This window comes from Novosphingobium profundi, from assembly GCF_018491765.1.
Taxonomy (GTDB): Bacteria; Pseudomonadota; Alphaproteobacteria; order Sphingomonadales; family Sphingomonadaceae; genus Novosphingobium; species Novosphingobium profundi.
This window is the reverse complement of record NZ_JABWCU010000004.1, coordinates 1-57007: the sequence shown is the minus strand read 5'-3', so window position 1 is coordinate 57007 and position 57007 is coordinate 1. Positions and strand designations below refer to the sequence as shown.

Below are 57007 nucleotides of genomic sequence, written 5' to 3'. Positions count from 1 at the left end.
CTACAAGCCCTCGGCCGCCTACGGTCACTTCGGCCGCAAGGCGCAAGGCGACTTCTTCCCCTGGGAGCGCACCGACCTGGTCGAAGACCTCAAGGCCTGCGTCGAGGAACTCTCGGTCTCGGCCTGAGGCCGGTTCGGGGGGCCAGCCCCTCGAGAATCCGACGCTTCGATTGAAAAAGCCCGGCGGCCTTCGCGGCCCGCCGGGCTTTTTCACGCCCCCTCCCCTCGGCGCCGCGTTTGCGCTATGGGGCGCGCGATGATGAACCCCGCCGATCTTCCGCCGGCCGCGCACAATGCGCCGGTCTGCGTCGCCGCGCTCTACCAGTTCGCGCCCTTTGCCGACCATGCCGCCTTGCGTGCGCCGCTTGCCGCGCTGTGCGAGGCGGAAGGGATCAAGGGCACGCTGCTGCTCGCGCACGAGGGCATCAACGGCACGATCGCAGGCACGCATTCGGGCATTTCGCGCGTCCTTGCACATATCCGCGCCCTGCCCGGCTGCGCCGGTCTCGACGTCAAGTTCTCGGGCGCGCGCGAAATGCCGTTCCTGCGCATGAAGGTGCGCCTCAAGAACGAGATCGTGACGATGGGCGAACCCGGGACCGATCCGCTCGCCACCGTGGGCACCTACGTCGCGCCCGAGGACTGGAACGCGCTCATCGCCGATCCCGACACGATCGTGATCGACACGCGCAACGACTACGAAGTGGCGATCGGCACCTTTCAGGGCGCGATCGATCCGGAAACGGCAAGCTTTCGCGAATTTCCCCAGTGGTTTCGCGCGAATCGCGAAAGGTTGCTCGGCGAGGGCAAGGCCCCCAAGGTCGCGATGTTCTGCACCGGCGGCATCCGCTGCGAGAAGTCGACCGCGTTCCTCAAGCAAGAGGGCATCGAGGACGTCTTCCACCTCAAGGGCGGCATTCTGAAATACCTCGAGACCGTCGCGCCCGAAGAGAGCCTGTGGCAGGGAGAATGCTTCGTCTTCGACGCGCGCGTCTCGGTCGGCCACGGGCTCGAGCAGGGCGATTATACGCTGTGCTTCGCCTGCCGCCTGCCCTTGAGCGGCGAGGATCGCGCCTCGCCGCTGTTCGAAGAGGGCGTCGCCTGCCCGCATTGCCACGCGGAACGCAGCGAAGAGCAGCGCGAACGCTACCGCGAGCGTCACCGCCAGCAGCAGCTCGCCCACGCGCGCGGCGAAGAACATATCGGCGTCGGGCCCCCTGCGCGCGGTCCTGTACCCGAAGCGCAATGAGCCAAGCGCTCCCCATTCTCTACAGCTTCCGCCGCTGCCCTTATGCGATGCGCGCGCGGCTTGCGCTGCGCGTGGCGGGCCTTTCCTGCGCGCTGCGCGAGGTGAAGCTGGCGGCCAAGCCCGCCGCACTGCTCGAAGCCTCGCCCAAGGGAACGGTTCCGGTGCTGGTGCTCGCCGGGGGCACGGTGGTCGAGCAGAGCCTCGAAGTGATGCGTTGGGCGCTCGCCCACAACGACCCGGAAGGCTGGCTCGAACGTGACGACGCGGCGCTCATCGCGCGCAACGACGGCCCCTTCAAGCACGACCTCGACCGCTACAAATACCCCGAGCGCCACGCCAGCGATCCCCTCGCCCACCGCGCGAGCGCGCTCGCCATCTTGCGCGACCTCGATGCCCGGATCGCCTCACAGGGCCAGCTCTGCGGGCCCGTTCGCGGTCTCGCCGACATGGCCCTGATGCCCTTCGTGCGCCAGTTCGCCGCCACCGACCGTACCTGGTTCGACGCGCAGGACCTGCCCGCGCTGCGCCAATGGCTGGAAGGACACCTCGCCTCGGAGCTCTTCACGAGCGTCATGGCCAAGTACGTGCCCTGGCAACCGGGGGATGAGCCGGTTCTATTCTAGGTCGTGAACCTATAAATTGGGAATGTCAGAGGAACTCGTGAAGAGGCGTTACGGGCATCTCGTCAGCGCTGGAGGCCAGAAGAGTAGCTGATTTGCCTCTGACATGGTGGAGTTCAAGGTGTCCCCGGTCGGCTCCGTCCTCGATGACACGAGCGCCATCAAGGACACATAGGAAGCCGAAAGTTGCGGCATGAGCGGCTTGCGCAATGGCGTATTCGACATTCGTACGTTCCTCAGGGGAAAGCGCGCGAAACCAGGCGGACCTGCGCTTTCTATCTTCAGAAAGGTTGCGGCCAGTTGGGCTTTCAATCTGCGAGATCGTTCCGCTCGTAGCTGGCTCAACCACTGTTTGGCGCACGAGATCAATGAAGGCGGCTTGTTCCATAGCAACAGCCTACTGCAATTCGAAACGACTGGGCAACGACTGCGATCTGTGATTCAGCATCGGCATGAGCCGATATGACCTGACTGACTTCGAGTGGCGCGTGATCGAACCGCTACTGCCCAACAAGCCAAGAGGCGTGCAGCGTGTCGATGACCGCCGCGTGCTGAATGGTATCTTCTGGGTGCTGCGATCCGGCGCTCCATGGCGCGACCTGCCCGAACGATATGGTCCGCGCACCACTTGCTACAATCGCTTCGTGCGATGGCGGAGGGCAGGCGTCTGGGATCGGATGATGGACGCCATCACCGCCGCCCATGACGGCGACATCCAGATGATCGACAGCACTGCCATCCGGGCGCACCAACAGGCTGCGACGGCAAAGAGGGGGATCGAGATCATTGTCTCGGTCGCTCCCGAGGCGGGCTCACGACCAAAATCCACGCTGTCGTCGATGCGCAAGGCCTCCCGATCCGGCTCGGCCTGACGGCAGGGCAGACGCATGATGGTCAAGTCGCCGACGATCTGCTCAACCGCCTTGGGCCGCACATGATCGTGCTCGCCGACAAAGCCTACGATGCTGATAGAATCCGCACGATGATCGAGGAACAGGGCGCCACGCCCAACATCCCGCCCAAAAGCAACCGCCGCTGGAAGCCTTGCTTCAGCAAGCGGCTCTATCGTGAGCGCAATCTGATCGAGCGCTTCTTCTCCAAACTCAAGCACTTCCGCCGCGTCGCTACCCGCTACGATAAGTTGGCTGAGAACTTCCTCGCCATGGTCCAGCTCGCCTCAATGCGCCTGTGGCTCCGCGCTTATGAGTCTACGTCCTAGGTGATGCAAGGGGGCATGGCCCCCTTGACCCCATTACCGTCGAAGGCAGTGCCAGCGCGACGCGACGTGCCCGAATTGCCCTCGCTGGTAAAGGGAGCTCGAGGGGCCATGCCCCTCGAAATTACCTTCCTTCTTTAAAGCTTGTGGCGAAACTCGTCCTCACCCCAGGGCTCGCTGCCGGTCACGACCGGGCGTGAGGGATCGGCGATCCATTCGCTCCACGAGCCGGGATAGACGAAGGCCCCCGGAATTCCCGCGATCTCCATGGCGAGCGCGTTCTGGCAGGCGGTAACGCCCGAGCCGCATTGCAGGATCGCGGGCTCGCCGCCAAGCAGGGCTTCGAACTCGGCGCGCAGTTCGGCTGCGGGGCGGAAGGTGCCGTCCTCGGCAAGATTGGCGCGAAAGAAGCGGCACTTCGCGCCCGGGATGTGCCCCGCGACCGGGTCCATCGCCGCGTTCTCCCCGCTGAAGCGCGCCGGATCACGCGCGTCGAGCACTTGCGCCTCGCCCGTCTCGATATTGGCGAGCACGTCCTTGGCGCTCACCGTGCCCGCGACGAGCGGCAGGCCCGGCTCGAAATCGCCCGGCGCAACGTCGTCCGCCTCGCCCGATTCGAGTTCGTGCCCGGCGGCGACCCAGGCGTCCCGCCCCCCGTCGAGCACCGCCACATCGGCGTGGCCCATCCAGCGCAGCAGCCACCAGGCGCGCGCGGCGCCCGACTGGCCCATCCCCCCGTACGTCACCACGAGTTGCCCCTTGCCCAGCCCCTGCGCGCGCAGCCAGTCCGCGAACGCCGCGCGATCGGGCAAGGGGTGGCGCCCGTTGGTGCCGGTGGTCGGCCCGGCAAGGTCATGGTCGAGATGCGCGTGCCGGGCCCCCGGCAGGTGCCCGACGCGGTAGGCCGCAGGGCCATTGTCGGGCTGGGCGAGGTCGAACTCGCAGTCGAGGATCAGGACCTTGCCCTGCGCATCGAGCAGGGCCTTGAGGTCGTCGGCGGAGATCAGCGTGCGGTAGGTCATGGCGCAAGGCTAGTCCCCTTGCGGCCATTGGGCCAGCACCTTTCCCGAACGGTCTGACGCACGGGCCGGGCCGAGGCTCGCCCGTTCAGATCCCCCGGCGAAAGCCGAAGCTCTTGCGCGCGTTTCGAAGGCAAAGCTTCTCGAAACGCGCGCGCAAGTCCTGGCCTACTTCGCCAGTTCGGCTTCGATCGCAGCGACAAGCCCAGGGTCCTTGGGCTCGACGCCCGGGGCGAAGCGGGCGACGACCTCGCCTTGTTTGGAAACGAGGAACTTTTCGAAGTTCCAGAGCACTTCGGGGTCCTGCGTCGGCGTCATGCCGAAGCCCTTGAGGCGCTCGCGCATTTCCTCGGCGGGACCGGTCTTTTCGGGGAGGGCTGCGGTCAGCGCGGCGTAAAGCGGCTGCTTGCCCTCGCCCGTCACGTCGGCCTTGGCGAAGAGCGGGAACGAAACGCCATAGTTGACCTGGCAGAACTCGGTGATCTCCTCGTTCGAGCCGGGTTCCTGCGCGCCGAAGTCGTTGGCGGGAAAGCCGAGCACTTCGAGCCCCTTGCCCTTGAAGTCCTGGAACAGCGCCTCGAGGCCTTCGTACTGCGGCGTCAATCCGCACTTGGACGCCGTGTTGACGATGAGCAAGACCTTGCCCGCGTGCGCGGCAAGGCTGTCGGGCGTACCGTCGATACGGGCGAGCGGGATGGAAGCGAGGTCGGTCATGGGTTTCTCCCTTGGATCTGGCCCTCGATATGGCCTCGCGCATCGGCGCGGACAAGGCCGCGGGAGGGCTGCGACCGTCTGGTGGAAATCGGTTCAGGGCAAGCCGCGCAGAACCGGCGAAATCCAGTCGGGATCGTGGGCGAAGGGGAGCGGGGTGCCCTCGCGCAGGGCCGCGAGGATCGCGGCGAAATCGTCGCGCGCGCGCCAGTCCAGGACGCGCTGCGCCTTGGCCGGATCGTAGACCCGCTCGATTTTCGCAGGCAGGACCCACCCGGCGCGCGCGTAAAGCCCGGCCGCCTCGGGGAAGGCCCGGGCGATCACGGCCGGTGCGTCGTGGGAAAGCTCCCCGCAATCGCCACGTACAAAGGGGGGCGGGGCGGAAAGGACGAAGGTCTCGCACGCGTCCTCCCACCTGGCAAGGTCCGCTTCGAGCGCGGCAAGATGGGCGAGCGCGGCATCGCCCACCGAGAGGCGCCGGTTGAGGAACTCGTTGGCCTTGAGGTTGGGCCCAGAGGGCGCCCGCAGCGTGTCGTCGTCCTCGGGAAAGAAGCGCCCCGTGCGCAAGATCGCCACGGCAAGGCCGGTCTCGCCCGCGATCATCCGGCACAGGTTCTCGGCTGCCAGCTTGGTCACCCCGTAGACGTTGCGCGGCTCGAGCGGGCCGAACGCCTCGTCCATCCACCAGGCGCCCTCGCTCCCCGCCCCGGCCCGCACGTCGCGGCGCACCATGAGCGAGGTCGTCGAGGTGAACACCAGCCGTTCGTGCCCCGCCGCCACCGCCGCCTCGAGCACATTGAGCGTGCCAGCGGCGTTGACGTCGAGGAAGGCCTGCCGCGAGAAGCGGGCGATGTCGGGCTTGTGCAGGGCACCGGCGTGGACGATCACCTCGATCGCAAATTCGGCCACGGTGCGAAAGACCAGTGCGCGGTCGGCCACCGAGCCCTGAACCTGCGTGTGAGGCCCGGCCGCGACATCGAGGCCGATGACCTCGTGCCCGCGCGCGGCGAGGAGAGGTGCCAGATGCCGTCCCAGCCACCCCGAGGATCCGGTCAGCAGGACGCGCATGGCACTTCTCCCTCGATCGCAGCTCAGGTGGTGTAGTGCGCCGTGGTCTTGGCGGCCACCTCCTCGGCAGTGACGCCCGGCGCAAGTTCGACCAGCTTGAAGGGGCTGTCATGGTCGGGGCGCTGGAAGACGCACAAGTCGGTGACGATCATGTCGACGACGTTCTTGCCGGTCAGCGGCAGGGTGCAGGCCGGGATGAACTTGGAATCGCCCGTCTTCGAGCAGTGCTCCATGACGACGATGATCTTCTGCACGCCCGCCACGAGGTCCATCGCGCCGCCCATGCCCTTGATCATCTTGCCCGGGATCATCCAGTTGGCGATGTCGCCGTTCTCGGCCACTTCCATCGCGCCCAGCACGGCGAGGTTGATGTGGCCGCCACGGATCATGCCGAAGCTCGTCGCGCTGTCGAAATAGGCGGTCTGCGGCAGTTCGCTGACCGTCTGCTTGCCCGCGTTGATGAGGTCGGGGTCTTCCTCGCCCGCATAGGGGAAGGGCCCGATGCCGAGCATGCCGTTCTCGGACTGGAGCGTGACGGTCATGCCTTCGGGCACATAGTTGGCGACGAGCGTCGGGATGCCGATGCCCAGGTTCACGTAGAAACCGTCTTCCAGTTCGCGGGCCGCGCGTGCGGCCATCTCATTGCGGTTCCAGGCCATTTTACGCGGTCTCCCTTTCGCGCGTCGTCACGAATTCGATCTTCTTGTCGTAGGGCGCGCCCAGCACGAGACGTTGGACGTAGACGCCCGGCAGGTGGATGTGGTCGGGATCGAGGCTGCCAGTGGGGACGATTTCCTCGACTTCCACGACGCAGACCTTGCCGCAGGTGGCGGCGGGCACGTTGAAATTGCGCGCGGTCTTGCGGAAGACGACGTTGCCGCTCTCGTCCGCCTTCCACGCCTTGACCACCGAAAGATCGGCGAAGATACCCTCTTCCAGAATGTATTCCTGGCCGCCGAAGACTTTGACTTCCTTGCCCTCGGCAACCTGGGTGCCGACGCCCGTCTTGGTGTAGAAGCCGGGGATGCCCGCCCCCCCTGCGCGCATGCGCTCGGCCAGAGTGCCCTGCGGGCAGAACTCGACCTCGAGCTCGCCCGAGAGGAACTGACGTTCGAATTCCTTGTTCTCGCCCACGTAGGACGAGATCATCTTCTTCACCTGCTTGGTGCGCAGCAGCTTGCCGATGCCTTCGTTGTCGATGCCGGCGTTGTTCGAGGCGAACGTCAGGTCCTTCACGCCCGCGTCGCGAATCGCGTCGAGCAGGCGCTCGGGAATGCCGCATAGGCCGAAGCCACCGCTGGCGATGAGCATGCCGTCGGCGAGCAGGCCTTCAAGCGCGGCCTCCGCGCTGGGGTAGAGCTTTTTCATGGATGTCCTTCTCTCCAACTTCCGCCGCGCAGCGTACTGCGGCGATAGCATCAGAAATAGCGATTAATTTTTATCGATCATGATACACGTTTCTTATGAAAAGGATCGCTCTCTTCCACCTCGAAACGCTTGCCTGGATCGACCGTCTGGGCACATTCGCCGCCGCCGCACAGCGGCTCAACACGACCCAGCCCGCAATCTCGGCCCGGGTGCGCGAGATCGAGGAACAACTGGGCCTCGTCCTGTTTCAACGCGAAGGACGCCGGATGGTTCTCACCGCGCGCGGACGAAGGCTCATCCAGCAATGCGAACCGCTGCGCCACGACCTCGAGCGCGCGCTGCTCGAGGCCAGCGATTTCGCCGGAGCCAGCGGCACGGTGCGCATCGGATCGGGCGAGATCGCCGCGGCCAGTTGCCTGCCCGCCTGGGTCCAGGCGATCGAGCGCGACCGGCCCGGGGTCACCATGGAAATCGAACTCGACCTCACCGCGCCGCTCATGCAGCAGTTGCTGGCCGGCACGCGCGACATCGTGTTCCTCGCCGGCCCCGTCGCCAGCCCGGGGCTGCGCACCGCGCCGATCGGCTCGGTCGGCCTCGTCTGGGTGGCCAGCCCGTCCGTGGCGCAGGCCGGGAATGACGGAAGGGGGACGCCGATCTGGTCGCTGCCAGACCACTCCCCGCTGCACCGCGTCACCCTTGCGACGCTCGAGGCGATGGGGCGCGGCCGACCTGCGCTCCACACCTGCAACAACGTGCGCCTGCTGATCGACATCGTGAGCCGCGGGCGCGCCGCGGCGGTGCTGCCCGAAACGATGGTCCGCGCGCAACTGGATAGCGGCGATCTCGTCGAGATCCACCCGCGCCCGCGCCAGCTCGTCCATTTCGAGGCGGCGATCCGCGCGCGCGAACGCGACCCGATCATCCTCGACCTGTTCGAGCGCGCGCAATCGCTGCGGATCGAGGACGCCTCCGCCGCAAACCGCGCGTGATCCTGTCAAGGTTTGCATTGGCCCCGCGCGAAATCCACCCTTGATTAGCAAGGGAATGTTTGATCTTCGTCATGGCACTGCACCACTTTGGGCCTATTGTGGACGGGCCAACGGGAGAAAAAGACCATGCGCTCGATACTCGTCAATGCGGACCGCAAGCCGGGCAACACCGCCCGCATCGAAACCGCTCTCAATCTCGCCCGGACGACCGGCGGCCACGTGACCGTGCTGGTCGACACCCCGGTCTCGCGCTACATCGCGATGGATCCGATGGGGGGCAGCTACGTGATTTCCGAAGCGCTCGACAAGGCGCGCGCGGACGACGACAGCGCCGCATCGGAGATCGAGGCCCGCCTGGCGCGCGAAGACGTCGCTTTCGACGTCCTGCGCAGCGAGGATGACCCGATCAGCGCGCTGGGCAGCATCGCCCGGCTCTCCGACCTCACCATTCTCTCGCGCACCGGCGGTCTTGCCGGCGAACTGGCGCTCGTCTCGGGCACCCCGGTGCTCGTCCTCAATGACGACAAGGCGCTCGATTTCCCGATCCGGCGCGCCTGCATCGCCTGGGACGGGGGTGAACAGGCGGCCGCCGCGCTGCGCGCCTCGGTCAAGCTCCTGGGCGATTGCCAGGTGGTCAAGGTCGTCACCGTCGCGGAAAAGACCGGCGGTTTCCCCGCCACCGACGCGCTGCGCTATCTCTCGCGCCACGGCATCCACGCCGAGCTCGAGGAGCACGAACGGCGCGGTTCGGTCGAAGAGACGCTGGCCGTTGCCGTCAGCCAGACTCATGCCGAGCTGCTCGTCATGGGTGCCTATGGCAAGAGTCGATTCCGCGAATTCCTGTTTGGGGGTGTGACCGCCTATTTCCTCGAGGAAGATACCGGCCCCGCCCTGCTCCTCGCGCACTGAGCGGCACTTCCTGCACCGCCCCTCGCGATAGGGGGGGGCCAGACGACATCACGAGGCCGAGGCTCCCCCCGGGGCCTCGGCCTATCCGCAGCCCGCATCGACACCCGTCGGCACCTTGTGCCCGACTTATGGTAACGCTAGCACCAATTGTCCTTGCAGATTATCGACTTAGTACACTTTATTCCGCACTGCAGCAGGATCCTGCCTCGCGCGGACACGACAGACCGGTCAGACCGCATCCAATCACGCGCTTTCACACAAAAGAGCGCCCCAGACTTTGGCGGATTTGAGCGCTTCAGAGCGGTTCACTTGTCATAAATATTGCGTAATGAGCAATTGTGATTGCGTATTATGCATCAGTCGGCCTCGACTTCGCACTTGCACAAAGACCGACCGTGATCCATATAGGAAGTGCCTTTCAGGCATCCTCTCCCAAAACTTCCACGACCCGGCCGGTAACGTCCGGGTCTTTTTTTGTCTGCGCAACACGTCGTCTCGCGCCGTCTCGGCTGACCGGGCGATCCGCAACGGTTTGAAATTGCCGCGAGCCATTCCTAATTCCTTTCCCGAAGGTCCACTCCCCGGCCATGGCGATGGCGGGGAGCCTTGGACCGTTGCTTCGAAAGGACAGACATGGGCGACGCCGAATCAAGGGTCGACGATCGCGTGGTCCGGCTGCAGGTTGCGGCCGCACGCCAGGAAGAAAGCGGGCAGGGCATCGCCCGCATGTCACGCGAATCGCTCTCAGCCATCGGGGCGATGGAAGGCGACGTTCTCGAAATCACCGGCAAGTCGGTTACCGTGGCCCGCGCCGTCCTCGCCTTTCCCGAGGACGAAGGCCTCTCGGTCATCCGCCTCGACGGGCTCCAGCGCGGCAACGCCGAAGTCGGCTCGGGCGACCACGTTACCGTGCGCAAGGCCGAATCGCGCCCCGCCCAGCGCGTCGTCTTCGCGCCCGCGCAAAAGGACATGCGCCTGCAAGGCCCCGCCGTCGCGCTCAAGCGCAACTTCTTCGCACGGCCCATGGTCCAGGGCGATCTCGTCGCCACCACCGGCCAGCAGCAGGTCGCCGACATCCCGCCCCAACTGCGCCGGATGTTCAACGCGCCCGCCTATTCGCTGACGCAGATCCGCCTCAACGTTGTCTCGACCACACCGCGCGGGATCGTCCACATCGACGAGGACACCGAGGTCGAGCTGCGCGAAACCTTCGAGGAGGCGCACGAGCCGCGCGGCGAGGTCAACTACGACGACGTGGGCGGCATGGAGGACACCATCCGCCAGTTGCGCGAGATGGTGGAGCTGCCGCTGCGCTATCCCGAATTGTTCACGCGCCTGGGCGTAGCGCCGCCCAAGGGCGTGCTGCTCCACGGCCCGCCGGGAACCGGCAAGACGCGCCTCGCGCAGGCCGTCGCCAACGAGAGCGAAGCCAACTTCTTCTCGATCAACGGCCCCGAGATCATGGGCTCGGGCTATGGCGAGAGCGAGAAGCACTTGCGCGAGGTCTTCGAGGAAGCGACCAAGGCCGCCCCCGCGATCGTCTTCATCGACGAGATCGACTCGATCGCCCCCAAGCGCGACCAGGTTCACGGCGAGGCCGAAAAGCGCCTCGTCGCCCAGCTCCTGACCTTGATGGACGGCCTCAACAGCCGCGCCCACGTCGTCGTCATCGCCGCCACCAATCGGCCCGACGCGATCGACGAGGCGCTGCGCCGTCCGGGCCGGTTCGACCGCGAGATCGTGATCGGAGTCCCTGACGAGAGCGGCCGGCGCGAAATCCTGAGCATTCACACCCGCGGCATGCCGCTGGGCGAGAAGGTGTCTTTGCAGGAGCTGGCGCGCACCACCCACGGCTTCGTCGGCGCCGACCTGGCCGCGCTGACCCGCGAGGCCGCGATCGAGGCGGTGCGCCGGATCATGCCCCGGCTCGACCTCGAGGCGCGGGCGATCCCGACCGAAGTGCTCGAGAACCTTTCGGTCGAGCGCGACGACTTCATCGCGGCGCTGAAGCGCGTCCAGCCCTCGGCAATGCGCGAGGTCATGGTGCAGGTCCCCAATATCGGCTGGGACGACATCGGGGGCCTGGGCGAGGCGCAAATGAAGCTCAAGGAAGGCATCGAGCTGCCGCTCAAGAACCCGGCCGCCTTCCACAAGCTGGGCATCCGCAGCGCCAAGGGCTTCCTGCTCTACGGGCCTCCCGGCACCGGCAAAACCCTGCTCGCCAAGGCGGTGGCCAAGGAGGCGGAGGCCAACTTCATCTCGATCAAGTCCTCGGACCTGCTCTCGAAGTGGTACGGCGAAAGCGAACAGCAGATCGCCCGCCTCTTTGCCCGCGCGCGCCAGGTGGCGCCCTGCGTGATCTTCATCGACGAGATCGACAGCCTCGTGCCCGCGCGCGGCATGGGCGGGGGCATGGGTGAGCCGCAAGTGACCGCCCGCGTCGTCAACACGATCCTCGCCGAGATGGACGGCATGGAGGAACTGCAGTCGGTCGTGCTGGTGGGCGCCACCAACCGCCCGGCGCTCGTCGATCCCGCGCTGCTGCGCCCGGGCCGCTTCGACGAACTGGTCTACGTCGGCACTCCCGATGCGGCCGGCCGCGCCCATATCCTGGGCATCCATACCAGCGCGATGCCGCTCGCCAGCGATGTCTCGCTGGAGGCCATCGCCGAGCGGACCGAGCGCTTTACCGGAGCGGACCTCGAGGACGTGGTGCGCCGCGCGGGCCTCATCGCCATCCGCAAGCATGGCGCCGAGGTCGAAACGGTCGCTATGGCCGATTTCGAGGACGCACTCGACGACAGCCGCGCCACCGTCACCGCCGAGATGGAGGCCGAGTACGCGCGGATGAAGGGCGAGCTCAAGAAGCGCGCGATGGAAGTCACGCCGGTCGGCTTCATCGCCCCGGGCATGGTCGAGCCCACCCGCGAGCGCAAGCACGGCGACTGAGCGAGGGGACGGGGGCACGAACGCCCCCGTCCCGTCCTGCCATCAGGCTCAGGGACACTTCGCCTTTATCTGGTAGAGCGAGTTCCAGTTCTTGCCGGTCACGAAGACCCGCTTCGTCTCCGCATCGTAGGCGATGCCGTTGAGGACGTCGTCGCCCGTGCGCGCGCCGCTTTTCGCGGCGAGGCCCGCAAGGTCGACCCAGCTCTTCACCGCGCCCGTCGCCGGATCGATCCGCGCGATGCGCTCGCTCATCCAGACATTGGCCCAGATCTCGCCATCGATCCATTCGAGCTCGTTGAGCATTTCGACCGGCTTGCCTTGGTCGGTGACGGCAATCGCGCCGGTGCGGGAAAAGTCCTTGGGGTCGCGCAAAATGAGGTGGTCCGACCCGTCACTCTGGTAAATCGTGCCGTTGTGGATGGTCATGCCCCAGCCCTCGCCCGCGACCGGGAACAGCGCCAGCGGCTTCAGCGTCTTGCGGTCCCAGCGATAGCCCAGGCCATCGCGCCAGGTAAGGCTGATCACCTGGTCGCCCCAGGCGACGCTGCCCTCGCCGAAGAAAGTGGGGTCGACCTTGCCCTCGAGGATCGGCGCCGTGCTCTCAAGCGTGCGCGTGTAGATACGCGAAGCCCCCTTCTGTCCGGTGCTCTCGTAAAGCACGCCGTCGGCGAAGAAGAGCCCCTCGGTGAAGGCAGCGGGATCGTGCGGATAGGTCTTCACGACCTCGTAACCGCACGTGGGCGTGGCCTTCGCCGCGCAGCCCCCGGTCAAGGAAACGGCGAGGAGGCCGACAAGAGCCGTGAGCGGGGCCCGGCGAAGACATGGGATGCAAGACATAGCGCTCTGCTGCATAAGCCGCGCGACTTGCGCAAGCCTGAACTGCGCGCGGGGCCTGCCTCAAGGCCGGGAGACAAGAACCAGCGCGCGCTCGAACAGCGCCTGGAAGCGCGGCAGGTCGATCCCGTGCACGGGATCGTTCCAGGTCGCGCTGACCGCCCACCAGCGCCCCGCCCTGTCGCGCAGCAGCACCGACATGTCGAGCACACCCGGCTCGGACCCGCCCTTGTAACCGGCATAACCGACCTGACCCGCCACATCGGCGGCCGGACCCGGATTGAGCGCCAGGATGCGCAGCGCCTCTCGCCCGGCATCGTGGCGCGAGTGCGCGTGAAACCAACCGAGGGCGCGCACGAGGTCGGCGGGCGAGGCGAACCATTCGAGGCTCTCGATCATCACCGGGTGGCCATCGGCGAAGAGGTCCCCCACCGCCGCGCCGGGCAGCCGCGCCACCTCTCCCGCCAGCATCGCGCGCCGTGTGGGCCGATCGCTTGCCAGATAGCGACGTCCAAGCGCCCCCGCGTTCACGCCCTTCAGCTTGAACAGCTCCATCGTCGAGAGAAACGGCACGTTGCGCGCACCATGCGTGAAGCCGATCTGCGCCTGCATTGCCTCGACCTTCTCACGCCCGAGCGTATCGAGCAGGAGGTCGCTCGCGCTGTTGTCGCTGACGCGGATCATTTCCTCGGCGAGCCGGCGCAAGGTCACGCGGGTGCCCTTTGCCGACGCCCGGAACCCGCCCGCAGGCAATTCGCGCCCGTCGAGCGTCACCACATCGTCCCAATGGCGCTCGCCCGCGTCGATCGCGCGGACCAGTTCGGCAAGGACCACCAGCTTGAAGGCCGAAGCAATGGCGAGCGGCGTATCGGGCGCCAGCGCGGCCTCGGGCGGGCGGGCCGAGAGTTCCTGCGCGGCGAAGCCAACCTTGCCCGGCAGCGCGGCAAAGGCCGCCGCGACCTCGTCCAGCGACGCGAGCGCCGCCACCGCGGCGGGCATGACGCCCGTGATCCGCAAGCCGCCGATCCGGTGCGGCGCCTCGCTCGACAACGCCATCCAGGCGCGGGCCGAGCCCTTTTCGAAGGTCACCACCATCCTGGCCTCGTGCGCCCCCAGATTCTCGCGCTCGCGAATGCCCGTCGCGCGCCCCAGTTGCGCGCGCAGCGAAGCCGCCAGAGCGCGCACCTGGGCCTCGGGCACGTCTTTGCGGAAAGCCGGCGTGAACATCGCCGCAAGGTCCCCCTCGCCATTGAGCAAGGCAACCAGTTCATCCTCGCGACGCGCCATGGCACCGCGCGCGGCGGCCTCTTGCGGCTTTGCCCGATCGGCCTTGCCCAGCACCGACGATGGCGTCGCACAGGCGATCAGGGCAAGCCCCAGGAAACCACGCAAAAGTTGCGTCATGGCTGCTCCCACCTCGGCCGCGTCTAGCGATCCCGCTCCGCGCGCCATTTACGAAAGGCCTGGATCGCGATCAGGGTCAGCAACGCCGTGCAGAGCGCCAGCCAGAAGGCATTCCATTGCGGGGGCAGATGCAGCCGCTCCGATATCCGCCACATCAAGACGCCCACAAGGACCGGCGCCAGAACAAGTTGCCGATAGCTGACTTGCGCCAGCCGCCTCCGGCTCAGCTCCTCGCGCGAGAGCGCCGGCCCCACGCTCGCGCGTTCGCAAAGCACGCGTCGCGGGTGGTTCCACTCCCAGCGCTGGACCACAAGGATGCCCGCGAAGAGCAGCACACCGACCGCGCCACTGAACAGATTTGCGAACCGGTGCTCAAAGCCCGGTCCGAACAACGCGAGGGGCAAGACGACCAGGAGCGTGATGCCCGCCGCCGCCCAGGGAAGCCGGCGCATTCGGCGGTCATAGCGCGCGCAGAAGGCATCCCGCTCCTCCTCGCCGACCGGCCGGGGTGGCCCTTTCAGGCTGTGGCGGTAGACGAAGCCGCTCCCCGCAGCTTCGAACTGGTCGGCAAATAGCTGGCTGGCGCGACGGCCGCGGGTGCGAAAAAGCATGATCGCCAGTGTAGGACGGCCCGAGACAGGTGCAAGGCCCTGCCCACCGGACGCGCCTCAGTGCGCCATCTGGCCCAGGACCTCGCCCGAAGGCGCGCCGATGGCGTTGATCTCGAGCGGGCTTACCGGCATCAGGCGGCCACGCACCAGCGCCTCGGGCATCTCCACCGCCAGCCACTGGATCAGTTCCTCGCGCACGTCGCAGCGCAAGTCGAACAGCGTGGGGCTGTCCTTGGCGGTGACGAGGAAGCGCACCTCGATCGCATCGCGGGTGAGTTCAGTGACCTGCATGTGCTTGACGCGCCCGTCCCAGCGCTCGTTGCCCTCGACGATCGTGAAGAATTTCTCCCGGATCGGGTCGAGCCGGGTCGCCGGATCGACGTAGAGCATGACCGTGCCGAGCAGCTGCGAGGTGGTCTTGGTCCAGTTCTGGAAGATCTCCTCGAGGAACTTGGTGGTGGGCACCACCAGGCGCCGCTCGTCCCAGACCTTGACCACCACGTATGTCGTCGTGATCTCCTCGACCCAGCCCCATTCCCCGCCGATGATCACCGCATCGCCGATCACCACCGGCTCGGTCAGCGCCATCTGGAAGCCCGAGATGAGCGCCTTCAGGGCCGGCTGCGCGGCGGCGCCGACGGCAAGGGCGGCGAGGCCCGCCGAGGCCATCAAGGTCACGCCAATGTCGCGCACGCCCGGGATCGAGAGCAGCATGAGCGCGATCGTCAGGAACACGATCACGAACGTCGCGATCCGCCCGAAGATGGTGAGGCGCGTGCGCCGACGCCGGTTGCGGCGGTTGTCGACCATCGAGATGTCGGCGCGCAGGACCATCGCCTCGACGAAGGCCCGCACGATCGCGAGCGCCATCCACCCCACCATGAGCGGCATGACGAGGCCGCCGATCCGCTCCCACACCGCATCGAGCGCGGGCGTCTCGCGCGCGGCAAGGACGATCGCAAGCGCGATCAGCGCCCAGCGGCTGGGCCGGGCGAGGCGTTTGACCACCAGGTTGTCCGAATCGCTCGAGCTCGCCTTCGCGAAACGTCGAAGCAGGCGGAACAGGAGGGCGTGGATCACGAGGGCGATCGTGACGGCAATCGCGGCCACGATGAGGGCGATGATCGTCTGTTGCAGCCAGTCCGGCAGCTCACCGATGAGGTTGTGGAGCAAATCGGTCATGCAACCAAAACTATGCTGCAGCGCAGCAGTTGCAAGTCCGACCGAAATTTTGACCCCGCGCCCCTCCTGTCTGGCGACGATCAGGGGCGGGTCAGGGCCCTCTGGGCGGCAACGGCACGATCATCGAAACGCGCCTGCGGTAGGCGAGGTACCGCTCGCCGAAAAGGACAACGAGATCGTGTTCCTCGAACTGGATGGCGACAAGGATGTAGAGCGTGGTCATGATCGCGAAGACGAGATGCCCCAATGTCATCGTCGGCGTTGCCCAGAAAGCGATCATGAAACCCAGGTAGATCGGATGGCGCACGAAGCCATAGAACAGCGGGGTCATCATCGAAGGCGCCGGGATCGGCCGCTGGTTCAGGTGGCGCCAGACTTGCGCGAGCCCGAAAAGCTCGAAGTGGCTGATGAGGAAGGTCGAGATCAGCACCACCACCCAGCCCAGCAGCATGAGCCCGGTCAGCGCCCCCGCCAGCGCGCCGCTCACGGCCCAGATCGGTGCGGGCAAGGGACGCCACTGCCAGAACAGCAGGTCGAGCGCGAGACTGGCAAGGAGCACATAAGTCGAGCGTTCGAGCGGGGCGGGCACGATGCGGGTCCACCAGCGCTTGAAGAACGGACGCGCCATCAGGCTGTGCTGGACGGCGAAAAGGCCCAGCAACCCCAGATCGATCGCCAGCGAAGGCACCAGGGCGCCCACAGGGCCGCTGTCGATCGTTCGCGGAACGACCCAGTTGCCGACGAAGCCGACGGCGTAGAGGACCGTGCCCAGGAACAGGACGTAAGCGAAAAGAGCATAGGCCGCAGCCACTGCGCGCATCATATCCCTGCCCTCCCAGACCAGAGACCGAAGTGCGCATCCTACACCTTCGCGCCCGATCCGGGAAGTGTGCCGGAAATTGGCCGGGCCGGGGTACCTTGCCCCGCCCGGCCCGAGGCGATCAGTGCGCCGCGCCCCAGCTGGCGCCCGAACCGATCTCGACGCCGAGCGGGATGGTGAGCGCGACCGCCGGCCCCGCCGCTTCGGCCATGACCTTGCCGATCACCTTCGACGCCGCCTCGACGTCGCCCTCGGGCAGTTCGAAGACCAGTTCGTCGTGGACCTGCAGCAGCATGCGCACGTGGCCGAGGCCCGCCGCTTCAAGCGCCGGGGTCATGCGCACCATCGCGCGCTTGATGATGTCGGCGCAACTGCCCTGGATCGGCGCGTTGATCGCCGCGCGCTCGGAGCCCTGGCGCTCGTTCCCGTTCTTGGAATTGATGCGCGGGAACCAGGTCTTGCGGTGGAACAGCGTTTCCGAATAGCCGCGCTCGCGCACGCTCTCGAGCGTGGCCACAATGTACTTCTGGATGCCCGGGAAGCGCTCGAAGTAGCGATCGATCATCGCCTGCGCTTCATCGGCATCGGTGCCCAGGCGCCCGGCCAGGCCCCAGCGCGAGATGCCGTAGAGGATCGCGAAGTTGATCGTCTTGGCCCGCCCGCGCGTCTCGCGGTTCACTTCGCCGAACAGCTCCATCGCGGTGCGCGCGTGGATGTCCTCGCCCTTCTCGAACGCTTCCTTGAGGCTGGGAACGTCGGCCATGTGCGCGGCGAGGCGCAGCTCGATCTGCGAATAGTCGGCGGCGAGCAGCACGTTGCCGTCCTCGGCGACGAAACAGTCGCGGATCTGGCGGCCAATCTCGGTGCGGATCGGGATGTTCTGGAGGTTCGGGTCGGTCGAGGACAAACGCCCGGTCTGCGCGCCCACAAGGCTGTAGCTGGTGTGGACCCGGCCCGTCTTCGGGTTGATGGCAGCCTGCAACGCCTCGGTATAGGTCGAGCGCAGCTTGGAGAGCTGGCGCCATTCGAGCACCTTGGTGGCAACTTCGGCGCCCTCTTCAGCCAGGCGTTCGAGCACCGACTGGTCGGTCGAATACTGGCCCGACTTGCCTTTCTTGCCGCCCTTGTAGCCCAGCTTGTCGAACAGGATCTCGCCCAGCTGCTTGGGGCTGCCGATGGTGAACTCCTGTCCGGCACCTGCGTGGATTTCCGTTTCGAGCGCGCCGATCGCCTCGGCGAACTGGGCCGAGAGGCCGGCCAGCTTCTCACGGTCGACCTTGATGCCGTGGCGCTCCATTTGCGCGACGACCGGGATCAGCGGACGGTCGACGCGCTCGTAGATACGCGTACCGCCCTCTTCGGAAAGGCGCGGCTGGAGCAGCGCGTGCAGGCGCCAGGTCACGTCGGCGTCCTCGGCCGCGTAATGCGTCGCCTTGTCGAGCGGGACCTCGCCGAAGGGGATCGCCTTCTTGCCGGTGCCGCACACGTCCTTGAACGCCATCGGCTTGTGGCCCAGGTGCCGCTCGGAGAGCTCGTCCATGCCGTGCCCGCCGCCGATCCCGTCCGTGCCGCGCCCGGCGTCGAGGCAGAAGCTCTCGATCATGGTGTCGTCGACCGGCGCGACGGCGATGCCGTAACGCGCGAGCACGTTGAGGTCGTACTTGATGTTCTGCCCGACCTTGAGGACCGCATCGTCCTCGAGCAGGGGCTTGAGGAGCGCGATGGCCTTGTCCATCGGCACCTGCTCGGGCTTCTCGGCGAACATGTCCGAGCCGCCGTGGCCGAGCGGGATGTAGCAGGCCTGGTTCGGCCCGATGGCAAGGCTGACGCCGACGAGATCGGCCTGCATCGCCTCAAGCGCGGACGTCTCGGTGTCGACCGCGAGGAGGTGCGCGGCCTGGGCCTTCTTCACCCAGGCCTCGAGCGCCTCCACCGTCTGCACGCATTCGTAGGCGGCATAGTCGATCGCGGGCATCTCGGGCAGCGGCTGGCGCGCGGCGCCCTCGGCGGGGCCGACACCTGTGGTCTGCGCCTTGGCGGGGTTGAGCTGGGTCGTCTTCGAGGGGCTTCCGCTGCCCGTCTCGAGGCGCTTCAGCAGGCTGGTGAAGCCGTGCTTGGAAAGGAACGCGGCGAGCGGCTCGGGCGGGATCGCGCCAAGCTTTACATCCTCGAGCGCGATCGGCAGCGCGCAGTCTTCCTTGAGTGCGACGAGCACGCGCGACAGGCGCGCCTGCTCGGCCTGCTCGATCAGGCGCTCCTGCAGCTTGGATTTCTTCATCGCGGGCGCGGCGGCGAGCACGGTCTCGAGATCGCCGTGCTCCTGGATCAGCTTGGTCGCGGTCTTGGGGCCGACGCCGAAGACGCCCGGCACGTTGTCGACCGCATCGCCCATCAGCGCGAGCACATCGCCCACCTTGTCGGGCGTCACGCCGAACTTCTCGGCAACTTCGGGCAGGTCGATGCGCTGGTTCTTCATCGTGTCGAGCATGTCGACCTTGCCGCCGCCTTCGGGGCAGGTGCCGACCAGCTGCATGAGGTCCTTGTCCGAGGACACGATGGTGACGTCCCAGCCCTGCTTCGCGGCCGCGCGCGCGTAAGAGGCGATGAGGTCGTCCGCCTCGTAGCCCTGCTCCTCGATGCAGGGCAGCGAGAAGGCGCGCGTCGCATCGCGGATCAGCGGGAACTGGGGAACGAGATCCTCGGGCGGCGGCGGGCGGTTGGCCTTGTAGTCGGCGTAGATGTCGTTGCGGAAGGACTTGCTCCCCGCATCGAGAATCACCGCCATGTGCGTGGGCCCTTCCGCCTTGTCGAGGTCCTCGGCGAGCTTCCACAGCATCGTGGTGTAGCCGTAGACCGCGCCCACGGGCGTTCCTTCCGGATCGGTGAGCGGCGGGAGACGGTGGTAGGCGCGGAAGATGTAGGCCGAACCGTCGACGAGGTAGAGATGCTGCTTTGACTCCATGTGCCGGTCCTAGCAGCGCTTGAGCCCAGCGTCAGCAGGCAGACGCCGCCGCGCCGTGCAAAAGACGCCCGTCGCGCAAATCGCCCGATCCGGCGCGCAAATCGATTGTTTTCGCGGCGGGAACCAAAACGGTGCGCGCTGGTTGCTTGACGAGTGCTTGAACGGGGCGGCTCGGGCTTCTAGCGAACGTGCGGAAGTCGTCTCATGAAGGCTTTATTGGGGCGCGTATGCGACGCGGGCCCTGACCAGGACGTAACAAAGAGGGATTACTGAGAGATGCGCAAGATCATCATTGCCACCACCGCCGCCGTGGCCGCCATGTCACTGGCCGCGTGCTCGGAGAAGACCCAGGACGCCACCGAAGCCGCCGCTTCCTCGGCCGCCGACGACATGGGCGCCGTGGCCACGCAGGCGGGCGATGCCATGGACGATGCGGGCGACGCCATGTCGAACGCCGCCAACGACGCCGGTGCGGCCGCCAAGGACGCGGGTGACGACGTTTCGGATGCCGCCGCCAACGCCGCTTCGGACGCCGAAGCAGCCGCCAACGACGCCGCCAACGAGATGGCCGACCACACCGACGGCAACCCCAACACCAACTGATCGCGCATCACGGGGACGCGCCGGCTCTCTGGCGCGTCTTCACGCGAAAAGGGGCGCCCGACGATGGTCGGGCGCCCCTTTTCGCGTGGGTCTTCGCATCCTCGCAAAGCCCGGCGCGATCCTCGATCCGGGGCCGCGCGGCCTTCGCCTCAGCGTGCGGCGGTGCGGCGGGTGCTGCTGCTCTCGCTCTGGTAGCCGTTGTAGACCGTGCGCGCGATGCTGGCGATGCGCAGTTCGCGGTTGGGACGGCTGCCCTGTCCGGTGACGTAGATCGCCACGGCGAAGACGTCGCCCTCGGGGGTCTCGACGATGCCGACGTCGCTCGACGTGTTGTTGAGCGAACCGGTCTTGTGGTGGACCATCGCGCCGTCGGGAACGCCCGCCGGAATGCGGCGGCGCCCGGTCACGCAGCGCCCCATGATCGAAATGAGCGTGTTGCGGCTGCTCTTGCTCAGCCACTTGCCTTCGTAGAGGCCGCTCAGCAAGGTGACCATCGCAAGCGGCGTGGCGCTGTCGCGCTTGTCGATGACGCGGGCCGGATCGAGCGCACCGTCGTCGCGCACGAGCGTGGCAATGTCGCGATCGAGGTGCCAGTCGGTGATTCCGGCACGGCGCACCCAGGCGTTGACGGCGTCGGGGCCGCCCACGACCTTGAGCAACCCGTCGGTGGCGTAGTTGTTCGAACGCGTCAGCATCAGCTCGAGCAGCTTGGAGGCGGGCAGGTACTGGCCGGGACGCACCGGGGCCACGGCGGTCGAAAAGGGCTTGGAGGCAACCGGCACGAGCATCGGGAATTCGCTGGTCAACGACCACTTGCCCTTGTCGACGCCTTCGAGGAAAGTCGCCGCGATCGCGATCTTGCTGGTGCTTGCCATCGGGAAGCGCTGGTCGCCCAGCACCGAGAGCGTGCGGCCCGAGCGCAAGTCGACCGCGGCCACCCCGATACGCCCATGCGAGGCTTCGGCGGCTGCGGCGAGTTGGCGTTCGAAATCGGTGGAATAGGTCGGAGGTCCGCGCAACTCGGTGCCGAACACCGAATCGAACGAACTGCGTACCGCGCCGACATCGTCGGCCTGCGCGCTTCCCAGAGGTGCGAGCGCGGCCACACCGAAAAGCACAACGGAAAATACGCGACCCGTGCCTAAACGGCACCACGAAAGGAGTTTGCCAGCGCGGTTCATGCCCAACCTATCTACGTCAAATCCACCGAACAAGAAGTTAACACAGAGGTCATCGAACGCCATCCGAGCGCGACGAAACGCATGGCGCGTGCGGGCAATTGCCGAAATATGAACTTTCGTGTCGCAAAGGCGACGCAATCGGTCGGGACGTAAGGGTAAACGGTACGCGCCACGAATCACCCGTCACAATGCCGCGCAAGGAAAGCATCGCGCACGCAAAAGGCCGGGGAGATCGCTCCCCCCGGCCCATTGTCGTTCAGCCTGGTGGCTGGCAGCGGGGGCTTAGAAGCCGCCCATGCCGCCCATGCCACCCATGCCGCCCATGCCGCCCATGTCGGGCATGCCACCGGCAGCCTTGTCCTCCGGAGCGTCGCAGATGGCGGCTTCGGTGGTGATCAGCAGGCCGGCAACCGAAGCGGCGTCCTGCAGCGCGGTGCGCACGACCTTGGTCGGGTCGATGACGCCGGCGGCGACGAGGTTCTCGTAGACGTCGGTGGCGGCGTTGAAGCCCTGGGTCTCGTCGTCTTCACGCAGCAGGTTGCCGGTGACGACCGCGCCGTCGAAGCCGGCGTTGGTCGCGATCTGACGCGCGGGCGCCATGATCGACTGACGGATGATGTCGACGCCGCGGGTCTGGTCGTCGTTCTCGCCCTTGAGGCCTTCGAGAGCCTTGGTGGCGTAGAGCAGAGCCGTGCCGCCGCCGGGGACGATGCCTTCCTCAACGGCCGCGCGGGTCGCGTGGAGAGCGTCGTCGACGCGGTCCTTGCGCTCCTTCACTTCGACTTCCGAAGCGCCGCCGACCTTGATCACGGCCACGCCGCCAGCAAGCTTGGCGAGACGCTCCTGCAGCTTCTCGCGGTCGTAGTCCGAAGTGGTGACTTCGATCTGCGCGCGGATCTGCTCGACGCGAGCCTTGATCTCTTCGGCCGCACCGGCGCCATCGACGATGGTGGTGTTGTCCTTGTCGATCGTGACGGTCTTGGCCTGGCCGAGCATGGCGAGGGTGACGTTCTCGAGCTTGATGCCGAGGTCTTCCGAAACCATTTCACCGGCGGTGAGGGTCGCGATGTCGCCGAGCATCGCCTTGCGACGGTCGCCGAAGCCGGGCGCCTTGACGGCCGCGACCTTGAGGCCGCCACGCAGCTTGTTGACGACGAGCGTGGCCAGGGCCTCACCCTCGATGTCCTCAGCGATGATCAGGAGCGGACGGCCCGACTGAACAACGGCTTCGAGGATCGGAAGGATCGACTGGAGGTTCGACAGCTTCTTCTCGTGGATGAGAATGTAGGGGTTGTCGAGCTCGACCGTCATCTTCTCGGGGTTGGTGACGAAGTAGGGCGAGAGGTAGCCGCGGTCGAACTGCATGCCTTCGACGACATCGAGTTCGAATTCGAGGCCCTTGGCCTCTTCCACGGTGATCACGCCTTCCTTGCCGACCTTTTCCATGGCTTCGGCGATCTTCTCGCCGACTTCACGGTCGCCATTGGCCGAGATCACGCCGACCTGGGCGATTTCCGAGGAGCCCGAGACGTCCTTCGAACGGCTCTTGAGGTTCTCGACGACCTTGGTCACCGCGAGGTCGATGCCGCGCTTGAGGTCCATCGGGTTCATGCCGGCGGCAACCGACTTCATGCCTTCGCGCACGATCGCCTGGGCCAGAACGGTGGCGGTGGTGGTGCCGTCGCCGGCCGCGTCGTTGGCCTTCGAGGCCACTTCGCGGATCATCTGGGCGCCCATGTTCTCGAACTTGTCCTTGAGTTCGATTTCCTTGGCGACCGAAACACCGTCCTTGGTGATGCGGGGCGCGCCGAAGCTCTTCTCGATGACGACGTTGCGGCCCTTGGGACCGAGCGTCACCTTGACGGCGTTGGCGAGGATGTCGACGCCGTTGAGAATGCGCTCACGAGCGTCGCGGCCGAACTTTACGTCCTTGGCTGCCATTTTGGTATTCCTTTCAGGATATCAGGTAGATGGATGCAACGAAGCTCAGGCGATGACGCCGAGGATGTCGCTTTCCTTCATGATCAGCAGGTCTTCACCGTCGACCTTGACTTCGGTGCCCGACCACTTGCCGAACAGGACGCGATCGCCGACCTTGACGTCGAGCGCGACGACCTTGCCGTCGACGACGGCGCCGTTGCCGACGGCCACGATTTCGCCTTCAGCGGGCTTTTCCTTGGCGCTGTCGGGGATGATGATGCCACCGGCCGTCTTTTCTTCGGCCTCGACGCGGCGCACGAGAACACGGTCGTGCAGCGGGCGGAAAGTCATGGGAGTCTCCCTTAAGTCCTATGAACAGGCAAAACTGGGTTTGGCACTCACGCTCTAAGAGTGCCAACGCGCCGGGATATGGTCACAGCCTCGGGGTGCGTCAAGCGGGAGATGGGCAAATTTTTTGCATCGGCCAGCCCTTCGTCGTCCTGACGGACCGCAGCTGCGGCGGGGCGCAGGGCTAACGCGCGGGCGTTACCGTTCGATGGCAGCCAGCAGACCGAAGCGGCCGCGCCCCTGCCAGCGGGCCAGGAGCAGCACCGCCGCAACGCTGAGGCCGACAGCGAGGCCGAGCCAGATACCGACCCCCTCCAGCGGGGTGAACAGGCCGAGCACGACCGAGACGGCGAACCCGCTCGCCCAGTAACCCACGACCGCAATTCCCATCGGCACGCGCGTGTCCTGGATACCGCGCAGCGCGCCCGCCGCGACCGCCTGGAGCGCGTCGGAGAACTGGAAGGCCGCCGCCACCACGAGGTAGCGCAGCGCGAAGGCCACCATCAGCGCGTTGGCCGGATCGGCGACGTCGACATAGGCGGATAGCACCAGGTCGGGGAAAAGCACGATGATCCCGGAGGTGACGACGGCGAAGGCCAGGCACGCGAGCAAGGCCGCACGTCCTGCCGCCGCAACCCCGGCAACATTGCCCGCGCCATAGTGGTAGCCCACCCGGATCGTCGCCGCCTGGCCGATGCCGAAGGGCACCTGGAAGGCGATCGCCGCGATCTGCAAGGCGACGGTGTGCCCGGCCAGTTGCGCCTCGCCCACCAGCCCCATGAGGAACGCCGCACCGCTGAAAAGGCCACCCTCGGCGATGAGCGTGCCCGAAATCGGCAGGCCGAGCTTCAGCATCTGGCGCAGGCGCAGCCACTCGGGCCGCCAGAAGCGGCCGAAGATGTGGAAGCGGCGCAGGCGACGGTTGCAGGCGATGGCCACGACATAGGCGAGCACGGTCGCGCACTCGGTGATGATGCTGGCGAGCGCGGCCCCGGTAAGCTCGAGTCGGGGCATGCCGAAATGGCCGAAGACGAGGGCATAGTCGCCCAGCGCGTTGACCGCGATCGAGCCCGCCGTGATCGCGGTAGCGAAGAACGGGCGCCCGAGCGTCGAGACGTAAGTGCGCAGCACGTTGGCAATCGCGGCAGGCACCATCGCGAAGGAGAGGATCGCGAGGAAGCCCCCGCCCATCCGGGCCAGATCGGGCTTTTGTCCGGCCAGCAGCATGATCGCTTCGGCAAACTGGCACGCGAAAATGCCGCAAACGCTCAGCCCGCCGCCCAGCCAGAGCGCCATGCGCACCGTGCGGCGCACCTCGCGCACCGCGTTGGACCGGCGCCCCAGCTCGGCCGCCATGAGCGGCGCGCACGCCGAGGTCACGCCGTTCAGGCCCATCATCAGCACCGCGATCAGCGCCACCGCCAGGCTCGAGGCGGCGAGCGCCTGCTGGCCGAGACGCGCCACGAACATCACGTCGACCGCGAAGACCGCCATCTGCAGAAGGTTGGCAAGCGCCAGCGGCCCCGCGAGCGCGAGGGTCCTGCCCAGTTCGATCCGGAAGTCCGAAGGCGATGCGCTGCGAGCCATACTGGCTCGGGCCCCTACGCGGGCCACGCGCACAACGAAAGGAAAAAGCGCAGTCTCCACCCAGCGGGAAAAGCGCGCGATGGGACAGTGTGCCCCCTTGCCCGACCCGGAGCGCCCGTCCTAGGGCGAGGCAAACCGCAGGAGGAAGCGTCCCATGAAATTCATGACCCTGATCGTTGCCAGCCCGCTCGCGCTGCTCGCCGCATGCGGCGGCTCGGATTCCAAGGATGCGGCCCCGGCCGCTCCCGCCGCCGAGACCGCAGGCGAGCCCGCTCCCGCCACGCAAAGCCCGACTGCGAGTTCGGCACCCGCCGACGCCGGCTCGGCCTCGCTCGCCCCGGCCGCGTTCCAGATCTGCAAGACCTGCCACTCGGTCGAAGCGGGCCGCAACATGGTCGGCCCCTCGCTTCACGGGATCGTCGGCAGCACTGCGGGCGACGTTCCGGGCTACGCCTTCAGCCCCGCGCTCAAGGCCTCAGGCATCGTGTGGACGCCCGAGAAGCTCGACGAATGGCTGCAGGGCCCGATGAAGATGGTCCCGGGCACCAAGATGGTCCAGATGATCCCCGACCCGGCCAAGCGCCAGGAGATCATCGCCTACCTCGAAACGCTCAAGTAAGCTGTCAAAATCCACGAAAAGCGGGCGGCCCCTCCAGAGGGACCGCCCGTTTTTCCTTGCCCGCCCCTTGGGACGAGCCGTGACGATGGGTCACACCTTGTTCGCGTTGGTCCCTGCCTCTGGTCCACGCGGCGAGACCGGCGCCTCGACCTTGGCCGGAATGGCGCGCTGCGGGGCTTCGGCCGCCTCGCAGCTGTCGGAGGCGGCCTGGACCATCCTGGGTGCCGCGCCCGAACCATCCGAACTGTAGGAGACCGACCGGGTGCAGCCGCTGGCGTCGGTCGAGGACGAATAATACGAAACCTGGACGCCCTGGGGCAGGGTTCCGGCCATCGCGAAGCCGGGCTCGACCGGCTGTCCGTTCACGCGCGTCGTCATCTTCGCCTCCTGCATGGTCCTGGCCTGAAGCGCGGCGCTCTGGCGCTGCATCAGCGCGGCGCGTTGCATCATCGCGTTCATCTGCGCGTCCATCATCGCCGAGACGCGCTCCATCTGGACGAAGGGATCGGCCACGGCGGCCGGGATCGACGCGTCGTCCTGCGCCGCCGATGTGGGCACGATCTCGACGCGGGGGGCATCCCTGCCCGCGTAGGCGACGTCGATCACCTCGCCATCGGGGCCGTGGACTTTCATGTGGTGCAGCTTCTCGCTCGCGGCCTCGGCGGCACCTGTACCGCAGATCGCCAGGGCCGCGCCGGCGGCGAGATATTTTCGGGGGGGCAGTTTCCACGTGGTACGCATTGGGGGGAACCTCCTTCGTCGCTCAACCCGTTGCGCCGCCAAAGCTGCACCTGCCAAACTGAACCTGCGCTGACAGCGGCGAGCGAGCGAGCGTCGGACCGGGGCGTGCTGCGCCTGGCCTGCGGCGCGGCGTTGACCCGGATCGCCAACCACCGCGCGCGGCCGGATCGCGCGCACGAAAAAGGGCGCCCCCGCGAGGGAGCGCCCTTTCGAATTTTCGCACCTGCGGCCCGAAGGCCGCAAGGCCACGAAGATTACTTGAGCTCGACGGTGCCGCCGGCTGCTTCGATCTTCGCCTTGATGTCTTCGGCTTCCGCCTTCGAAGCGGCTTCCTTGACAGCCTTGGGAGCGCCTTCGACGAGGGCCTTGGCTTCGGCGAGGCCGAGACCGGTGATGGCGCGGACTTCCTTGATGACCTGGATCTTCTTGCCACCGTCGCCGGTGAGGATCACGTCGAATTCGGTCTGCTCTTCAGCAGCGGCAGCTTCGCCACCGGCAGCGGCCGGGCCAGCAACGGCAACGGCGGCAGCGGCGGAAACGCCCCATGCTTCTTCGAGAGCCTTGGCGAGGTCAGCGGCCTCGAGGACGGTCAGCTGCGAGAGTTCTTCAACAAGCTTGGCGATATCGGCCATAATATTCACTCCTGATCTGTGGTCCCGCCGGGGCTTCGTGCCACCAGACGGGATAAATCGTTATTTCAAAACGTCTTACCGAGACTAAGCTCAGGCAGCGTCCTTCTCGGCATAGGCGTTGAAGACGCGCGCCAGCTTGGCCGCCGGAGCGGTCGAGAGCTGGGCGATCTTCGTGGCCGGAGCCTGGACGAGACCGATGAGCTTGGCGCGCAGTTCGTCGAGCGAGGGCATCGTGGCGAGAGCCTTGATGCCGTTTGCGTCCAGAACGTTTGCGCCCATCGCGCCGCCGACGATCTCGATCTTGTCGGTCGTCTTGGCGAAGTCGACGACGGCCTTGGCGGCTGCGACGGGGTCCACCGAAGTGGCGAGGGCCGTCGGGCCGATCAGGAAGTCGCCGATACCGACATAGTCGGTGTCCGCGATGGCGATCTTGGCAAGACGGTTCTTGGCAACCTTGTAGGTCGCGCCGGCTTCACGAATCTTCGCGCGCAGCTCGGAGGACTGCGCCACCGAGAGGCCGAGGTTGCGGGTGACAACCACCACGCCGACCTCGTTGAAGACCGCGTTGAGCTGGGCGACCGAATCGGCTTTCTGCGAACGATCCATGCCTTACTCCTTCACATATGACTGGTTGGAACCCGAAAGCTCCGCACAGCCGGCTACATTTGCTTGCCCGTGCACGACGCACGAGCCCATGGACACTGACGCGCCATGGCAAAGACCGTACGATGGGGAAGGAGTTTGCGGGCCGAAGCCGCGCGGTTGGCACCAAGCTCGAAGGAGCGTGGGACCGTAAAATTTCCTGTTCCCCGTCTAGGCTGCAGATTAAGGGGGAAACCCCCGGCAGCTGTCTCGGACGGCGAGCGTCGGGAATCGATCCCGGCGTTCGAGCGGGCCTATGTGGCAGAGGCGCTCGAAAGTCAATACGCCGTGTTCCCGCGCCCCTTTTTCCGCAGAGTTACGGATGGAGGCGATCACACGGCGCTAGAACGCGCCATGCGATGGAATGGGGGTCGCCGCCACCCGAGACCCGATCCGACGATGGACATAGTGCCGATCTCCACTGCCCTCGTTCCCGTGCCCCCGCGCGCCCCCTCCCGCGTTCCCGCGCCGAGCCGGGCGACGATCGGCTCCACCCCCATCGGCAGCGCGCGCGCCGCGCAAGGCTCGCCGCGCTTCCAGTTCTCCGAAACCGCGCGCGATGCCCTGCAAGTGGAACGCTGGCACCGCGAATGGGCCGAAGCGCGAAGCTCGCTGGTGACCGGAGCCTATACCGCGCTCGAACGTCCGCGCGCGGGCACTCTCTTCGATCTCGCCGCCTGACCTGTACGCCTACATTTCGGGCACGAAAATGGGGGCAGCTCGCGATGAGCTGCCCCCAAGGCTCGGTCCGGCCGCTAGGGGAACGCCGGAAGTCTGCCAGGCTCTGACCGGTTCAGGGAGGGTGTGTGGGGTGGATCGACCCGGCCACCGGCCTGGCTATGTTCTCAGGGGCCTCGTGAAACCTCTTTCGTAAAACGTGAAATTGTCATCGGGACACTTCGTAACTGCGCGAAACGGGCACCGGGCGCGCAATGGAATCGCGCCGGCCGGGCGCGCGTCCGCGCATCTGGCGTGCCCGCCGCCGGGTCACGATCATGCCCGAAATCGATACGGCAAAGGCCGCCAGCAATCCGAGAAAACCGGCGAACGAAAGTGCGCCCAGCCCCGGCCTGGCCTCGCCGACCGGATGCGGAGCCTCGTTCGCGGCAACCTTGATGGCCTGCGCACGATGAACCGGCAGATTGCCCTGCGCCAAAACGCCTTCCGTCGCCAGGCCTGGCACCTGCACCGAGGGAACGTGCGCGGGTTCGGCCGACATCGCCTCCTGCGCCCCGGCAACGACCGGGATCAGACCCGAGGTCACCACCAGCGCCGCGCCGAGGACCGCCGGCAGGCCGCGGAGAGGGAGGGAAGTGTGCGTCGAATTCATGCCGTTACAACACGCCAGGCCGCACCGGGTTTTCGGCCAGCCCCATTTTTCCGGCGAGACGAGCCTTTCGCCACGACGAACCGAGCGCAGGCCTCGGTTTGACAGCGCTGCGGCCGGGTTCTATAGGGCCTGCAACACCCATTCGCTTCGAGCAAGGCGTGCCCATGCGCGGGGGCAGGCCCGGGAAGGAAGCGGAAACGGGTTTCATCCGACGTATCAGGCTGCTGGCCGCAGATGTCCTTTTCCAAGGATTTGTGCGCGCAAGGCGGCCTTTTGGCGTTTGATGGCCCGTCCCTCCCGGCGGGTATTTCGTCCTCGCGTGACGACCATTTTCCAGGTTCGGTTGCCTTCGGGCGACTCGGCCTTCACGAGAAGCTAAGAGGCAAGATCAGCTCATGGCTACCCAGCCCATCGATACCGCGAAGCGCTCCGTCAAGAAGCGCATCCGCAAGATCTTCGGCGACGCCCACGAAGTCATCCCGATGCCCAACCTCATCGAGGTCCAGCGCGAGAGCTACGAACAGTTCCTGCGCTCGAACCCCGAGACGGGCTATGTCTCGGGCCTGGAAAAGACGCTGCGCTCGGTCTTCCCGATCCGCGACTTCGCCGGCACCAGCGAGCTCGACTTCGTGCACTACGAGCTCGAAGACCCCAAGTACGACGTGACCGAATGCCGCCAGCGCGGCATCACCTACGCGGCTCCCATGAAGGTGACGCTGCGCCTGATCGTGTTCGAGGTGGACGCCGAGACCGAGACCCGCTCGGTCCTCGATATCAAGGAGCAGGACGTCTACATGGGCGACATGCCGCTCATGACCGAGAACGGCACCTTCTTCATCAACGGCACCGAGCGCGTGATCGTCTCGCAGATGCACCGTTCGCCGGGCGTGCTGTTCGACCACGACCGTGGCAAGACCCACTCCTCGGGCAAGTACCTCTTCGCCGCGCGCGTGATCCCCTACCGCGGCTCCTGGCTCGACTTCGAGTTCGACGCCAAGGACATCGTCAACGTGCGTATCGACCGCAAGCGCAAGCTGCCGGTCACCGCGCTGCTCTTCGCGCTCGGCCTCGACAGCGAAGCGATCCTCGACCACTTCTACGAGACCGTCACCTGGAAGCGCGGTGAAGGCGGCTGGCGCCTGCCCTACACCGCCGAGGCGTGGCGCGGCGTGAAGCCCGCTTTCGACATCGTCGATGCGAACTCGGGCGAAGTCGTCTTCCCGGCCGGCACCAAGATCAGCCCCCGCGCCGCCAACAAGGCCGGCAAGGACGGCCTCGAGGCGCTGCTGATCCCGACCGAGGAAATCTTCGGCCGCTACATCGCCGAGGACATGATCGACGAGTCGACCGGGCGCATCTACATCGAGGCCGGTGACGAAGTGTCGCCGGAGAACCTCGAGGTGATCGACGCCGCGGGCATCGATCAGCTCAACCTCCTCGACATCGACGATTCGAACGTCGGCCCCTGGATCCGCAACACGCTCAAGGCCGACAAGGCCGACTGCCGCGACATGGGCCTGGAAGCGATCTACAAGGTCATGCGTCCGGGCGAACCGCCGACGAAGGAAACCGCCGAGGCGCTGTTCGAAGGCCTGTTCTTCGACGCCGACCGCTACGACCTTTCGGCCGTGGGCCGCGTCAAGCTCAACATGCGTCTGGGCCTCGATGCCGAGGACACCGTCACCACGCTGCGCACCGAGGACATCCTCGCCGTGGTCAAGGAACTGGTGAACCTCAAGGACGGCAAGGGCGAGATCGACGACATCGACAACCTCGGCAACCGCCGCGTGCGTTCGGTGGGCGAGCTGCTCGAGAACCAGTACCGCGTCGGCCTGCTGCGCATGGAACGCGCGGTCAAGGAGCGCATGAGCTCGGTCGACGTCTCGACCGTGATGCCCAACGACCTCATCAACGCCAAGCCCGCCGTGGCCGCCGTTCGTGAGTTCTTCGGCTCCTCGCAGCTCTCGCAGTTCATGGACCAGACCAACCCGCTTTCGGAAGTCACCCACAAGCGCCGCGTTTCGGCGCTCGGGCCGGGCGGTCTTACCCGTGAGCGTGCGGGCTTCGAAGTGCGCGACGTTCACCCGACCCACTACGGTCGTATCTGCCCGATTGAAACGCCCGAAGGCCCGAACATCGGTCTGATCAACTCGCTCTCGACTTTCGCGCGCGTCAACAAGTACGGCTTCATCGAAACCCCGTACCGCAAGGTCGTCGAGGGTAAGGTGACCAAGGACGTGGTCTACCTCTCGGCGATGGAAGAGCAGAAGCACACCGTCGCGCAGGCTTCGGCCGCGCTCAACGCGGACGGCTCGTTCGTCGAGGAACTCATCTCGGCCCGCCAGGAAGGCGAGTTCGTGATGAGCCCGCGCGACCAGGTCACGCTGATGGACGTCAGCCCCAAGCAACTCGTCTCGGTGGCCGCCTCGCTCATTCCGTTCCTCGAAAAGGACGACGCCAACCGCGCGCTCATGGGCTCGAACATGCAGCGTCAGGCCGTGCCGCTCGTCAAGGCCGACGCGCCTTACGTGGGCACCGGCATGGAAGCGACCGTGGCGCGCGATTCGGGCGCCGCGATCTCGGCGCTGCGTCCGGGCGTGGTCGACCAGGTCGACGCCACCCGTATCGTCATCCGCGCCGTGGGTGAGGTCGAGGCCGGCAAGTCGGGCGTCGACATCTACCGCCTCCAGAAGTTCGAGCGTTCGAACCAGTCGACCTGCATCAACCAGCGTCCGCTGGTGAAGGTGGGCGAATACGTCCAGGCCGGCGACATCATCGCCGACGGCCCGTCGACCGAACTGGGTGAACTGGCGCTGGGCCGCAACGTGCTCGTCGCGTTCATGCCCTGGAACGGCTACAACTACGAGGACTCCATCCTCATCTCCGAGCGGATCGTGAAGGACGACGTCTTCACCTCGATCCACATCGACGAGTTCGAGGTCATGGCCCGCGACACCAAGCTCGGGCCCGAAGACATCACCCGCGACATCCCCAATGTCGGCGAGGAAGCCCTGCGCAACCTCGACGAGGCGGGCATCGTCTACATCGGCGCCGAAGTGCACCCGGGTGACATCCTCGTGGGCAAGATCACCCCGAAGGGCGAGAGCCCGATGACGCCGGAAGAAAAGCTCCTGCGCGCCATCTTCGGTGAAAAGGCCTCCGACGTGCGCGACACCTCGCTGCGTCTGCCGCCGGGCGTCTCGGGCACGATCGTCGATGTGCGCGTCTTCAACCGTCACGGCATCGAGATCGACGACCGTACCCGCGCCATCCAGAACGAGGAAATCGAACGCCTCGCCAAGGACCGCGAGGACGAACGCGCCATTCTCAACCGTGCGACCTACAACCGCCTGCAGGACATGCTGCTCGGCCAGGTCGCCGCGTCCGCGCCCAAGGGCGTGAAGAAGGGCGTGGAGATCACCGAGGAACTCCTCGCCGAGGCCGAGCGTCACGAGTGGTGGAAGTTCGCGGTTGCCGACGACCACATGCAGACCCAGCTGGAAGCCGTGAAGGCCCAGTACGACGAGACCGTCAAGGCGATCCAGGAGAAGTTCGAGGACCGCAAGGAGAAGCTGGAGCGCGGTGACGAACTGGCGCCGGGCGTGCTCAAGATGGTCAAGGTCTTCGTGGCCGTGAAGCGCAAGCTGCAGCCGGGCGACAAGATGGCCGGCCGTCACGGCAACAAGGGTATCATCAGCCGCATCCTGCCGCAGGAAGACATGCCCTTCCTCGAGGACGGCACCCCGGTCGACTTCGTGATGAACCCGCTCGGCGTGCCTTCGCGCATGAACGTCGGACAGATCTTCGAGACCCACCTCGGTTGGGCGGCCCGCAACCTGGGTCGTCAGATCGGCGAGGCGCTCGATGCCTGGAAGGCGGCCAACCCCAACCCCGAGGCGGGCGAAGCCCCCGAGGCGGTCAAGGACACGCTGCGCAAGATCTACGGCGACAACTACGCCGAGGACCTTGACGCACGCAGCCCGGCGCAGCTCGTCGAGCTGGCCGAAAACGTGCGCGGTGGCGTGCCGATGGGCACTCCGGTGTTCGACGGCGCGGTGCAACAGGACGTCGTCGACATGCTCACACTCGCGGGTCTCGACACCTCGGGCCAGAGCGTGCTGCTCGACGGGCGTACCGGCGAGGCCTTCAGCCGCAAGGTGACCGTGGGGATGAAGTACATCCTCAAGCTCCACCACCTTGTCGACGACAAGATCCACGCCCGTTCGATCGGCCCCTACAGCCTCGTCACCCAGCAGCCGCTGGGCGGTAAGGCCCAGTTCGGTGGCCAGCGCTTCGGTGAGATGGAGGTCTGGGCTCTCCAGGCCTACGGTGCGGCCTACACGCTGCAGGAAATGCTCACCGTCAAGTCGGACGACGTGGTCGGCCGTACCAAGGTCTACGAAGCCATCGTCAAGGGCGACGACACCTTCGAGGCGGGCATTCCCGAGAGCTTCAACGTTCTCGTCAAGGAAATGCGCAGCCTCGGCCTCAACGTCGAGCTCTCCTCGCTCGACGACGAGGACGATGCCGACGCGCTGCCCCAGGCGGCGGAATAACGGGATCGGGCGGGGCCACCAGCGCCCCGCCCTCCCCTGACTTCCCGCAGCCAAGAATTTACCCCCAAGAGGGACGGAACTTATGAACGACCTGACCAAGTTCACGAACCAGATGGCCAAGCCCGAGACCTTCGATCAGATCCAGATCGGTCTCGCTTCGCCCGAGCGCATCCGCTCCTGGTCCTTCGGCGAAATCAAGAAGCCGGAAACCATCAACTACCGCACGTTCAAGCCCGAACGTGACGGCCTGTTCTGCGCGCGCATCTTCGGCCCCGTGAAGGACTACGAGTGCCTTTGCGGCAAGTACAAGCGCATGAAGTACAAGGGCGTCGTCTGCGAAAAGTGCGGCGTCGAAGTCACCGTGACCAAGGTGCGCCGCGAGCGCATGGGCCACATCGAGCTGGCCGCTCCGGTCGCGCACATCTGGTTCCTCAAGAGCCTCCCCTCGCGCATCGGCCTGCTGCTCGACATGCAGCTCAAGCAGCTTGAGCGCGTCCTCTACTTCGAAAGCTACATCGTCATCGAGCCGGGCCTGACCCCGCTCGAGAAGTACCAGCTGCTCACCGAAGACGAGATGCTCGACGCCCAGGACGAGTATGGCGAAGACGCCTTCTCGGCCGGCATCGGCGCCGAGGCCGTCAAGCAGATGCTGATGGAGCTCGACCTCGAGCAGGAGCGCGCGGACCTTCTCCAGGAGCTCGAGACGACCAAGTCGGAACTCAAGCCCAAGAAGATCATCAAGCGCCTCAAGGTGGTCGAATCGTTCATCGATTCGGGCAACCGTCCCGAGTGGATGATCCTTGAAGTCGTCCCGGTCATTCCGCCCGAACTGCGCCCGCTGGTGCCGCTCGACGGTGGCCGCTTCGCGACCTCGGACCTCAACGACCTCTACCGCCGCGTCATCAACCGCAACAACCGCCTCAAGCGCCTGATCGAGCTGCGCGCGCCCGACATCATCGTGCGCAACGAAAAGCGCATGCTGCAGGAATCAGTCGACGCCCTGTTCGACAACGGCCGCCGCGGCCGCGTCATCACGGGTGCCAACAAGCGTCCGCTCAAGTCGCTGTCCGACATGCTCAAGGGCAAGCAGGGCCGCTTCCGCCAGAACCTTCTGGGCAAGCGCGTCGACTACTCGGGCCGTTCCGTCATCGTGACCGGTCCCGAGCTCAAGCTGCACCAGTGCGGTCTTCCCAAGAAGATGGCACTCGAGCTGTTCAAGCCGTTCATCTACGCCCGCCTCGACGCCAAGGGTCTCTCGATGACCCTCAAGCAGGCCAAGAAGTGGGTCGAGAAGGAGCGCAAGGAAGTCTGGGACATCCTCGACGAAGTCATTCGCGAGCACCCGGTCATGCTGAACCGCGCGCCCACGCTTCACCGTCTGGGCATCCAGGCCTTCGAGCCGGTCCTCATCGAGGGCAAGGCGATCCAGCTGCACCCGCTCGTCTGCTCGGCCTTCAACGCCGACTTCGACGGTGACCAGATGGCCGTCCACGTGCCCCTTTCGCTGGAAGCCCAGCTCGAAGCGCGCGTGCTGATGATGTCGACCAACAACATCCTCTCGCCCGCCAACGGCAAGCCGATCATCGTGCCTTCGCAGGACATGGTGCTGGGCCTGTACTACCTGTCGATGGACCGCACGGGTGAGCCGGGCGAAGGCATGAAGTTCGCCGACATGGCCGAAGTCCACCAGGCGCTCGAGATCGGTGCGGTGACGCTGCACTCGAAGATCGAGGCCCGCGTGCCGCAGACCGACGAGAACGGTCAGCAGTACATGAAGCGCTTCGAGACGACGCCGGGCCGCATGCTCATCGGCGAGTGCCTCCCCAAGAGCCACACCGTGCCCTTCGACGTGGTCAACAAGCTCTTGACCAAGAAGGACATCGGCGAGGTCATCGACCAGGTCTACCGTCACACCGGCCAGAAGGACACGGTCCTGTTCGCCGACGCGATCATGTCGCTCGGCTTCAAGAACGCGTGCAAGGCCGGCATCTCCTTCGGCATGGACGACATGATCATCCCCGCCCAGAAGGACCCGCTGGTCAACGAGACCAAGGAACTGGTTGCCGATTACGAGCAGCAGTACCAGGACGGCCTCATCACCCAGCAGGAAAAGTACAACAAGGTGATCGATGCCTGGAGCCGTTGCGGTGACCAGGTGGCGAACGCCATGATGGAAGAGCTGAAGGCCCAGCCGATCGATCCCGAGACGGGCCGCATGGCCCAGATCAACTCGATCTACATGATGAGCCACTCCGGTGCGCGTGGTAGCCCGGCGCAGATGAAGCAGCTGGGCGGCATGCGCGGCCTCATGGCCAAGCCGTCGGGCGAGATCATCGAAACGCCGATCATCTCGAACTTCAAGGAAGGTCTGACCGTTCTTGAATACTTCAACTCGACCCACGGCGCCCGCAAGGGTCTGGCCGATACCGCGCTCAAGACGGCGAACTCGGGTTACCTGACCCGCCGTCTCGTCGACGTCTCGCAGGACTGCGTCGTCATCATCGACGATTGCGGCACCGAGCGTGCGCTCGAAATGCGCGCGATCGTCCAGGGCGGTTCGGTCATCGCCTCGCTTGCCGAGCGTATCCTGGGCCGTACCTTGGCCGAAGACATCGCCGCCAAGGATGGCACGATCGTCGCCGCCAAGGGCCAGCTCCTCGACGAAGCCGCCGTTGCCGCGATCGAGGCCACCGGCACCCAGTCGGCGCGCATCCGCTCGCCGCTGGTCTGCGAGGCCGAACAGGGCGTCTGCGCCAAGTGCTACGGGCGTGACCTTGCCCGCGGTACCCCGGTCAACATCGGCGAGGCCGTCGGCGTCATCGCCGCACAGTCGATCGGTGAACCGGGCACGCAGCTCACCATGCGTACCTTCCACATTGGTGGTGCGGCCCAGCTGAACGAAACCAGCCACCTGGAATCGATCTGCGAGGGTACCGTCCACTACCGTGACATCCCGACCATCACCGACAAGCGCGGTCGCAAGCTCTCGCTCGCCCGCAACGGTGAAGTCGTGGTCATGGACACCGAAGGCCGCGAGCGCGCCATGCACCGCGTGCCCTACGGTACCGTGCTTCTCCACGAGGACGGCGCCAAGGTGGCCGAAGGCGAACGCCTGGCCGAGTGGGACCCGTTCACGCTTCCGATCATCACGGAAACCTCGGGTATCATCAAGTACCAGGACCTCATCGACAGCCGCACGCTGACCGAGCAGGTCGACGATGCGACCGGCATGACCAGCCGCGTCGTCACCGAGGACCGCTCGACGAGCCGTTCGAAGAAGAAGGAGGACCTGCGTCCGCGCATCACCCTTCTCGACGACAACTCGGGCGAAGCCGCGCGCTACATGCTGGCGCCCGGTGCCACGCTCTCGGTCGAGGATGGCCAGATGGTCGAAGCGGGCGACATCATCGCCCGTGCCAGCCGCGAAGCCGCCAAGACCCGCGACATCACCGGTGGTCTGCCGCGCGTTGCCGAACTGTTCGAGGCCCGCAAGCCGAAGGACAACTCGATCATCGCCAAGGTCTCGGGTCGCATCGAGTTCGTTCGCGACTACAAGGCCAAGCGCAAGATCGCGATCATCCCGGAAGAGGGCGAACCGGTAGAATACCTGATCCCCAAGAGCCGCGTGATCGACGTGCAGGAAGGCGACTACGTCAAGAAGGGCGACAACCTGATCTCGGGTTCGCCTGACCCGCACGACATTCTGGAAGTTCTCGGCGTGGAGGCTCTGGCCGAATACCTCGTCGCGGAAATCCAGGAAGTCTATCGCTTGCAGGGCGTGAAGATCAACGACAAGCACATCGAGGTGATCGTTCGCCAGATGCTGCAGAAGGTCGAGATCACCGCGGGTGGCGACACCACGCTGCTTCCGGGCGAACAGGTCGACTACGAGGAAATGAACGAGATCAACGGCAAGCTGAAGCCGGGCCAGCAGCCCGCCGAAGGCAAGCCGGTGCTGCTGGGCATCACCAAGGCCTCGCTGCAGACCCGTTCGTTCATCTCGGCAGCCTCCTTCCAGGAAACCACCCGCGTGCTCACGCAGGCGGCCGTGGAAGGCAAGAAGGACTCGCTGATCGGCCTGAAGGAAAACGTCATCGTCGGCCGTCTCATCCCCGCCGGTACCGGCGCGGGCATGAACCGGGTGCGCGTGGCGGCCTCCAGCCGCGACGCCGCGCTGCGCGCCTCCTACCGCCGCATGCAGGACGCGCTCGTCGCGGCCGACAGCGCGGCGCAGGAGCACGAAGCCGAGCTCAAGCGTGATCCGCTCGACGACCTGGGCGATTCGCCGCTGGCCGCGGTCGAGGGTGAAACCCACGGCACCGACGCCGATGCCGGCGATTACCTGATCAAGGGCGACGAGGGCGAGACCGAGGCCTGAGGCCTCTCCCCTCTCCCGCCTAAAGGCACATGAAAGGCCCCGTCGGAGCGATCCGGCGGGGCCTTTCCCTTGCTGAAAGCAAGGCGGGGGGTTCGTTCAAATTAAGCTGCGATGAACTCTTCTCACCGCAGCCTGGGATCAGACCTTGGCGAACTTGAGGATGTCGGCGATCGTGGCGATCTGCCCGTTGGGACCAGGCTTCACGTCGATTCCATTCTCGCTGACGGCGCCATCGTGGAAATTGTTGAGATAGCTGTTCAGGTCGTCGCGGATCATGCCCACGATCGTCTCGCACACGATGCGGCTGCCCACTTCGCCGAGGCGCTCGCCATCCTGCTGCACCACCGCCTCGCGCAGCACGTAATACCACAAGGGGCTGCGATGGTGGAAATGCCCGGCCTTCAGCGCATCGACAATCCCCGCGTCCTCGCCCGTCAGGATCTCGTTGGGGGTGAGGAAGGTGACCCCGAAGGCATCGGCCATGGCCTGCCCGGTCGGGATCGAGAGGTTCTTGCCGCGCAGCAGGTTCGAGCGCGCGAGATGCCCCAGCACCGGATCCCCCATGCGCGCCGAGAACGGCAAGGTGCCCAGCCCCTTGGCGATCTTGGTGTCGATCTTGCGCGCGAACTGCACGTTGGGGCCGCTGCCCGAGAAGAAACTCCAGTCGATCGCGTAGAGCTCCTTCAATTGCGGCTGCCCGCTGGCATCGGGCTCGAAGAAGCGGTCGTTCGCCGCCTTGTCGGGCGAGGCGAAGTCGAGCAGGTCCATGATCGATTCGATCGGCGCGGCCGCGTTCGAACGATAGGACGGACGGATCATCGAATGCGCGAAGCGAAACGCCGCGACCGAGAACTCGAGCGGCATGAACGCCTTGCTGCGCCCCGCGCCCGAGCCGAAGAAGCGCGGGCCGTTGGCCAGCGTGTCGCGCAGGACATAAGGATCGCAGACCGTGGTCAGCCAATCGTTGACCACCACGTACTGGAAGGCCCAGCGGCATAGCTGGCGCGCGCGGATGTAGTTCTCCACGTCGTGCCCGAAGTTCTGCGCCGCCTTCACCTCGTTGAAGAAGCGCAGCATCGCGAACTGCAGCTGGCTGAGATTGAGGTTCTCGTCGTTGCGCGCATCGGGGATCAGGGCCGCGCGGCGATCCCCCCGGATCACGTCGCGTCGCGCGCCGTGCTCGTAGAGGTGCATGTCCAGCGAGGACGTGTAGAGCACTTGCGACTGCGAGCTCGCTGGGCTCGCCCCGCCCCACCCGGCCAGCCCGGGCGCCTCGCCGAAGACGGCGTCGAGATCGAGCTGGGGCCGGCGCCCGTTGCGCAAGTTGGCCGTCACCAGCGCAGGATCGAGCCTCGAGACCGGATCGCCGTTGCCGATCCGCGTGACACTGCCTTCGCGATCGGTGCGCGCGGTCAGGTCATGGTCGATGAACTGGCCGAAATAGGTAAACACCGCCGGATTGCCCGACGCGAAGGCATCGGGCGGTGCGGCGGGAAGTTCGTCGTCCGCCATCGCCGTGCCCAGGTTGACCAGCGCCGCAGTGCAGGCCTCGGAATCCGGGAGCAGGCACCCCTTCGAATTGGCAGCCTCGGGAAAGAGGTAGTCGAATTGCGTGGCGAAAAGGATCTCTCCGTCATCCTCTACCCCGTTGATGTGGCTTATGCGCTTGAACATGTCTTCGCCTCCAAGATCGGAGCGCGGCTCTTGACCGTCGCCCCTCGAGTCTATGAAAGCAACCCGGCGAGGAGCGACTTTTAGAGCACGAAGGGCGCAACGCAATCGTTCGTCAATTCATGACAGGACATTTAATATTACACTTTTTGTGTAATACGATGATCAATTTAGAAACAATTCCAACACAACAAGGAGATCACGGCACGATCGTCATGCGATTGCCGTCGACCTTCACCGAGGACAGGCGCGTAAGGAACGACTGGCCGAGCAGCGAGACCTCAAGCCCCTCGGGAATGATCGCCGCGTCCACGTCGCGCGCCACGAAGCCATCGAGGTCCAGTTCGGACAGGCGTACCGGGACCCCGCGCACGGTGCCGCTCGCCCCCTTTCCGATCACGCGCACGTCGTCCTCGCTCCAGTCGAGGCCGGCCGCGCGGGCATCCGCCGCGGTCAGCGCGACGATACTGGCCCCGGTATCGACGAGGAAATGCGTGGAACTGCCCTCGACGTCGGCATCGAGGTAGAACTGGCCATCTCCGGCGCGCTCGACCAGCGTCGCCCCGGCCAGCCAGGCCTGCTTGCGCGCGGCCTGATCGTCGCGTGCGGCGGCCTCGGCGCGCCCCCTTGCGGGCATCACTTTGTTCTTGCCCGACCCACTCGTGAGATCGGGGGCGAGCCAGCCGACGACAGCCGCGGTGGCCAGTAGCAGGATGACGGGTCCAAGGCGCATCGCCACAGCCTAGCCGCCGGACACTTCCTTCGGGTTAATACGGGGCGGGCCGTAGCCATGGTGGAGGCCGGTTCCCCCCAGCGCGGCCATCAGCCCGACGACGAAGCTGTCGAACGCCATGAGCCCCCAGACGCGCGGCATCGACTGCCCAAGGGCCAGGTGGTGGTTCGCCTCGTGGACATACTGCAAGGCGATCCACGCGGGCCCGGCGTAAAGCGCGATCCGCAGCGCCTTGCCCCAGCCGCGCCGGTAGGCCTCGCGAAGGCCGAGCGAAGCATCGCCCAGCGCGCCTGCCACCATCAGCACGAGGCCCGGCAGGCTGACCAGAGCCATGATCGCCCCCAGCGCCACGTTCGCTCCGGGTGCGAGCGGACTACCCAGTGCCTGGGCGAGGACGCCGGGGAGCGAACACAGCACCTGCACCAGCAGCCCCAGCGCCAGCGGGCGCCAGGCGATCCCGGCGAGGCTCCAGCCCGGCACGCCGCGTTCGCGGTTCGCCCAGAACCGCGCGACGAAGAGCACCGCGAGCGAGAGGCCGAGGAGCTTGATCGAACCGGCACTCGTGCGCAGCGCATCCATCTGGTGCGCGCGAAAACCTTGCAGGTCGGCGAACAGGCCGAGGCGAATCTCGATCGCGTGCTGCGCGAATTCGGGCACGATTGCGAGGAACGGCGCGAAGGGCGCGAGCGCAAAGACCCGCAGGCCGTCGCGCAAGTTGAGCAGGAACCCGCGAAATTCGCGCAGCAGCGCGCTCATTCGGCGGCGGCGGCCTCGGCAAGCTTCGCGGCTTCCTCGGCGGCCTCGATCTCGGCGGCCTTCGCCTCGACCAGCGTGACGATGTGGTCGAGCATGTCAGCGTCCTGCACGGTGTGGTCGGTCACGCCCGAAAGGTAGACCATGTGCTTGCCATTGCCACCGCCGGTCAGGCCGATGTCGGTCTCGCGCGCTTCGCCCGGGCCGTTGACCACGCAACCCAGCACCGAAAGCGAGAGCGGGGTCTTGATGTGCTGCAGGCGCGCCTCAAGCGCCTCCACCGTGCGGATGACGTCGAAGCCCTGCCGCGCGCACGAGGGGCACGAGACGACGCGCACGCCGCGGGTGCGCAGGCCAAGCGCCTTCAGCATCTCGAAGCCCACGCGCACTTCCTCCTCGGGCTCGGCCGAGAGCGAGACGCGCAAGGTGTCGCCGATGCCCGCCCAGAGCAAATTGCCCATGCCGATCGAGCTCTTCACGGTGCCGCCGATCAACCCGCCCGCCTCGGTGATGCCAAGGTGCAGCGGACAGTCGACCGCGTCGGCCAGGCCCTGGTAGGCGGCCACCGCAAGGAACACGTCGGAGGCCTTCACCGCCACCTTGAACTCGTGAAAGTCGTGGTCCTGGAGCAGCTTGATGTGATCGAGCGCCGATTCGACCAGCGCCTCGGGGCAAGGCTCGCCGTACTTCTCGAGCAAGTCCTTCTCCAGGCTCCCGGCGTTGACCCCGATGCGGATCGCACAGCCGTTGGCCTTGGCCGCGCGGACCACTTCGGCGACGCGCTCGTCCGAACCGATGTTGCCCGGGTTGATGCGCAGGCACGCCGCACCCGCATCGGCTGCCTCGAGCGCGCGCTTGTAGTGAAAATGGATGTCCGCAATCAGCGGCACCGTGGACGCGCGGGCGATTTCCCGGAACGCTGCGGTGCTTTCCACATCGGGGCACGAGACGCGGATGAGGTCCGCACCCGCCTCCTCGCAGCGGCGGATCTGCTCGATCGTCGCCTTCGCGTCGGACGTGGGGGTGTTGGTCATGGTCTGCACCGTGATCGGGGCATCGCCACCGACGGGCACGCTGCCGACCATGATCTGGCGGCTCTTGCGGCGCTCGATCGTGCGCCAGGGTCGAATGGAAGACATGGCACGCGCTATAGCCCCTTGGCGTGACGGATTGAAGCACCTTTCCAGCGCAATTTGCACGCCCGGACCGCCATTGCCTTTGAACCCCTGTCCATTTCGGGCATTCACCCTTGCATGATCGACATCCGCCCCAACGACCCGACCGACGATACCGACAGCCTCACCCCCATGATCTTCGGGCGCGTGCTCGACGGCCAGGGCGGGGCGCGCCCGGTCACCTGGGAGGAGGCGCAGGAATGGCGGCCGGGGCGCCCCGGCGAGATGCTCTGGGTCCACTTGTGCCGCAACCGGCCCGGCGTCGCCGAATGGCTGGACGAGGGCCTGGGCCTCCCCGAACCCACCGTCGAACTGCTCACCAGCGAGGACACCCGCCCGCGCGCCTTCCGCGAAGGCCATGCCCTCGTCGCCACGCTGCGCGGCATCAACTTCAACCCCGGCGCCGAGCCCGAGGACATGGTCTCGTTCCAGGTCTGGTGCGACGGGCGGCGGCTCGTCACCTTGCGCCGCCGCCCGCTCCAGACGCCGCGCGCGGTGATGGGCGAGCTCGACCGGGGCTCCGGCCCGGTCGATGCGGGCGGGCTGATCACGCTTCTCGTCGAACACATGATCGCGCGCATGAACCGCTCGATCATCGACATGAACGAGGTGATCGACCAGCTCGAAGAGGCCGACCCCGACGAGGACGCGGCCATGATGCTGGACAAGATCGCCACGATCCGCCGCAATTGCCTGGGCCTGAAACGCCACATGGCCCCCCAGCACGAGGCGCTCGAGCGCATCAGCCGCGAGGCGCCCGAATGGTTCGAAACCCACGACCGGCGCGAGATCGCCGAGACCATCGACCGCTTGCGCCGCTATCTCGACGACATCGACATCAGCAAGGAAAGCGCGGTGGTGCTGCAGGACGACTTGCGCGCCCGCGCCGCCGCACGCGCCGACCGTACGAGCTACATGCTCACCATCGTCGCGGCGATCTTCCTGCCGCTGACCTTCGTCACCGGGCTCCTGGGCATCAACGTCGCGGGTATCCCCGGCTCGCACGACCCATTCGCGTTCTGGCTGGTGGTCGTGCTGTGCGCGGCGATCCTGGCGGTGCAGCTGGTGATGTTCTGGCGCTGGAAATGGTTCTGAGCGCGCGTCAGAGCATCGCTGCGAAGAGGAATTCCTCGTCGCGCTTCGCGCCGACCATGAAGAAGATGTCGCCCACTTTCTCGAAGCCGTAGCGCTGGTAGAACTTCTGCGCCCCGGGGTTCTCGCTGTAGACCGAGAGCTGGACCTCGTCCGCCCCCTCGACCCGCGCCTTGGCCAGAGCCCAGTTCATCAGCTTCGCGCCGATCCCCCGGCCGGTGGCCTCGGGATCGGTGTAGAGCTGCTTGAGTTCGATGGCCTTGCGGCCGCGCGCATGGTCGGGCCAGCCGCAGGCGAGCTTGAGCTTGCAATAGCCGAGCAGGCGCTCGCCCTCGCAGGCCAGCAGGATCGGCATGGCCGGATTGGCGATCTCGGCCGCAACGTTGGCCTCGCCATGCGACCCGGCGAGGAAATCGGCGAGATCCTCGGGTCGGTAGAGATGCCCGAACTTGGCCACGAACGAGCGCGCGCCGAGATCGGCAAGCGCGGCGGCGTCCTCGGGCAGGGCTTCGCGAAGGTCCATTACAGCTCCAGGGTCATGCAGATCGAGAAATCGTCGAGCACGTAGTCGGCAAAAGGTGGGCATTCGACGAAGCCGTACGCGCGATAAAGGCGGTGCGCGGGATGAAACGCTTCAGGCCGCCCGGTTTCCAGACTGACCCGGGCGTAACCGCGCGCGCGCGCCTCGGCCAGGAGGCACTCGAGGATCGCGCGCCCCGCACCCTTGCCGCGATAGCCGGGCGCGGCGCGCATCGACTTGAGTTCGCCGTGCCCGGCGTCGAGGTGCTTGATCGCCCCGCAGGCCGCGAGGACTTCGCCATCCCAGGCCGAGAAGAAGGTCACGTCGGCCTGGCGCAGGCGCTCTGCGGGCATCGCGTGGACGCTTTCAGGGGGCGACCAGCGGTGCATCTCGTCGAGGTGAAACTGGAGAAGCTCCAGGATCGCCGGCGCGGTCAGGTCGTCGCGGCGCAGGGTGTATGGCGTGTTCACCGGCTTTCCTCGCTATGCTTGTCGGCCTTGCGCACGCCCATGCGCAGGGCGGCCTCGAGCCGCGCGCGAAGCTGGGTGTAATAGGCCTCGAGAAACGCACGCTCGTCGTTCCAGCCATCGTTGCGGCCGATCTTCTGCGCAATGGTCTGGTAGACCGGCTCGATCGCCTTCGCGCGCGTGTCGCGCAGCACGCGTTCGAGCGCCTGCAACTCGTATTCGCCGTAGACCGCCAGCTCCTCCTCGGTGAACTGGTAGCGCACGGTGCGCTCGCCGGAAGCCGCGGCGCGCCCCTTCTCGCCGCTTGCCACGGGCGCGGCTTCCTCGAGCGAAAGCGCCTTGGCCAGCTTGCGGCGCGGAGCCTGAAGGACCCAGCTTCCCGCGATGATGTCGCCCGCGCGAAGGCCATCGCGGTTGAACAGAGGGAAGAGCATGAAGATGAGGAACCAGCCGCAGGCCGCCAGCCAGCCGGCCGAACTCTCCACGCCCGCCGACGCCAGCAGGACGATCGGCAGGAACAGCTCGATGTCGCGCAGCAGGTTGCGCGCGATCACCATTTCCGCCGTCAGCCGTCCCCCGTCGCGCGCGGCAATGCGCAACCCGTTGATCCGCTTGCCCGGTGTCGCCCCGCGCGGACCCAGTTCGAAGAACAGGAAATAGGCGTTGCGAAAGAAGAACATAATGACGATCCACACGATCATCACGAACTGCAGCGCATAGCCTCCCGGCGTGCCACTGGTGATCGAGCGTTCGAGCGATGCCACGCCGCCCGCCACGAAGAGCAGGACCACCGAGATCACCGTGATCAGAAGGACGATGAACAGGAGATCGAGCAGCAGCGCGCCGAAGCGCGCGCCCCGGCTCGCGACGGCCATCGTCAGGGTCACCCCCTCGGGCGTCACCAGCGTGCGCTGGAGGCTCTGGGCGTCCCGGCGTGCCGCCTGGCGCTGACGCCTGCGCTCGCGCCGCGTCATGGCCGACCTCGCGTGGCGCCCTGGCGTTCGCGCCAGCCGCGCGTGCCGCGAAAGGCGAAGAAATAGGCGCACCAGAAGGCAAGCATGAAGCCGCCGATGGCGAACCGGCCGAGCGTGGTGTCGACCAGCTGGCGCGCGAAGCCCTCGAGCAGCGCGGCGACGACCAGCATCAGCACCACGCCGGTCATCACCACCGCCGCGCGCTGCCCGGCGGCGGCGGCGGAGCGCAGCACAGGCTGACGCCCGGGAAAGGCGAGCGCGCGCCCGATATGGAGCCCCGCTGCGCCCGAAAGAAGGATCGCGAAGAGCTCGGTCGTACCGTGGACCGCGATCCAGCCCGCGAAGTCGAGCGTCAGCCCGACCCCATGGTAGAGCCAGAGCATGGCCCCCAGCAGCGCCAGGTTCTGGACCAGCAGCAGCAGCGAGGGCACGCCGAAGGCGAAGCCCAGCGCGAAGGCAAGGATCGATACTTGCGCGTTGTTGCTGAAGAGCTGGGCGGCGAACACGCTCATCCCGCTCTGCCCGTCGTTGCCGAACAAGGTGCCATGAAGGACCGCGCGCGTCGCGCCGGGTACGCGCGCGCCGGCCATGTCGCGCGAGACAAGCGCGAAGTACCATTCGGGATCCTGCGCGACGAGCAGCCAGCCCGCCAGCGTCCCCGCCACCATGACCGCGAACGCCGCCGCAACGTCCACCCCGATCGCGCGCACCGCCGCGCTCCAGCCCCCGCACGCGAACCCGCGCAGCCAGTCCCACAGCGAGGTTCGCGGTCCGTAGACCACGAACCAGGCGCGCTGGACCAGGGTTTCGAGATAGGCCAGCGTGGCCGCGTCGAGCGAAGTCTCGCGCGCGATCGACAGGCTCGAGGCGACCGTGCGGTAGAGCCCGGGCAAGGCGAGCAGCTCCTCGTCGGTAAGCTTGCGCAGGCGCCCCTTCTCCATCTTGCGCACGATCGCCTCGAGGCGTTGCCAGTCGGCCTCGCGTTCGAGGCGGAAGCGGTCGGAGCGCAAGGCGGCGGTTTCGATCGCGCCGGCAGGTGGCAGGGCTTCGCTCATCCGATCGCTCCGGCACGCTTGATCGCGAGATAGGCGTCGATCAGACGCGGCCCGATCGCCTCGTAGGGCGCCTCGATGACGTCGACCCCCATCTGCTGCAGGCGTTTCAGGACAAGCGCCCGCTCGCGCAGCAGGAGGTCCGCCGCGACCGCCTCGGAAAGCCCCTGGAGCGTTTCGGGCATCTGGTCGGACAACGTGTCGAGCTCGTCGTCGACAAGCGTCACGAACAGCACGACGTGGCGCGCAAGCAGGCGCCCCACGCTCTCGATCATCAGCTGCGCGCTGGTGAGATCGGTGAAGTCGGAGAAGATCACGATCAGCGAACGGCGCTGGAGCTGGCCCGACAAGGTGGCGAGCGCCAGCGTGAAGTTGGGCTCCTGCGCGCGATACTCGAGGCCCGCCGCGGCGCGTTGCAGGCGGTGGAACGCACCCGAACCGGCGATGAAGGGGGTGCGCACCTCGGGCCGGGCCGCAAAGCCGAACAGCGCAACGCGGTCCCCGCCCTTGAGCGCGACGTAGGAGGTCGCGAGCGCCGCCGAGACCGCGCGGTCGAGCCGGGGCATGCCGCGGACCGGCTCGCACATCGCCTGCCCGCAGTCGAAGGCGAAGACGATCTGGTTGTTGCGCTCGGTTTCGTTTTCCTTGGCGTAGAGATGGACGTGGCGGGCCGAGGCCTTCCAGTCGATCCGGCGCCGGTCCATGCCGGGCTGGTATTCGGCAAGCGCCTCGAACTGGGTCCCCTCGCCGCGCATGCGCCGGGCGATGAGGCCGAACTGCGCGTCCTTGAGGAACGTCTGCAGGGCGGGCGAGCGCACCGCCGCGACATTGGGCCAGATGCGCAAGGGATGATCGAGCACGCCGGTGAACTGGCGCGCGCCAAGGCCCAGCGGCCCGGTCCAGCGCAGCCACACACCGCCCACCAGCGCCGTCCCGCGCCGCGCGGGCACGAGCCGGGTGGCGCCGCTCCACGCGCCGCCCTTGCGGACAAGCGCGATATCGCAGCGCCCACCTGCCGCCAGGCGCGGATCGCAGGCCAGTGCCAGCTCCATGCGCGCCGCACGCCCCCGCGCCACCGTGACCTCGGCTGCAACCGCGATCGCCTCGCCCACTTCGCCGTCGTCGGGCAGCCTGAGCGCGATCGGCCCCAGGCGCCCGGCAAGGTGCGCGTCCAGGAACACCAGCGCCAGGACGACGAGCCCGGCGAGCGGGGCCACCAGCCAGGCCTCGGGCCGCGCCGCGCCGATCACGAGCGCTACGGGGGCCGCCAGCGCCAACACCAGCGCCGCGCGCGAGGTCGGCACGAGCGGCGTGGTGCGCCCTTCGGGCACCTGCCAGCGCCCGGGTGCCCCAGCCTCGGGGGCCTCGAACGCAGAGGTCTCGCCCACGAAGGTCACCGGCGCGCCCATCGCCTCAGCGCGGCGCCTCGGTCTGCTCGACCAGTTCGGCGACCAGCGCCTCGATCGGCTTGCCCTCGATCTCGGCGGCGGGGCTGAGCAGGAGGCGGTGGCGCAACACCGAGGCGGCGAGCGCCTTCACGTCGTCGGGCACGACATAGGAACGCCCCTCGAGCGCGGCGCGCGCGCGGGCGCCGCCGGCCAGCAGCACCGCCGCGCGCGGGCTCGCCCCGCTGGCCAGGTCGGCGCTCTCGCGCGTCGCGCGCACCAGCCGCACGATGTAGTCGGTCACCTCGTCGGCGAGCGTCACGCCGCGTACCGCCTCGGCCGCCGCGTCGAGCTGCGCGGGCAAGGCCACCGCCGCGATGCCGAGCTGCGCCGGTGTCACCGCGCCGCGATTTTCGCCGAAGCGCGCGACGATGCGACGCTCTTCCTCGATCGAGGGGTAGTCGACGAGCTGCTTGAACAGGAAGCGGTCGAGCTGCGCCTCGGGCAGCGGGTAGACGCCCTGGCTCTCGATCGGGTTCTGTGTCGCCACCACCATGAAGTGGCCGGGCAGCGCGTGGCGTTCGCCATCGAGCGTGACGCGCCGCTCCTGCATCGCCTCGAGCAGCGCCGCCTGGGTCTTGGGCGGGGTGCGGTTGATCTCGTCGGCGAGCAGCAGGTCGCAGAAGATCGGCCCGCGCGTCAGCGTGAACTGGCTGGTCTGGAAGTTGAACAGGTTCGAGCCCAGGATGTCGCCCGGCATGAGGTCGGGGGTGAACTGGATGCGCCCAAAGTCGAGCCCCAGCGTCGCTGCGAAGCACTGCGCGAGAAAGGTCTTGGCGGTCCCGGGAGGGCCTTCGAGCAGGACGTGCCCGCGCGCCAGCAGCGCGATCAGCAGATGCTCCACGGTCTCGGTCTGGCCGACCACCGCCTTGCCGATCTCGGCGCGGATCGCGCCCGCCAGCGCGGCGACGTCGCCCAGCGACATGACTGTTTCCTGCGGGGCCTGTTCGTAGCTCACGGTATCACTCGTCATCGCTTCAATGTCCTTTCGAGCGCGTGCAGATCACGCGCCGCCTTCAGGATGGCATGGGGTGTCGCCGCGCCGCGCAGCCGGGCGGACACCGTGGAAAACGGTTCGCGCGCCCCGGCGCGCGCGGCAAGCGCACGGTCGATCGCAGCTTCGGCGGCGGCCACGTCGAGCCCGCGCGGAAGGGCCAGCGCCTTGACCAGCCGCTCGCGGGCACGGTCGGCATAAGGGCCGCGCAGCAGGTGGAAGCGGCGCGAGCGGGTGATGAGGCCTGCCGAGTTGGCGACCAGGGCCTGCTTGCCGAAAGCAATCGCACGTTCGGGCGCGGCGGAGGGGCCAAAGCGCACGAAGGCGCGCCAGCCGACCAATGCGGCGGCCAGGAGCAGGCACAATGTCACGCCCAGGAATGGCGGGGTCACCGCCAGCGTCAACAGGTTCCTCGCCCGCCCGAAGCCGTTGAGCGTCAGGTCGAAGACGACCGGGTCGCCCTTCTCCACTTCGAGGCGCGGGATCAGCGCGTCGAGCAACTGCGCCGCGTGGCGGTCCGCCATCGCGTAGTTGTCGAGGAGGTCGGGTTCAAACACCAGGACCAGCGGGTAGAGATCCTTGTCGCGGACGGGACCCTCGCGCGCGACCTGGGCGGCGTCTTCCAGATCGGGGTAGGTCCCGCCATCGTCGACGAACGCAGCCAGGATCCGCCCTTCGTCGTCCCGCACGAGCGGGACCAGCCGGTCCCCCTTGCCCCACGCAACGACGCCCTTTGCCGCATCCTTGCCGGGCAGATATCCCGAGAGGCCAAGTCCACTCCAGCCTACGCGGCGTCCCCCGTCACGGCTGCCACTACGCGCGACACCGGCAGCGACATCGTCGAGAAATCCCTTCCATTCAGGCGGCCGCGCGGAGACGAGGTTGACCCAGCCGCGCTTGGCGCCCTTGTCGACCTGGGCCTGGGTCGCGGGCGAGACCGACCACTTGGGCAGGAGAACCAGTGTCGCCCCGTCGTAGCGGTGCGCCGAGACGATCCGGTCGATCTCCTTGCCGTCGGCGTCGGGCGGCGGCGACAGCACGAGCAGGCCCTGCGGGTTGAGATCGGCGGCGTTGCGCGCCTTGCCAATGTCGTAGCCGCGCCGGCCGAGGTACTCGACCATTGCGGCATAGCCGTTGAGCCCCTGCCCCGCGGCATGGGCCTGGCCGTCGTTGGCCGACTGGAAGCCCGTGCCCGTGCCGATCATCCACAAGAGGGCCGCGAAAAGCAGCCCGCCGGTCAGCACCACGCCGATCACCGCGCGGCGCGAGAAGGGATTGCCGGTATCGCCGGTCGTCACGACGTTCATGCCCCGCGCCCCCCGATCGCGCCCGCGTCGCCTACGGGGAAATGCAGCGCGGCGAATTCGGCGTAGGCGCCGCGCGCCGCCTGCCAGTCCTCCTGATCGAGATCGCGCAAGGCGAAGAGGCTGCGCTCGACCCGCTCGGCGATGACCGCGAAGGCGCGGCGACCGGCCTCGGGCAAGGCGGGCAGCACCGCGATCTCGCGCGCGGTGGAAGCCGGGTGCAGCCAGTCGGGGCGCTGATCGGAAATCCGGCGCACGCTACGCCGCAAAAGCAGGTGGGTGGCCTCGCCATAACGGCCCTCAGCGGCCAGCCGGTCGGCCTCGGACAGGAGCGCCTCGGCCTCGGCGCGGCTCGGCGCCCAAGGGGCCTCCTCGTCGCGCGATCGGCCGCGCCCGCGGTTCATCCACAAGGGCTCCACCACGCGCCAGATCACGTAAAGCGCAAGGAATACCGCGAACGCAATCAGCACCCATTGGAACACCGGCCAGGACAGGCCGAGCAGACGTCCGAGCGGCGCGAAGATCGCCTCGAGCAGGCGGCCCAGCACCTGGAGCCATTCGGGCACTTGCGGATCGGGCGGCGCAAGGCGGGGGAGCGGTTCGAACTGGATCTGCGTCGAGGCGCGCACGGCGGACCAATCGCCCGCCGCCCCTTGCGCTGCGGTTTGACCCGCGATCTGACCCGCTCCGACCGTCACCGCGCCTGCTTGGCATGCGCGCCCGGCCGGTGCAAGCCGTCCCGGCTCAAAGCATTTCGAAACGCATGGAAAATAAGCCAGACTTAGCCGCCCAGGTCATTGGGGACGCCCGGAAGATTCACCTCTGCCCGCGCCGAGCGGCGGCGCGGCTGATCGCTTGGTCGATCGCCCAAGCGATCAGCCGCGCGAACGCGCCAGACGATAAGTCCCAAGCGGGCGCACGTACTTGCAGTGGAAAGCCAGCTCCTGCATCGCGCGGTCGACGCGCGCCTCGCCCGGAGCGCCTTCGATGTCCACGTAAAACTTCGAGGCCGCGAAGCTGGCGCCGGTCTGGTAGCTCTCGAGCTTGGTCATGTTGACCCCGTTCGTCGCGAAACCGCCCAATGCCTTGTAGAGCGCTGCGGGCACGTTGTTCACCTCGAAGATGAAGGTGGTCATCGTCTTCTGGTCCTTCAACGTGAAGGGGTCGAGCGGCTCGCGCGCGAGCACGACGAAGCGCGTGGTGTTGTCGTCGGCATCCTCGACGTTGTCCTCGACGATACGCAGGTCATAGAGCTCGGCGGCGAGCTTGGGCGCGATCGCCGCGAGCGTGGGATCGCCCAGCTCGCGCACGTAGGCCGCGGCGCCTGCCGTATCGGCGTAAGCCATCGGCACCATGCCCTTTTCGCGCAAGTAGCGGCGCGACTGGCCGAGCGCCTGGGGATGACTGTAGGCTGCGGCGAAGGGCCCCTCGCCCAGAGCCATGAGCGCGTGGTTGATCGCCAGGAAGTGCTCCCCCACGATCGACAACCCGCTTTCGGGCAGCAGGAAATGGATGTCCGCCACGCGCCCGTGCTGCGAATTCTCGATCGGGATGATCGCCCGCGCGGCCCGGCCTTCGCGCACCGCGTCGAGCGCGTCCTCGAAGGCGAAGCAGGGCAGCGGCAGGCAATCGGGATCGTACTCGAGCGCGGCACGGTGCGAATTGCAGCCCGGCGCTCCCTGGAAGGCGACGGCGCGCGCAGGCTCTGCGGCCGCGGCGGACGTCATCGAGGAAACCTGTGCGAGGGCGGGCTGGGGATAGGAACTCATGGTGCGCGCGCGTTTAGGCGGGATTGGGCCCCGGCGCAACGCAAACCGGCCAGCGGCCTGGTCGATCCACGACGGCGGCAAATGCGCAATCGGTCTTGCACTCAAAGCCCCGGAACACTAGAGCCCGATGCTATATAGAGCAAAATCACGTTTACAGGTGGGGGCATTGCGAGGGGCTTTGTGAATGGATAATCGCTTCAATACCATAGCCGGTTGGGTTCTGGGTGCCGGAATCGTCGGCCTTGGCCTGACCATCGTCAGCTCGATGTACTTCGGTGCCGACAAGCACCACCGTCCCGAAACCATGGGCTACGCCATCGCCGGCGTCGAAACCGAATCCGCCGATTCGGGCGAAGTGCCCTTCGCCACCTTGCTGGCGAGCGCCGATCCCGCCAAGGGCGAGGCGGTCTTCGCCAAGTGCAAGTCGTGCCACACCATCGATGCGGGTGGTCCCAACGGGATCGGTCCGAACCTCCACGGCGTGGTGGGCGAAGGCATCGGCGTGGGCGCGGGCGGCTTTGCCTTCTCCGACGCACTCAAGGGCGTGGGCGGACAGTGGACGTTCGACAAGCTCAACGAATGGCTGACCAGCCCGAAGGCCTTCGCGCCCGGGACCAAGATGACCTTCGCGGGCCTGCCCAAGCCGGAAGACCGCGCCAACCTTATCGCCTGGCTCAACACCCAGGGCTCCAACCTGCCCCTGCCCGCCGCCGAAGCGGCCGCACCTGCGGCCGACGCCCCGGCGGACGAGGCTTCCGCCCCGGCCGAGGGTGACGCCGATGCGGCTCCCGCCCCTGAAGGCGAAGCCGCGCAGTAACGCGCCAAGGCAATGAAATCCGGCTCTCCGGAGCCGGTTGAAAACGGTCCGCGAACGTCACCGAGTCGTTCGCGGACCGTTTTCGTCTCTTCGACCCGGAACCTCGCGGACAGCCCCTAGCCCTTGAAGCCCTTGGCGATCACGTACCATTCCGAGGAGTCCTTGCGGCTCGCCGGAGGCTTGGCGTGCTTGACCGAGGTGAAATGGCTCTTGAGCAGCGCGAGAAGCTGCGTGTCGGTGCCGCCGGCCAGGACCTTGGCGACGAAGGCGCCGCCGGGCGCCAGCGTCTGGATCGCGAAATCGGCCGCGGTCTCGACCAGCCCCATCGTGCGCAAGTGGTCGGTCTGCTTGTGCCCGACGGTGTTGGCCGCCATGTCCGAAAGCACGAGGTCGGGCGCGCCGTCGAGGGCCTGCTCGAGCGCGGCAGGCGCCTCGTCGGCCATGAAGTCCATCTGGAAGATGGTCACCCCCTCGATCGGGTCGGTGGGCAGGAGGTCGATGCCGACGACGGCCGCCTTGGGGCACTTGAGGCGCAGCACCTGGCTCCAGCCACCCGGCGCGATGCCGAGGTCGACCGCGCGCTGCACGCCCTTGAGCAAGTCGAACTTCTCGTCGAGCTCGATCAGCTTGTAGGCCGCGCGGCTACGGTAGCCGTCGGCCTTGGCCTTCTTGACGTAAGGATCGTTGAGCTGGCGCGTCAGCCAGCGCGCCGAACTCGTCGTCCGCTTCTTGGCGGTCTTGAGGCGCTCGCCCGGATCGCGTCCCGAACGGCTCATTTGCCTGCCTGCGCGTGCTTCATCGCGTCCCTTTCCGATGTTCCCGAAGGCGCGAAGGACGGCCGCGCTCCGTGTGAGGATATCAGGCTGCGCAGGATTCCCTCGCGAATGCCCCTGTCCGCCACCCCCAGCCTTTGCGCGGGCCACAAGTCAAGGATCGATTCGAGGATGGCGCATCCGGCGACCACGAGGTCCGCGCGCTCCTTGCCGATGCAGTTGAGCTCGCGCCGGTCCTCGATCGCCATCGTGGAGAGCCGCGTGCTGATGTCGCGCATCGAGCTGGCCGGCACGATCAGGCCGTCGACCATGCGCCGGTCGTACTGCGGCAATTCGAGGTGGAGGCTGGCCAGGGTGGTGACCGTCCCGCTCGTTCCCAGGAGGCGCAAGGGGCCGTTGTGCCCGGCGCTGTCGCGCGCACCGGCTATGCGCTGCGCAAACCCTGCGAAACTCTCGCTGACGAGGCTGTGCATGTGCCGGTAGCGCGCGAGGCGCTCGACCTCACCGGCCCCTTCCGGACCCACACTTTCGGTCAGCGAAACCACCCCCCAGGGCACGCTCTGCCAATCGAGGATACGCGGCACCGTCCCGGTGCTCTCGATCAAAACGAGTTCGGTGGAGCCGCCGCCGATGTCGAAGATCATCGCCGGGCCCATGCCCTGCTCGAGGAGCACGTGGCAGCCCAGCACGGCAAGCCGCGCCTCTTCGCGCGCGCTGATGATGTCGAGCGCAATGCCCGTCTCCTCGCGCACGCGCTCGATGAATTCCGCCCCGTTCTCGGCGCGCCGGCAGGCCTCGGTCGCCACCGAACGGGCAAGGTAGACGTTGCGGCGCATGAGCTTCTCGGCGCAGATCCGCAGCGCGGCCAGCGTACGGTCCATCGCCTCCTGCGAGAGGCGTCCGGACTGCGCGAGCCCTTCGCCCAGCCGCACCACGCGGCTGAAGGCGTCGATCACGGTGAAATGCTGCCCGGATGGGCGCGCGATCAGCAGGCGGCAATTGTTGGTTCCGAGATCGATCGCGGCATAGGACTGGCGGCCCAGCGGCTCGCCCGTTCCCGGCGCGAAGGGCGCCTTGGTCGCCGGCTTGGGGAGAGCTTCGGGCCCAGGCGCGTCTGGGCGATCCGCCGCGCGCGCTCCCGCGCCCTCGCGCGGGGGCATCTCCCTGTTCCCGCCACGTGGCGACCCACGGCGCGGTTCGTCTCCGCGCCGACGCGCGTTCGTGCGGCCGGAGCCATCGACCGCATCGGTCTTTCGTACATCTCTTTCGCGCGGCACTGCGCCTGCCTCGGACACGGGCGCCCCATCGGGCGCTCCCTTGGTCCTGGCTGTCCCCTTGACGGGCCTGGAAGACTTCCCCTTCCGACCCTTGCGCCGCCTCGAAGAGCGGCGCGAGACATTGACTTTCGCGGCCGGCGGATCGTGCTCCGCCATATTCACCAAATCTCGTTCAAATCTTCCCACCCAAGCGGTGGGCACCTGAAGCGATGCTAACCGCCCGCGCGCAAAGGAGCAAGCCCGGCGCAAATTCCCCCCTTGACCCGAATCACGATGCCCACTAGAGGGCGCGTCTCCAATGATGCCCCGTCGTCTAATGGTAAGACTACGGATTCTGATTCCGTCTATCGAGGTTCGAATCCTCGCGGGGCATCCAACACTTTATCCCTTGACACCAAACCTTGCCCGGAGTGACACGAAGTCTGCCCGCAAGTGGTCTTGGGTTAAATCTTCGCCAGCCATCAGCTAGACGCGAAGCACCCCTCAACAACATTCAAGCGGCTCCGGAAAGGCAGCTTTTGAACCGAAATCTCGGATTGCAGACCTTCGTTCCTGATTGCGGTAATGACGGCAGTCCACCCATCTGAGCTGCTGGTCGATCTGGTCAGCAAGGGAAAGCGGACGAGCCGCTCCCTGGCGCGCCAGATCGGCCCTTGAACGACCAACTAGGGCGCTTGGCCGCCTTGCCATATGGAGCTAGCTTCTCCGCGTGGTTCAAACGCAGGAGTTAAGAAGTGAAATTGCGGCAGGCTTTCTGGCGGTTCGCGCATAAGCGATATCAGATACGGAAGCCCCGTCGCGCTTGGGAAATCATAGCAATCCTCTGGGCAGGGTTACTGGTGTTTTCACATTCAATCGCGCTAATCATGGATTTTGATCGCAATTGGCATTCAATCCCAATTTGGCTTTTGATCGACGGCTTGCCAATCGCGTTTGCCATTCTTCATCGACGGATTAGGCTGGAGCGATCAAAAGGAACGGACGCTCTTTACCGCAAGCTCCTTTCGACAGGATTTTAAGATCCGCCCATCTGGTTGGGCGCCAGTCAGGTTTTACCGCCGGTTGGTAACGGCACTTTTCCAGAGCAGACGGTCGACTGCCTGGCGTGCCAAATCGATCCTCGAATGACTGACAAGGGCGCGTTCACGCCCTGTTGCGGAGGGGCGTCCAGAATGCGAAATGCTACATCATGACAGTCTTCGCTCGCGCAATGGAAATTTTGCTCGTCTGCCTGTGGTTGGTAGGCGTTGGCGCTTGGATATATTCGGCGCGCTACTTTCTCCCAATGTGGGCCGAAAAATTTCGAGCGAACCCAAAGCACAGTGGCTATCCGCGTAAAGCGATAACGGGCGTAATGGTCTTTCTGGCCGCCGTGGTTTGCGCGTTTGCTGTTGGTGGACTGGCAGAACTTGATGGAGGTTGGAACTGAGGCACTTTGGCCCGTTCTGCCAGTGTCATTGGGCAACACCTAAAGCGGACAGGCCGCAGCCGATATCATCCAAATGCCAGCTAAGCGTCCTGCATGGGCGCCTGGCCGACCTACGCGCCTTGAAGTTTGGTCGGGAGGCCAGCACACCAGCTCCATGAGGCCGGGCGCATGGCGGAATTTCGGCTCGCGCCCCATTGCGGACGTTCCCGAAGGCCGCCATCCTTGGTGCAATCGGCGCGATGTTTGGGGAGTGTGATCAGTGAGTGCAGACGCGAAGAACTCAGTCATGCTCCTCATGCACGTCGGCTTTTGGG

The 57007-nt window shown here is 66.6% G+C and carries 49 protein-coding genes and 1 tRNA gene (1 of these 50 cut by a window edge); 15 read left to right on the top strand and 35 right to left on the bottom strand.

Going from position 1 to position 57007, the window contains the following annotated elements:
• From metK to HT136_RS04900, 3 genes are all read left to right on the top strand, one after another.
• On the top strand, positions 1-127 hold the 3' portion of the coding sequence (metK, locus tag HT136_RS04910; RefSeq protein WP_214198455.1) for a methionine adenosyltransferase. The gene continues 1106 nt to the left of window position 1, outside the view; 127 of the gene's 1233 nt are visible here — the last part of the coding sequence; its start codon lies off the left edge, out of view; its stop codon occupies positions 125-127.
• A gap of 129 nt (positions 128-256) precedes the next feature.
• Positions 257-1249: an oxygen-dependent tRNA uridine(34) hydroxylase TrhO gene (gene trhO / locus HT136_RS04905; RefSeq protein WP_246543375.1), complete on the top strand. Its 993-nt coding sequence runs from the start codon at positions 257-259 to the stop codon at positions 1247-1249.
• Positions 1246-1872, top strand: a complete 627-nt coding sequence (locus HT136_RS04900) for a glutathione S-transferase (protein WP_214198454.1) — start codon at positions 1246-1248, stop codon at positions 1870-1872. The genes trhO and HT136_RS04900 overlap by 4 nt, the downstream gene beginning before the upstream one ends.
• A gap of 25 nt (positions 1873-1897) precedes the next feature.
• On the opposite strand, the gene HT136_RS04895 is transcribed toward HT136_RS04900, so the two are convergent.
• Positions 1898-2257, bottom strand: coding sequence for a hypothetical protein (locus HT136_RS04895; protein WP_214198453.1), 360 nt, complete (start codon positions 2255-2257; stop codon positions 1898-1900).
• Between the two features lie 64 nt (positions 2258-2321).
• On the opposite strand from HT136_RS04895, the gene HT136_RS04890 reads away from it, so the two are divergent.
• Positions 2322-3088 (top strand): IS5 family transposase gene (locus HT136_RS04890; RefSeq protein WP_214198452.1). Its coding sequence is split into 2 segments (ribosomal slippage): positions 2322-2640 and positions 2640-3088, totalling 768 coding nucleotides; the frame shifts between segments, so codons are not numbered across the junction.
• A gap of 134 nt (positions 3089-3222) precedes the next feature.
• Here HT136_RS04890 and HT136_RS04885 read toward each other — a convergent pair.
• The 5 genes from HT136_RS04885 to HT136_RS04865 form a co-directional block, all read right to left on the bottom strand.
• The gene (locus tag HT136_RS04885; protein ID WP_214198451.1) at positions 3223-4107 is read right to left on the bottom strand and encodes a sulfurtransferase; all 885 of its coding nucleotides are present in this window, start codon (positions 4105-4107) and stop codon (positions 3223-3225) included.
• A 165-nt stretch (positions 4108-4272) separates the two neighbouring features.
• Positions 4273-4818, bottom strand: a complete 546-nt coding sequence (locus HT136_RS04880; protein ID WP_214198450.1) for a glutathione peroxidase — start codon at positions 4816-4818, stop codon at positions 4273-4275.
• Between the two features lie 93 nt (positions 4819-4911).
• Positions 4912-5883, bottom strand: a complete 972-nt coding sequence (locus HT136_RS04875; RefSeq protein WP_214198449.1) for an NAD-dependent epimerase/dehydratase family protein — start codon at positions 5881-5883, stop codon at positions 4912-4914.
• Between the two features lie 23 nt (positions 5884-5906).
• The gene (locus HT136_RS04870; RefSeq protein ID WP_214198448.1) at positions 5907-6542 is read right to left on the bottom strand and encodes a CoA transferase subunit B; all 636 of its coding nucleotides are present in this window, start codon (positions 6540-6542) and stop codon (positions 5907-5909) included.
• A gap of 1 nt (position 6543) precedes the next feature.
• The gene (locus HT136_RS04865; protein ID WP_214198447.1) at positions 6544-7251 is read right to left on the bottom strand and encodes a CoA transferase subunit A; all 708 of its coding nucleotides are present in this window, start codon (positions 7249-7251) and stop codon (positions 6544-6546) included.
• A gap of 95 nt (positions 7252-7346) precedes the next feature.
• On the opposite strand from HT136_RS04865, the gene HT136_RS04860 reads away from it, so the two are divergent.
• The 3 genes from HT136_RS04860 (at position 7347) to HT136_RS04850 (ending at position 12098) form a co-directional block, all read left to right on the top strand.
• Complete coding sequence (locus HT136_RS04860; RefSeq protein ID WP_214198446.1) at positions 7347-8240, top strand: LysR family transcriptional regulator; 894 nt, start codon at positions 7347-7349, stop codon at positions 8238-8240.
• Between the two features lie 126 nt (positions 8241-8366).
• The gene (locus HT136_RS04855; protein WP_214198445.1) at positions 8367-9149 is read left to right on the top strand and encodes a universal stress protein; all 783 of its coding nucleotides are present in this window, start codon (positions 8367-8369) and stop codon (positions 9147-9149) included.
• A 633-nt stretch (positions 9150-9782) separates the two neighbouring features.
• Positions 9783-12098, top strand: coding sequence for a CDC48 family AAA ATPase (locus tag HT136_RS04850; protein ID WP_214198444.1), 2316 nt, complete (start codon positions 9783-9785; stop codon positions 12096-12098).
• A 48-nt stretch (positions 12099-12146) separates the two neighbouring features.
• Here HT136_RS04850 and HT136_RS04845 read toward each other — a convergent pair whose 3' ends face one another.
• The 6 genes from HT136_RS04845 to polA all read right to left on the bottom strand — a co-directional run bounded on the left by HT136_RS04845 (position 12147) and on the right by polA (position 19911).
• Entirely contained in the window at positions 12147-12935 is a 789-nt protein-coding gene (locus tag HT136_RS04845; RefSeq protein WP_246543374.1) for a glutaminyl-peptide cyclotransferase, read from the bottom strand.
• 60 nt (positions 12936-12995) lie between these two features.
• Positions 12996-14336 carry a serine hydrolase gene (locus HT136_RS04840; protein WP_214198442.1) on the bottom strand — a complete coding sequence of 447 codons (1341 nt, stop codon included), beginning with the start codon at positions 14334-14336 and terminating at the stop codon, positions 12996-12998.
• Between the two features lie 23 nt (positions 14337-14359).
• Positions 14360-14947 carry a hypothetical protein gene (locus HT136_RS04835; protein ID WP_214198441.1) on the bottom strand — a complete coding sequence of 196 codons (588 nt, stop codon included), beginning with the start codon at positions 14945-14947 and terminating at the stop codon, positions 14360-14362.
• Positions 14948-15004: 57 nt separating this feature from the next.
• Entirely contained in the window at positions 15005-16129 is a 1125-nt protein-coding gene (locus tag HT136_RS04830; protein ID WP_214198440.1) for a mechanosensitive ion channel family protein, read from the bottom strand.
• A gap of 91 nt (positions 16130-16220) precedes the next feature.
• Entirely contained in the window at positions 16221-16952 is a 732-nt protein-coding gene (mddA, locus tag HT136_RS04825; RefSeq protein ID WP_246543373.1) for a methanethiol S-methyltransferase, read from the bottom strand.
• Between the two features lie 118 nt (positions 16953-17070).
• Positions 17071-19911: a DNA polymerase I gene (polA, locus tag HT136_RS04820; RefSeq protein WP_214198439.1), complete on the bottom strand. Its 2841-nt coding sequence runs from the start codon at positions 19909-19911 to the stop codon at positions 17071-17073.
• A gap of 276 nt (positions 19912-20187) precedes the next feature.
• Here polA and HT136_RS04815 point away from each other — a divergent pair, with 276 nt between their 5' ends.
• The gene (locus HT136_RS04815; protein WP_214198438.1) at positions 20188-20514 is read left to right on the top strand and encodes a hypothetical protein; all 327 of its coding nucleotides are present in this window, start codon (positions 20188-20190) and stop codon (positions 20512-20514) included.
• Between the two features lie 149 nt (positions 20515-20663).
• Here the strand turns inward: HT136_RS04815 and HT136_RS04810 are convergent, their stop codons facing one another.
• From HT136_RS04810 to HT136_RS04795, 4 genes are all read right to left on the bottom strand, one after another.
• Positions 20664-21620, bottom strand: coding sequence for a serine hydrolase (locus HT136_RS04810; RefSeq protein ID WP_343222109.1), 957 nt, complete (start codon positions 21618-21620; stop codon positions 20664-20666).
• A 357-nt stretch (positions 21621-21977) separates the two neighbouring features.
• A complete protein-coding gene (gene groL / locus HT136_RS04805) occupies positions 21978-23636 on the bottom strand; it encodes a chaperonin GroEL (RefSeq protein WP_214198436.1) in 1659 nt (552 codons plus the stop codon).
• A 45-nt stretch (positions 23637-23681) separates the two neighbouring features.
• Positions 23682-23966 carry a co-chaperone GroES gene (gene groES, locus HT136_RS04800; RefSeq protein WP_214198435.1) on the bottom strand — a complete coding sequence of 95 codons (285 nt, stop codon included), beginning with the start codon at positions 23964-23966 and terminating at the stop codon, positions 23682-23684.
• Between the two features lie 195 nt (positions 23967-24161).
• On the bottom strand, positions 24162-25550 hold the full coding sequence (locus HT136_RS04795) for an MATE family efflux transporter (RefSeq protein ID WP_214198434.1): 1389 nt from the start codon (positions 25548-25550) through the stop codon (positions 24162-24164).
• Positions 25551-25704: 154 nt separating this feature from the next.
• Between HT136_RS04795 and HT136_RS04790 the strand changes: the two genes are divergently transcribed.
• On the top strand, positions 25705-26169 hold the full coding sequence (locus tag HT136_RS04790; protein ID WP_246543372.1) for a c-type cytochrome: 465 nt from the start codon (positions 25705-25707) through the stop codon (positions 26167-26169).
• Positions 26170-26259: 90 nt separating this feature from the next.
• Here HT136_RS04790 and HT136_RS04785 read toward each other — a convergent pair whose 3' ends face one another.
• The 3 genes from HT136_RS04785 to rplJ all read right to left on the bottom strand — a co-directional run bounded on the left by HT136_RS04785 (position 26260) and on the right by rplJ (position 28148).
• On the bottom strand, positions 26260-26910 hold the full coding sequence (locus HT136_RS04785) for a hypothetical protein (RefSeq protein ID WP_246543371.1): 651 nt from the start codon (positions 26908-26910) through the stop codon (positions 26260-26262).
• 254 nt (positions 26911-27164) lie between these two features.
• Positions 27165-27542 (bottom strand): 50S ribosomal protein L7/L12, encoded by a 378-nt coding sequence (gene rplL, locus HT136_RS04780; protein WP_214198433.1) that lies wholly within the window; start codon positions 27540-27542, stop codon positions 27165-27167.
• A 90-nt stretch (positions 27543-27632) separates the two neighbouring features.
• Positions 27633-28148, bottom strand: coding sequence for a 50S ribosomal protein L10 (gene rplJ / locus HT136_RS04775; RefSeq protein ID WP_214198432.1), 516 nt, complete (start codon positions 28146-28148; stop codon positions 27633-27635).
• Between the two features lie 444 nt (positions 28149-28592).
• Here rplJ and HT136_RS04770 point away from each other — a divergent pair, with 444 nt between their 5' ends.
• The gene (locus HT136_RS04770) at positions 28593-28865 is read left to right on the top strand and encodes a hypothetical protein (RefSeq protein ID WP_214198431.1); all 273 of its coding nucleotides are present in this window, start codon (positions 28593-28595) and stop codon (positions 28863-28865) included.
• Positions 28866-29070: 205 nt separating this feature from the next.
• On the opposite strand, the gene HT136_RS04765 is transcribed toward HT136_RS04770, so the two are convergent.
• Positions 29071-29514 (bottom strand): hypothetical protein, encoded by a 444-nt coding sequence (locus HT136_RS04765; RefSeq protein WP_214198430.1) that lies wholly within the window; start codon positions 29512-29514, stop codon positions 29071-29073.
• A 395-nt stretch (positions 29515-29909) separates the two neighbouring features.
• Between HT136_RS04765 and rpoB the strand changes: the two genes are divergently transcribed.
• Both rpoB and rpoC read left to right on the top strand, forming a co-directional pair.
• On the top strand, positions 29910-34070 hold the full coding sequence (rpoB, locus tag HT136_RS04760) for a DNA-directed RNA polymerase subunit beta (RefSeq protein ID WP_214198429.1): 4161 nt from the start codon (positions 29910-29912) through the stop codon (positions 34068-34070).
• Positions 34071-34152: 82 nt separating this feature from the next.
• Positions 34153-38448 (top strand): DNA-directed RNA polymerase subunit beta', encoded by a 4296-nt coding sequence (rpoC, locus tag HT136_RS04755; protein WP_214198428.1) that lies wholly within the window; start codon positions 34153-34155, stop codon positions 38446-38448.
• Positions 38449-38586: 138 nt separating this feature from the next.
• On the opposite strand, the gene HT136_RS04750 is transcribed toward rpoC, so the two are convergent.
• The 4 genes from HT136_RS04750 to ispG form a co-directional block, all read right to left on the bottom strand.
• Complete coding sequence (locus tag HT136_RS04750) at positions 38587-40122, bottom strand: peroxidase family protein (protein ID WP_214198427.1); 1536 nt, start codon at positions 40120-40122, stop codon at positions 38587-38589.
• A gap of 196 nt (positions 40123-40318) precedes the next feature.
• Positions 40319-40852 carry a retropepsin-like aspartic protease family protein gene (locus HT136_RS04745; protein ID WP_214198426.1) on the bottom strand — a complete coding sequence of 178 codons (534 nt, stop codon included), beginning with the start codon at positions 40850-40852 and terminating at the stop codon, positions 40319-40321.
• A 9-nt stretch (positions 40853-40861) separates the two neighbouring features.
• Positions 40862-41608 carry a hypothetical protein gene (locus tag HT136_RS04740; protein WP_214198425.1) on the bottom strand — a complete coding sequence of 249 codons (747 nt, stop codon included), beginning with the start codon at positions 41606-41608 and terminating at the stop codon, positions 40862-40864.
• Positions 41605-42744: a flavodoxin-dependent (E)-4-hydroxy-3-methylbut-2-enyl-diphosphate synthase gene (ispG, locus tag HT136_RS04735; protein WP_214198424.1), complete on the bottom strand. Its 1140-nt coding sequence runs from the start codon at positions 42742-42744 to the stop codon at positions 41605-41607. Before ispG ends, HT136_RS04740 begins: the two co-directional genes overlap by 4 nt.
• Before the next feature lie 114 nt (positions 42745-42858).
• Between ispG and HT136_RS04730 the strand changes: the two genes are divergently transcribed.
• The gene (locus tag HT136_RS04730; RefSeq protein ID WP_214198423.1) at positions 42859-43875 is read left to right on the top strand and encodes a zinc transporter ZntB; all 1017 of its coding nucleotides are present in this window, start codon (positions 42859-42861) and stop codon (positions 43873-43875) included.
• Between the two features lie 7 nt (positions 43876-43882).
• Here the strand turns inward: HT136_RS04730 and HT136_RS04725 are convergent, their stop codons facing one another.
• The 9 genes from HT136_RS04725 to HT136_RS04685 form a co-directional block, all read right to left on the bottom strand.
• Positions 43883-44395, bottom strand: coding sequence for a GNAT family N-acetyltransferase (locus HT136_RS04725; RefSeq protein WP_214198422.1), 513 nt, complete (start codon positions 44393-44395; stop codon positions 43883-43885).
• A complete protein-coding gene (locus HT136_RS04720) occupies positions 44395-44862 on the bottom strand; it encodes a GNAT family N-acetyltransferase (protein WP_425516877.1) in 468 nt (155 codons plus the stop codon). Before HT136_RS04720 ends, HT136_RS04725 begins: the two co-directional genes overlap by 1 nt.
• Positions 44859-45833 (bottom strand): RDD family protein, encoded by a 975-nt coding sequence (locus HT136_RS04715; protein ID WP_214198421.1) that lies wholly within the window; start codon positions 45831-45833, stop codon positions 44859-44861. Before HT136_RS04715 ends, HT136_RS04720 begins: the two co-directional genes overlap by 4 nt.
• Positions 45830-46888, bottom strand: a complete 1059-nt coding sequence (locus HT136_RS04710; RefSeq protein ID WP_214198420.1) for a stage II sporulation protein M — start codon at positions 46886-46888, stop codon at positions 45830-45832. Before HT136_RS04710 ends, HT136_RS04715 begins: the two co-directional genes overlap by 4 nt.
• On the bottom strand, positions 46885-48294 hold the full coding sequence (locus tag HT136_RS04705; protein WP_214198419.1) for a DUF58 domain-containing protein: 1410 nt from the start codon (positions 48292-48294) through the stop codon (positions 46885-46887). The genes HT136_RS04710 and HT136_RS04705 overlap by 4 nt, the downstream gene beginning before the upstream one ends.
• A gap of 4 nt (positions 48295-48298) precedes the next feature.
• The gene (locus HT136_RS04700) at positions 48299-49255 is read right to left on the bottom strand and encodes an AAA family ATPase (RefSeq protein ID WP_214198531.1); all 957 of its coding nucleotides are present in this window, start codon (positions 49253-49255) and stop codon (positions 48299-48301) included.
• Between the two features lie 44 nt (positions 49256-49299).
• Positions 49300-50631: a DUF4350 domain-containing protein gene (locus tag HT136_RS04695; RefSeq protein ID WP_214198418.1), complete on the bottom strand. Its 1332-nt coding sequence runs from the start codon at positions 50629-50631 to the stop codon at positions 49300-49302.
• Complete coding sequence (locus HT136_RS04690; protein WP_214198417.1) at positions 50628-51326, bottom strand: hypothetical protein; 699 nt, start codon at positions 51324-51326, stop codon at positions 50628-50630. The genes HT136_RS04695 and HT136_RS04690 overlap by 4 nt, the downstream gene beginning before the upstream one ends.
• A 177-nt stretch (positions 51327-51503) precedes the next feature.
• Positions 51504-52397 carry a prephenate dehydratase gene (locus tag HT136_RS04685; RefSeq protein ID WP_214198416.1) on the bottom strand — a complete coding sequence of 298 codons (894 nt, stop codon included), beginning with the start codon at positions 52395-52397 and terminating at the stop codon, positions 51504-51506.
• 184 nt (positions 52398-52581) lie between these two features.
• Between HT136_RS04685 and HT136_RS04680 the strand changes: the two genes are divergently transcribed.
• A complete protein-coding gene (locus HT136_RS04680) occupies positions 52582-53214 on the top strand; it encodes a c-type cytochrome (protein ID WP_214198415.1) in 633 nt (210 codons plus the stop codon).
• Between the two features lie 116 nt (positions 53215-53330).
• Here the strand turns inward: HT136_RS04680 and HT136_RS04675 are convergent, their stop codons facing one another.
• Together HT136_RS04675 and HT136_RS04670 are read right to left on the bottom strand one after the other, a co-directional pair.
• Complete coding sequence (locus HT136_RS04675; protein ID WP_214198414.1) at positions 53331-53990, bottom strand: RlmE family RNA methyltransferase; 660 nt, start codon at positions 53988-53990, stop codon at positions 53331-53333.
• Positions 53987-55420, bottom strand: coding sequence for a Ppx/GppA phosphatase family protein (locus HT136_RS04670; protein ID WP_214198530.1), 1434 nt, complete (start codon positions 55418-55420; stop codon positions 53987-53989). Before HT136_RS04670 ends, HT136_RS04675 begins: the two co-directional genes overlap by 4 nt.
• A gap of 146 nt (positions 55421-55566) precedes the next feature.
• On the opposite strand from HT136_RS04670, the gene HT136_RS04665 reads away from it, so the two are divergent.
• Positions 55567-55640 (top strand) — tRNA-Gln (locus HT136_RS04665).
• The last annotated feature ends 1367 nt before the right edge of the window (positions 55641-57007 follow it).

Bases quoted from the DNA above. Each gene is read 5' to 3' on its own strand.
- HT136_RS04675 (WP_214198414.1), bottom strand. From the start codon at position 53,990: ATGAGCCGTTCGGGACGCGATCCGGGCGAGCGCCTCAAGACCGCCAAG.
- HT136_RS04700 (WP_214198531.1), bottom strand. From the start codon at position 49,255: ATGTCGCTGGGCGACGTCGCCGCGCTGGCGGGCGCGATCCGCGCCGAG.
- HT136_RS04855 (WP_214198445.1), top strand. From the start codon at position 8,367: ATGCGCTCGATACTCGTCAATGCGGACCGCAAGCCGGGCAACACCGCC.
- HT136_RS04730 (WP_214198423.1), top strand. From the start codon at position 42,859: ATGATCGACATCCGCCCCAACGACCCGACCGACGATACCGACAGCCTC.
- HT136_RS04725 (WP_214198422.1), bottom strand. From the start codon at position 44,395: ATGGACCTTCGCGAAGCCCTGCCCGAGGACGCCGCCGCGCTTGCCGAT.
- HT136_RS04880 (WP_214198450.1), bottom strand. From the start codon at position 4,818: ATGACCGACCTCGCTTCCATCCCGCTCGCCCGTATCGACGGTACGCCC.
- HT136_RS04785 (WP_246543371.1), bottom strand. From the start codon at position 26,910: ATGCGTACCACGTGGAAACTGCCCCCCCGAAAATATCTCGCCGCCGGC.
- rpoB (WP_214198429.1), top strand. From the start codon at position 29,910: ATGGCTACCCAGCCCATCGATACCGCGAAGCGCTCCGTCAAGAAGCGC.
- HT136_RS04765 (WP_214198430.1), bottom strand. From the start codon at position 29,514: ATGAATTCGACGCACACTTCCCTCCCTCTCCGCGGCCTGCCGGCGGTC.
- rplL (WP_214198433.1), bottom strand. From the start codon at position 27,542: ATGGCCGATATCGCCAAGCTTGTTGAAGAACTCTCGCAGCTGACCGTC.
- polA (WP_214198439.1), bottom strand. From the start codon at position 19,911: ATGGAGTCAAAGCAGCATCTCTACCTCGTCGACGGTTCGGCCTACATC.
- HT136_RS04685 (WP_214198416.1), bottom strand. From the start codon at position 52,397: ATGAGTTCCTATCCCCAGCCCGCCCTCGCACAGGTTTCCTCGATGACG.
- ispG (WP_214198424.1), bottom strand. From the start codon at position 42,744: ATGTCTTCCATTCGACCCTGGCGCACGATCGAGCGCCGCAAGAGCCGC.
- groL (WP_214198436.1), bottom strand. From the start codon at position 23,636: ATGGCAGCCAAGGACGTAAAGTTCGGCCGCGACGCTCGTGAGCGCATT.
- trhO (WP_246543375.1), top strand. From the start codon at position 257: ATGATGAACCCCGCCGATCTTCCGCCGGCCGCGCACAATGCGCCGGTC.
- HT136_RS04815 (WP_214198438.1), top strand. From the start codon at position 20,188: ATGCGCAAGATCATCATTGCCACCACCGCCGCCGTGGCCGCCATGTCA.
- HT136_RS04695 (WP_214198418.1), bottom strand. From the start codon at position 50,631: ATGAACGTCGTGACGACCGGCGATACCGGCAATCCCTTCTCGCGCCGC.
- HT136_RS04865 (WP_214198447.1), bottom strand. From the start codon at position 7,251: ATGAAAAAGCTCTACCCCAGCGCGGAGGCCGCGCTTGAAGGCCTGCTC.
- HT136_RS04840 (WP_214198442.1), bottom strand. From the start codon at position 14,336: ATGACGCAACTTTTGCGTGGTTTCCTGGGGCTTGCCCTGATCGCCTGT.
- HT136_RS04745 (WP_214198426.1), bottom strand. From the start codon at position 40,852: ATGCGCCTTGGACCCGTCATCCTGCTACTGGCCACCGCGGCTGTCGTC.
- HT136_RS04885 (WP_214198451.1), bottom strand. From the start codon at position 4,107: ATGACCTACCGCACGCTGATCTCCGCCGACGACCTCAAGGCCCTGCTC.
- rpoC (WP_214198428.1), top strand. From the start codon at position 34,153: ATGAACGACCTGACCAAGTTCACGAACCAGATGGCCAAGCCCGAGACC.
- HT136_RS04875 (WP_214198449.1), bottom strand. From the start codon at position 5,883: ATGCGCGTCCTGCTGACCGGATCCTCGGGGTGGCTGGGACGGCATCTG.
- HT136_RS04715 (WP_214198421.1), bottom strand. From the start codon at position 45,833: ATGACGCGGCGCGAGCGCAGGCGTCAGCGCCAGGCGGCACGCCGGGAC.
- HT136_RS04845 (WP_246543374.1), bottom strand. From the start codon at position 12,935: ATGTCTTGCATCCCATGTCTTCGCCGGGCCCCGCTCACGGCTCTTGTC.
- groES (WP_214198435.1), bottom strand. From the start codon at position 23,966: ATGACTTTCCGCCCGCTGCACGACCGTGTTCTCGTGCGCCGCGTCGAG.
- HT136_RS04860 (WP_214198446.1), top strand. From the start codon at position 7,347: ATGAAAAGGATCGCTCTCTTCCACCTCGAAACGCTTGCCTGGATCGAC.
- HT136_RS04850 (WP_214198444.1), top strand. From the start codon at position 9,783: ATGGGCGACGCCGAATCAAGGGTCGACGATCGCGTGGTCCGGCTGCAG.
- HT136_RS04680 (WP_214198415.1), top strand. From the start codon at position 52,582: ATGGATAATCGCTTCAATACCATAGCCGGTTGGGTTCTGGGTGCCGGA.
- HT136_RS04795 (WP_214198434.1), bottom strand. From the start codon at position 25,550: ATGGCTCGCAGCGCATCGCCTTCGGACTTCCGGATCGAACTGGGCAGG.
- HT136_RS04790 (WP_246543372.1), top strand. From the start codon at position 25,705: ATGAAATTCATGACCCTGATCGTTGCCAGCCCGCTCGCGCTGCTCGCC.
- HT136_RS04710 (WP_214198420.1), bottom strand. From the start codon at position 46,888: ATGAGCGAAGCCCTGCCACCTGCCGGCGCGATCGAAACCGCCGCCTTG.
- HT136_RS04870 (WP_214198448.1), bottom strand. From the start codon at position 6,542: ATGGCCTGGAACCGCAATGAGATGGCCGCACGCGCGGCCCGCGAACTG.
- HT136_RS04670 (WP_214198530.1), bottom strand. From the start codon at position 55,420: ATGGCGGAGCACGATCCGCCGGCCGCGAAAGTCAATGTCTCGCGCCGC.
- mddA (WP_246543373.1), bottom strand. From the start codon at position 16,952: ATGATGCGCGCAGTGGCTGCGGCCTATGCTCTTTTCGCTTACGTCCTG.
- HT136_RS04900 (WP_214198454.1), top strand. From the start codon at position 1,246: ATGAGCCAAGCGCTCCCCATTCTCTACAGCTTCCGCCGCTGCCCTTAT.
- HT136_RS04835 (WP_214198441.1), bottom strand. From the start codon at position 14,947: ATGCTTTTTCGCACCCGCGGCCGTCGCGCCAGCCAGCTATTTGCCGAC.
- rplJ (WP_214198432.1), bottom strand. From the start codon at position 28,148: ATGGATCGTTCGCAGAAAGCCGATTCGGTCGCCCAGCTCAACGCGGTC.
- HT136_RS04750 (WP_214198427.1), bottom strand. From the start codon at position 40,122: ATGTTCAAGCGCATAAGCCACATCAACGGGGTAGAGGATGACGGAGAG.
- HT136_RS04830 (WP_214198440.1), bottom strand. From the start codon at position 16,129: ATGACCGATTTGCTCCACAACCTCATCGGTGAGCTGCCGGACTGGCTG.
- HT136_RS04740 (WP_214198425.1), bottom strand. From the start codon at position 41,608: ATGAGCGCGCTGCTGCGCGAATTTCGCGGGTTCCTGCTCAACTTGCGC.
- HT136_RS04705 (WP_214198419.1), bottom strand. From the start codon at position 48,294: ATGGGCGCGCCGGTGACCTTCGTGGGCGAGACCTCTGCGTTCGAGGCC.
- HT136_RS04895 (WP_214198453.1), bottom strand. From the start codon at position 2,257: ATGGAACAAGCCGCCTTCATTGATCTCGTGCGCCAAACAGTGGTTGAG.